49 protein-coding genes and 1 pseudogene (1 of these 50 running past the window's edge) are annotated in these 56513 nt (G+C 69.2%); 20 read left to right on the top strand and 30 right to left on the bottom strand.

The genetic code is table 11. The features are described from left to right. Window positions 1-174: 174 nt before the first annotated feature. Both GQ56_RS0120210 and GQ56_RS0120215 read right to left on the bottom strand, forming a co-directional pair. Window positions 175-2013 carry an EAL domain-containing protein gene (locus tag GQ56_RS0120210; protein WP_031400344.1) on the bottom strand — a complete coding sequence of 613 codons (1839 nt, stop codon included), beginning with the start codon at window positions 2011-2013 and terminating at the stop codon, window positions 175-177. A 193-nt stretch (window positions 2014-2206) separates the two neighbouring features. Next, window positions 2207-3235 (bottom strand): bile acid:sodium symporter family protein, encoded by a 1029-nt coding sequence (locus GQ56_RS0120215; RefSeq protein WP_031400345.1) that lies wholly within the window; start codon window positions 3233-3235, stop codon window positions 2207-2209. Window positions 3236-3582: 347 nt separating this feature from the next. On the opposite strand from GQ56_RS0120215, the gene GQ56_RS0120220 reads away from it, so the two are divergent. The 3 genes from GQ56_RS0120220 (at window position 3583) to GQ56_RS0120230 (ending at window position 6627) form a co-directional block, all read left to right on the top strand. Next, window positions 3583-4065: a hypothetical protein gene (locus tag GQ56_RS0120220; RefSeq protein ID WP_031400346.1), complete on the top strand. Its 483-nt coding sequence runs from the start codon at window positions 3583-3585 to the stop codon at window positions 4063-4065. A 345-nt stretch (window positions 4066-4410) separates the two neighbouring features. Next, window positions 4411-5487 (top strand): porin, encoded by a 1077-nt coding sequence (locus tag GQ56_RS0120225; protein WP_031400347.1) that lies wholly within the window; start codon window positions 4411-4413, stop codon window positions 5485-5487. A 177-nt stretch (window positions 5488-5664) separates the two neighbouring features. Continuing rightward, window positions 5665-6627, top strand: coding sequence for a LysR family transcriptional regulator (locus GQ56_RS0120230; RefSeq protein WP_031400348.1), 963 nt, complete (start codon window positions 5665-5667; stop codon window positions 6625-6627). A gap of 118 nt (window positions 6628-6745) precedes the next feature. Here GQ56_RS0120230 and GQ56_RS0120235 read toward each other — a convergent pair whose 3' ends face one another. Then, on the bottom strand, window positions 6746-7705 hold the full coding sequence (locus GQ56_RS0120235; RefSeq protein WP_031400349.1) for an NAD(P)H-dependent flavin oxidoreductase: 960 nt from the start codon (window positions 7703-7705) through the stop codon (window positions 6746-6748). 279 nt (window positions 7706-7984) lie between these two features. Here GQ56_RS0120235 and GQ56_RS0120240 point away from each other — a divergent pair, with 279 nt between their 5' ends. Next, the gene (locus tag GQ56_RS0120240) at window positions 7985-8881 is read left to right on the top strand and encodes an alpha/beta fold hydrolase (protein ID WP_031400350.1); all 897 of its coding nucleotides are present in this window, start codon (window positions 7985-7987) and stop codon (window positions 8879-8881) included. Between the two features lie 33 nt (window positions 8882-8914). Here GQ56_RS0120240 and GQ56_RS0120245 read toward each other — a convergent pair whose 3' ends face one another. After that, window positions 8915-9406, bottom strand: a complete 492-nt coding sequence (locus tag GQ56_RS0120245) for an Lrp/AsnC family transcriptional regulator (RefSeq protein ID WP_031400351.1) — start codon at window positions 9404-9406, stop codon at window positions 8915-8917. Between the two features lie 112 nt (window positions 9407-9518). On the opposite strand from GQ56_RS0120245, the gene GQ56_RS0120250 reads away from it, so the two are divergent. After that, a complete protein-coding gene (locus tag GQ56_RS0120250) occupies window positions 9519-10421 on the top strand; it encodes a DMT family transporter (protein WP_031400352.1) in 903 nt (300 codons plus the stop codon). Window positions 10422-10685: 264 nt separating this feature from the next. Here the strand turns inward: GQ56_RS0120250 and GQ56_RS0120255 are convergent, their stop codons facing one another. From GQ56_RS0120255 to GQ56_RS0120270, 4 genes are read right to left on the bottom strand one after another with little or no spacing between them, the layout of a single operon-like run. After that, window positions 10686-10892 (bottom strand): DUF1289 domain-containing protein, encoded by a 207-nt coding sequence (locus tag GQ56_RS0120255; RefSeq protein WP_031400353.1) that lies wholly within the window; start codon window positions 10890-10892, stop codon window positions 10686-10688. After that, a complete protein-coding gene (locus GQ56_RS0120260) occupies window positions 10889-11395 on the bottom strand; it encodes a YbaK/EbsC family protein (protein ID WP_031400354.1) in 507 nt (168 codons plus the stop codon). The genes GQ56_RS0120255 and GQ56_RS0120260 overlap by 4 nt, the downstream gene beginning before the upstream one ends. 26 nt (window positions 11396-11421) lie before the next feature. After that, window positions 11422-12354 carry a hydroxymethylglutaryl-CoA lyase gene (locus GQ56_RS0120265; RefSeq protein WP_031400355.1) on the bottom strand — a complete coding sequence of 311 codons (933 nt, stop codon included), beginning with the start codon at window positions 12352-12354 and terminating at the stop codon, window positions 11422-11424. Window positions 12355-12385: 31 nt separating this feature from the next. Continuing rightward, window positions 12386-13327, bottom strand: coding sequence for a 2-hydroxyacid dehydrogenase (locus GQ56_RS0120270; protein ID WP_031400356.1), 942 nt, complete (start codon window positions 13325-13327; stop codon window positions 12386-12388). Between the two features lie 308 nt (window positions 13328-13635). Here GQ56_RS0120270 and GQ56_RS0120275 point away from each other — a divergent pair, with 308 nt between their 5' ends. Continuing rightward, on the top strand, window positions 13636-14259 hold the full coding sequence (locus GQ56_RS0120275) for an RBBP9/YdeN family alpha/beta hydrolase (RefSeq protein WP_031400357.1): 624 nt from the start codon (window positions 13636-13638) through the stop codon (window positions 14257-14259). 60 nt (window positions 14260-14319) lie between these two features. Here GQ56_RS0120275 and GQ56_RS0120280 read toward each other — a convergent pair whose 3' ends face one another. Next, a complete protein-coding gene (locus tag GQ56_RS0120280; protein ID WP_031400358.1) occupies window positions 14320-16440 on the bottom strand; it encodes a phosphocholine-specific phospholipase C in 2121 nt (706 codons plus the stop codon). Between the two features lie 46 nt (window positions 16441-16486). Continuing rightward, window positions 16487-16768 (bottom strand): hypothetical protein, encoded by a 282-nt coding sequence (locus GQ56_RS0120285; protein ID WP_031400359.1) that lies wholly within the window; start codon window positions 16766-16768, stop codon window positions 16487-16489. 281 nt (window positions 16769-17049) lie between these two features. Here GQ56_RS0120285 and GQ56_RS0120290 point away from each other — a divergent pair, with 281 nt between their 5' ends. Further along, entirely contained in the window at window positions 17050-19254 is a 2205-nt protein-coding gene (locus GQ56_RS0120290) for a TonB-dependent receptor (protein WP_031400360.1), read from the top strand. 7 nt (window positions 19255-19261) lie between these two features. On the opposite strand, the gene GQ56_RS0120295 is transcribed toward GQ56_RS0120290, so the two are convergent. Continuing rightward, window positions 19262-20533 carry an MFS transporter gene (locus tag GQ56_RS0120295; RefSeq protein WP_031400361.1) on the bottom strand — a complete coding sequence of 424 codons (1272 nt, stop codon included), beginning with the start codon at window positions 20531-20533 and terminating at the stop codon, window positions 19262-19264. Between the two features lie 106 nt (window positions 20534-20639). On the opposite strand from GQ56_RS0120295, the gene GQ56_RS0120300 reads away from it, so the two are divergent. The 3 genes from GQ56_RS0120300 (at window position 20640) to GQ56_RS0120310 (ending at window position 22404) form a co-directional block, all read left to right on the top strand. After that, the gene (locus GQ56_RS0120300) at window positions 20640-21695 is read left to right on the top strand and encodes a LysR substrate-binding domain-containing protein (protein ID WP_031400362.1); all 1056 of its coding nucleotides are present in this window, start codon (window positions 20640-20642) and stop codon (window positions 21693-21695) included. 113 nt (window positions 21696-21808) lie between these two features. Continuing rightward, window positions 21809-22024 (top strand): hypothetical protein, encoded by a 216-nt coding sequence (locus GQ56_RS0120305; protein WP_031400363.1) that lies wholly within the window; start codon window positions 21809-21811, stop codon window positions 22022-22024. Continuing rightward, window positions 22024-22404 (top strand): type II toxin-antitoxin system VapC family toxin, encoded by a 381-nt coding sequence (locus GQ56_RS0120310; RefSeq protein WP_031400364.1) that lies wholly within the window; start codon window positions 22024-22026, stop codon window positions 22402-22404. Before GQ56_RS0120305 ends, GQ56_RS0120310 begins: the two co-directional genes overlap by 1 nt. A gap of 54 nt (window positions 22405-22458) precedes the next feature. Here GQ56_RS0120310 and dapA read toward each other — a convergent pair whose 3' ends face one another. Then, a complete protein-coding gene (gene dapA, locus GQ56_RS0120315) occupies window positions 22459-23352 on the bottom strand; it encodes a 4-hydroxy-tetrahydrodipicolinate synthase (protein WP_031400365.1) in 894 nt (297 codons plus the stop codon). A gap of 451 nt (window positions 23353-23803) precedes the next feature. Between dapA and GQ56_RS0120320 the strand changes: the two genes are divergently transcribed. Further along, entirely contained in the window at window positions 23804-24823 is a 1020-nt protein-coding gene (locus GQ56_RS0120320; RefSeq protein WP_031400366.1) for a sulfate ABC transporter substrate-binding protein, read from the top strand. 168 nt (window positions 24824-24991) lie between these two features. Continuing rightward, window positions 24992-25960 (top strand): ion channel, encoded by a 969-nt coding sequence (locus tag GQ56_RS0120325; RefSeq protein WP_031400367.1) that lies wholly within the window; start codon window positions 24992-24994, stop codon window positions 25958-25960. Window positions 25961-26021: 61 nt separating this feature from the next. Here the strand turns inward: GQ56_RS0120325 and GQ56_RS0120330 are convergent, their stop codons facing one another. Beyond that, complete coding sequence (locus GQ56_RS0120330; RefSeq protein ID WP_031400368.1) at window positions 26022-26636, bottom strand: glutathione S-transferase family protein; 615 nt, start codon at window positions 26634-26636, stop codon at window positions 26022-26024. 355 nt (window positions 26637-26991) lie between these two features. On the opposite strand from GQ56_RS0120330, the pseudogene GQ56_RS39440 reads away from it, so the two are divergent. Next, a pseudogene (locus GQ56_RS39440) lies at window positions 26992-27544 on the top strand (DapH/DapD/GlmU-related protein). An 898-nt stretch (window positions 27545-28442) separates the two neighbouring features. Here GQ56_RS39440 and GQ56_RS45595 read toward each other — a convergent pair. Then, window positions 28443-28610 (bottom strand): hypothetical protein, encoded by a 168-nt coding sequence (locus tag GQ56_RS45595; protein ID WP_160257544.1) that lies wholly within the window; start codon window positions 28608-28610, stop codon window positions 28443-28445. Between the two features lie 1141 nt (window positions 28611-29751). Between GQ56_RS45595 and GQ56_RS0120340 the strand changes: the two genes are divergently transcribed. Then, on the top strand, window positions 29752-33324 hold the full coding sequence (locus GQ56_RS0120340) for an indolepyruvate ferredoxin oxidoreductase family protein (protein ID WP_031400369.1): 3573 nt from the start codon (window positions 29752-29754) through the stop codon (window positions 33322-33324). A 95-nt stretch (window positions 33325-33419) separates the two neighbouring features. On the opposite strand, the gene GQ56_RS0120345 is transcribed toward GQ56_RS0120340, so the two are convergent. Further along, entirely contained in the window at window positions 33420-35087 is a 1668-nt protein-coding gene (locus GQ56_RS0120345; RefSeq protein WP_031400370.1) for a Na+/H+ antiporter, read from the bottom strand. A 299-nt stretch (window positions 35088-35386) separates the two neighbouring features. Between GQ56_RS0120345 and GQ56_RS0120350 the strand changes: the two genes are divergently transcribed. The 5 genes from GQ56_RS0120350 (at window position 35387) to GQ56_RS0120370 (ending at window position 39565) form a co-directional block, all read left to right on the top strand. Further along, on the top strand, window positions 35387-36676 hold the full coding sequence (locus GQ56_RS0120350; RefSeq protein WP_031400371.1) for a sensor domain-containing phosphodiesterase: 1290 nt from the start codon (window positions 35387-35389) through the stop codon (window positions 36674-36676). A gap of 157 nt (window positions 36677-36833) precedes the next feature. After that, on the top strand, window positions 36834-37220 hold the full coding sequence (locus GQ56_RS0120355; RefSeq protein ID WP_031400372.1) for a hypothetical protein: 387 nt from the start codon (window positions 36834-36836) through the stop codon (window positions 37218-37220). Continuing rightward, on the top strand, window positions 37217-37621 hold the full coding sequence (locus GQ56_RS0120360) for a hypothetical protein (protein WP_031400373.1): 405 nt from the start codon (window positions 37217-37219) through the stop codon (window positions 37619-37621). The genes GQ56_RS0120355 and GQ56_RS0120360 overlap by 4 nt, the downstream gene beginning before the upstream one ends. An 83-nt stretch (window positions 37622-37704) precedes the next feature. Continuing rightward, window positions 37705-38430 carry a copper homeostasis protein CutC gene (locus tag GQ56_RS0120365; RefSeq protein ID WP_031400374.1) on the top strand — a complete coding sequence of 242 codons (726 nt, stop codon included), beginning with the start codon at window positions 37705-37707 and terminating at the stop codon, window positions 38428-38430. Window positions 38431-38476: 46 nt separating this feature from the next. Then, entirely contained in the window at window positions 38477-39565 is a 1089-nt protein-coding gene (locus GQ56_RS0120370) for a suppressor of fused domain protein (RefSeq protein ID WP_031400375.1), read from the top strand. Window positions 39566-39851: 286 nt separating this feature from the next. On the opposite strand, the gene GQ56_RS0120375 is transcribed toward GQ56_RS0120370, so the two are convergent. The 6 genes from GQ56_RS0120375 to GQ56_RS0120400 all read right to left on the bottom strand — a co-directional run bounded on the left by GQ56_RS0120375 (window position 39852) and on the right by GQ56_RS0120400 (window position 45762). Further along, on the bottom strand, window positions 39852-41207 hold the full coding sequence (locus tag GQ56_RS0120375; protein WP_031400376.1) for a purine-cytosine permease family protein: 1356 nt from the start codon (window positions 41205-41207) through the stop codon (window positions 39852-39854). Between the two features lie 194 nt (window positions 41208-41401). Then, entirely contained in the window at window positions 41402-42397 is a 996-nt protein-coding gene (locus tag GQ56_RS0120380) for a 5-oxoprolinase subunit C family protein (protein WP_031400377.1), read from the bottom strand. After that, window positions 42387-43262, bottom strand: a complete 876-nt coding sequence (locus GQ56_RS0120385; protein WP_031400378.1) for a 5-oxoprolinase subunit B family protein — start codon at window positions 43260-43262, stop codon at window positions 42387-42389. Before GQ56_RS0120385 ends, GQ56_RS0120380 begins: the two co-directional genes overlap by 11 nt. Continuing rightward, window positions 43259-44716 (bottom strand): acetyl-CoA carboxylase biotin carboxylase subunit, encoded by a 1458-nt coding sequence (locus tag GQ56_RS0120390; RefSeq protein ID WP_031400379.1) that lies wholly within the window; start codon window positions 44714-44716, stop codon window positions 43259-43261. Before GQ56_RS0120390 ends, GQ56_RS0120385 begins: the two co-directional genes overlap by 4 nt. A gap of 4 nt (window positions 44717-44720) precedes the next feature. Further along, on the bottom strand, window positions 44721-44963 hold the full coding sequence (locus GQ56_RS0120395; RefSeq protein WP_031400380.1) for an acetyl-CoA carboxylase: 243 nt from the start codon (window positions 44961-44963) through the stop codon (window positions 44721-44723). Window positions 44964-44979: 16 nt separating this feature from the next. After that, window positions 44980-45762: a 5-oxoprolinase subunit PxpA gene (locus GQ56_RS0120400; protein WP_031400381.1), complete on the bottom strand. Its 783-nt coding sequence runs from the start codon at window positions 45760-45762 to the stop codon at window positions 44980-44982. A gap of 259 nt (window positions 45763-46021) precedes the next feature. Between GQ56_RS0120400 and GQ56_RS0120405 the strand changes: the two genes are divergently transcribed. Then, window positions 46022-46939 (top strand): LysR family transcriptional regulator, encoded by a 918-nt coding sequence (locus GQ56_RS0120405; protein WP_031400382.1) that lies wholly within the window; start codon window positions 46022-46024, stop codon window positions 46937-46939. A gap of 87 nt (window positions 46940-47026) precedes the next feature. Here GQ56_RS0120405 and bioB read toward each other — a convergent pair whose 3' ends face one another. The 9 genes from bioB to aceK form a co-directional block, all read right to left on the bottom strand. Beyond that, window positions 47027-48046 (bottom strand): biotin synthase BioB, encoded by a 1020-nt coding sequence (gene bioB / locus GQ56_RS0120410; RefSeq protein WP_031400383.1) that lies wholly within the window; start codon window positions 48044-48046, stop codon window positions 47027-47029. A 41-nt stretch (window positions 48047-48087) separates the two neighbouring features. Then, a complete protein-coding gene (gene bioD, locus GQ56_RS0120415; RefSeq protein WP_031400384.1) occupies window positions 48088-48807 on the bottom strand; it encodes a dethiobiotin synthase in 720 nt (239 codons plus the stop codon). Continuing rightward, entirely contained in the window at window positions 48804-49988 is a 1185-nt protein-coding gene (gene bioF / locus GQ56_RS0120420; RefSeq protein WP_031400385.1) for an 8-amino-7-oxononanoate synthase, read from the bottom strand. The genes bioD and bioF overlap by 4 nt, the downstream gene beginning before the upstream one ends. After that, window positions 49985-51331, bottom strand: a complete 1347-nt coding sequence (bioA, locus tag GQ56_RS0120425; RefSeq protein WP_031400386.1) for an adenosylmethionine--8-amino-7-oxononanoate transaminase — start codon at window positions 51329-51331, stop codon at window positions 49985-49987. The genes bioF and bioA overlap by 4 nt, the downstream gene beginning before the upstream one ends. Before the next feature lie 489 nt (window positions 51332-51820). Beyond that, window positions 51821-53086, bottom strand: coding sequence for a dienelactone hydrolase family protein (locus GQ56_RS0120430; RefSeq protein ID WP_031400387.1), 1266 nt, complete (start codon window positions 53084-53086; stop codon window positions 51821-51823). 105 nt (window positions 53087-53191) lie between these two features. Beyond that, on the bottom strand, window positions 53192-53629 hold the full coding sequence (locus tag GQ56_RS0120435; RefSeq protein WP_031400388.1) for a YchJ family protein: 438 nt from the start codon (window positions 53627-53629) through the stop codon (window positions 53192-53194). A 37-nt stretch (window positions 53630-53666) separates the two neighbouring features. Then, window positions 53667-54344, bottom strand: a complete 678-nt coding sequence (locus GQ56_RS0120440) for an SDR family oxidoreductase (RefSeq protein ID WP_031400389.1) — start codon at window positions 54342-54344, stop codon at window positions 53667-53669. A 112-nt stretch (window positions 54345-54456) separates the two neighbouring features. Next, complete coding sequence (gene can / locus GQ56_RS0120445) at window positions 54457-55224, bottom strand: carbonate dehydratase (protein ID WP_031400390.1); 768 nt, start codon at window positions 55222-55224, stop codon at window positions 54457-54459. 55 nt (window positions 55225-55279) lie between these two features. Then, window positions 55280-56513, bottom strand: partial view of a bifunctional isocitrate dehydrogenase kinase/phosphatase gene (gene aceK / locus GQ56_RS0120450; protein ID WP_031400391.1) — the 3' portion only. Its footprint extends 584 nt past the window's final position; 1234 of the gene's 1818 nt are visible here — the last part of the coding sequence; its start codon lies off the right edge, out of view; the stop codon is at window positions 55280-55282.

The following is a 56513-nucleotide window of genomic DNA, read 5'->3' on the forward strand; positions in this document are numbered from 1 at the left end:
GACCAAGCCGAGCAGCCGAGCAAGCCGACCAAGCCGACCAAGCCGACCAAGCCGACCAAGCCGACCAAGCCGACCAGCCGACCAGCCGACCAGCCGACCAAGCCGCGTGACGGAGCGCGGTGCGCCGCCATCGCGAGGCGCACGCGCTTTCCGCGCCTGCCGTCCGTCGGCCGTTCAGTGCACGGCCGCGGCCGGCGGTTCGCCGCGATGGCGCAGCGCGGCGCGGCCCGCGTCGAGATCGACGACCGCGAGCCCGCCCGGCTGCTGTTTCGCGCGCCGCTTCGCGAGCGCCGCGACCGAGGCGATCTCGTCGCTGCCGTAGCGCTTCGCGCCGTGCGCGCCGGCCGGCACGCCGACCGCGCCGATCGCCATCGTCACGAAACCGAAGAACGCCGGGTTGCCGTGGCGGTCCTCGCCGTGCAGCCCGCCCGCCTGCCGGTCGGCCTGCGTGTAGAAGAGCCGCGCGCCGTCGTTGAAGCGCGCGATCGCGTCGGCGGCGCGATCGCGCCAGTCGTCGCGCTGGAACAGCACGAGGAAATCGTCGCCGCCGACGTGTCCGAGGAAGTCGCGCTGCGGATCGCACACGCCGGCGAGCACCGTCGCGGCGAATTTCAGCACCTCGTCGCCCTGCCAGTAGCCGTACTGGTCGTTGAACGGCTTGAACTGGTTCAGGTCGACGTAGCACGCATGAAAGCCGGCGTCGCGCTGGAGCAGGCGGTCGATGTGCGCGCTGATCGGAATGTTGCCGGGCAGGAACGTCAGCGGATTCGCGTAGCGTGCGGCCTCGATGCGCATTTCGGTCACCGCGCGCACGAGGCTCTCGCCAGTGCCGAGCCCGAGGTAGCGGCCGTGCTCCGTGATCACGAAGCCGTCCGCGAGATAGCGCTGATCGTGGCGCGCGAGCAGCGCCGCAAGCTGCTCGAACGTCGTCGCGTTGTCGATCATCAGCGGCGCGTCGTTCGCGAACTGCAGGCACGGCTTCTTGCCGAACACCTCGCGGTGGTACGGAAGCGCGAAGCGGTCGATGAAGCCGCGGCGATTCACGAGTGCGACGGGCCGCCCGCGCTCGACGAGCGCGACCGCGTGCAGGTCGGGCATCCGGTTGAACAGGTCGAGCACGTCGTTGCTGGTCGCGTCGCGCGGCAGCGCCGGCGCGGGCACGAGCATCTTCGCGGCGATCGTGCCGGCCGGCCGCACGGTGCGGGTCGCGCCGGGGAACACCGCAATGTGCGGCGCGCGGATCGCGTCGCGCGCGGCCGGCGCGACGACCCGCGACGGCCGCGCGTCCGGCCGGCCGAGCAGGAAGCCCTGCACGCAGCAGATGCCCATGTCGCGCACGACGATCAGGTCGCATTCGTTCTCGATGCCTTCGGCGATCAGCTGCGCGCCGCTCGCCTGCGCGAAGTGCTGCATCGCCCTCACCGCCTCGAACTTGAGCGGATCGCGCGCGATGTCGTGGATGAAGAATCGGTCGATCTTCACGACGTCCGGATGCAGGCGCAGCCACAGGTTCATGCTCGCGTTCGCGGTGCCGTAGTCGTCGAGCGCGAACTGGATGCCGGCGTCGCGCAGCGACGCGACCGCCGGCCCGATGTGCGCGATGTCCGTCGAGGCGTTCTGTTCGGTCAGCTCGATCACGATGCGTTCGGCGGCGACCTGCGCGCGTTCGAGCCGCAGGCGCGCGCGCTCGCGTTCGCGCGCGAGCGCCAGGATCGTGCCCGCGCTGAAGTTGAGGAACAGCTTGCCGTCGCAGCCGAGCGCCGCGAACGCGTCGAGGCAGGTGAGCGCGGCGGCCTGTTCGAGCGCAAGGGTCTCGCCTTCGCGCGCGGCCTGCGCGAACAGCGCGGCGGGCTGCTCGAGGTCGGTGCCGCGCGGGCCGCGGATCAGGCCCTCGTAACCGACGACCGTCCCCGACGCGAGATTGACGATCGGCTGGAAAACGGCGGCGAGCGCGCGATCCGCGATCAGGCGTGTGGTGCTGGCGGCAGCGGGGTCGGGGTGGGGCGCGGACATGGGCGAGGGCAGCCGAATCGACGGGACGTCCGACTTAACGGCACCGCTCGCGGAGAATTGAATGAAGATTTTGTGACGCGATGCGCGATGCTGGTGCGGCGCGCCGGACGCGTATCGGTGCGCCCCCGGGAGAGCCGGGGGCGGCAGGGAGGCGCCCGGCCGCGAACCGCCCGCCGCCGCGCCGGGCGGTCGGTCAGCGCTTGCCGGCGCTCAGCGCGCCGGGCGCCGATGCCGCGCCCTCGTCGCGCTCGCCGCTCGTGTCGCGTGCGCCCCAGCGCTGCGCGAGCGCCGCGCACGCCATCAGCTGGATCTGGTGGAACAGCATCAGCGGCAGCACGATGGCGCCGACCGCGTTCGCCGAAAAGATCACCTTCGCCATCGGCACGCCTGCCGCGAGGCTCTTCTTCGAGCCGCAGAAGATGATCGTGATCTGGTCGGGCCGGTTGAAGCCGAGCCGCTTGCTGACGAACGCGGTCAGCAGCAGCGCGATCGCGAGCAGCACGAGGTTGACGACGAGCAGGCCGCCGAGCGCGCGCGCCGGGATCTGGTGCCACAGGCCCTGGTTGACGGCCTCGCTGAACGCGACGTAGACGACCAGCAGGATCGAGCCCTGGTCGACGAAGCGCAGCACGCCGCGGTTGCGTTCGATCCAGCCGCCGATCACGGGCCGCAGCAACTGGCCGGCGACGAACGGCACGAGCAGCTGCATCACGATGCTGCCGACGGTGCTCCACGGCGACGCGGCGGCCGACGATTGCGACGTGATCATCAGCCCGACGAGCGCCGGCGTGACGAAGATCCCGAGCAGGCTCGACGCGGATGCCGCGCACACGGCGGCGGGCACGTTGCCCTTCGCGATCGACGTGAACGCGATCGACGACTGGACCGTCGACGGCAGCGTGCACAGGAACAGCACGCCCGCATACAGCGCCGGCGTGACGAGCGGCTGCAGCACGGGTTTCAGCGCGAGGCCGAGCAACGGGAACAGCGCGAAGGTGCTGAGCAGCACGACCGCGTGCAGCCGCCAGTGGGTCGCGCCCGCGACGACCGCCTCGCGCGACAGCTTCGCGCCGTGCAGGAAAAACAGCAGGCCGACGGCGATGTTGGTCGCCCAGTTGAAGGCGTGGGCGGCCGGGCCGCGACACGGCAAGAGGCTCGCGAGCACGACGGTGCCGACGAGCGCGAGCGTGAAGTTGTCGGGGAGAAAACGGGGACGGGCCATCGGGAACTCGATTCGGAAACGACGAGGGGGCGCGCATCGCGCGCGCGCAAGGCGTCATTGTCCCGGTTGACGATTCACTACACAAATTCATTGTGGGAATCGATTGATGAATCGTTTGCATGTGGCCGTGTGCGCCATGCCGGCCCGGCCCCCGCAAAACGGCAGAAGAATGTTCTGTCCCGGCCGCGTCCGGAAGTGAAAAAACCTAGCAGTAACATGGCGTTACACCGATGCCCGCGGCATAACACTTTTTGGCTCGACACGCTTTCGGCCCGCTCATAAATTACTGCTGAAAGCCTTGGGCCGGCCGAAAGGAGCCGGCGGCGGGCGTGGACAGGCACTGGACGATGACGGAACGCGTGAAACGGAAGATCGGACGATGGGTGGCAGGTGTGCTCGGCACGCTGCTGATGCCGCTCGCGCTCGCACAGCCGCCGCACGACGGTCATGGGTTCGGCGGCCACGGCTTCGGCGGCGGCGCGCGCGCGTACGGCCAGCCGTCCGGCGGCTTGCCCGTCTGGCACCGCGTGCCTTCTTCCGGCGGTGCGCGCCCGCCCGGCATGAGCGGCGAGGGGTCCCGCTGGGGGCTGCGGCCGTCGCCGTCGTACGGCCGTTACGCCGCCGCGCCGAGCCCGTATCGCCCGATCAGTGCCGACGCGCGCCAGGTGCCGCACCCGCCGGGCGGCGGCAACGCGCCGTTGCGCGCCGGCTCGATCCGCGCCGACGTCGCGCGCTACAACGAGGAACGCGGCGGCCGTCCGATGCCGCCGCCCCGTTCGCAGGAAGAGCCTGCGCGCTCGCCGTTCTTCTCCCCGTTCTACCGAAACTGAGCGCCCGCGCGCGCGTCCCTCCGCCGGCTGATGCGAATTCGCCACAGTCGCGTACAGATTTCCGCTGATTTTCCCGCCGCATTGCGCTATCTTTCGCGCCCGGCTGGCGCGTGCCGCGCCGCCGGGCCGCCGCGTGACCGCGCTCGCGCCGGGCTGCCGCCAGGCACCCGGCCACGTATCCATTCCGCGAAGTTAATGCCGCCGCTATACCCGCAATAAGTGTGCGCAATTTTGACCGGACGAATGATCCGTAAAGATGGCTGCGCCCCATACGACGCAAGCACTCGGCTCCAAAAAACAACGCTCGCGCCACTTATCGACAACTCGACAAAATCTGGAGATCCAATGAATGCATTCGCTCGCCGTGCATCGCGCACGTCCGTCAAGCTGATCGCCGCGGCCGCCTGCGTGGCCGCCACCGCGCCCGTCCATGCCCAGTCGAGCGTGTCGCTCTACGGTCAGGTCGACGAATGGGTCGGTGCAACCAAGTTCCCGGGCGGCGATCGCGCGTGGAACGTGGGCGGCGGCGGGATGTCGACGTCGTACTGGGGCATGCACGGCGCCGAGGATCTCGGCAACGGCTACAAGGCGATCTTCACGCTGGAAAGCTTCTTCCGCGCGCAGAACGGCCAGTACGGCCGTTTCCAGGGCGACACGTTCTTCGCGCGCAACGCGTACGTCGGGATCGATTCGCCGTACGGCACGGTGACGGCCGGGCGCCTGACGACGCACCTGTTCCTGTCGACGATCCTGTTCAACCCGTTCTACGATTCGTACACCTTCTCGCCGATGGTGTATCACGTGTTCCTCGGCCTCGGCACGTACCCGACCTACCCGAGCGATCAGGGCGCGGTCGGCGATTCGGGCTGGAACAACGCGGTGTCGTACACGTCGCCGTCGTTCGGTGGCCTGAATTTCGGCGCGATGTACGCGCTCGGCAACCAGGCCGGCGACAATGGCTCGAAGAAGTGGAGTGCGCAGTTCAACTACGCGAACGGCCCGTTCGCGGCGACCGCGGTCTATCAGTACGTGAACTTCAACAACGGCCCGAGCGACCTGAGCGCGCTGGTGGCCGGCATGAAGAGCCAGGGCATCGCGCAAGTCGGCGCGACCTACGACCTGAAGTACGTGAAGCTGTTCGGCCAGTACATGTATACGAAGAATGACCAGGTCGCGGGCAGCTGGCACGTGAACACCGCGCAGGGCGGCGTGTCGGTGCCGCTCGGCGTGGGCAGCGCGATGGCGTCGTACGCGTATTCGCGCGATGCGGGCGGCCTCGACCAGACGCGCCAGACCTGGGCGGTGGGCTACGACTATCCGCTGTCGAAGCGCACCGACGTCTACGCCGCGTACATGAACGATCACATCAGCAGCCTGTCGACCGGCAACACGTTCGGCGCCGGCATCCGCGCGAAGTTCTGACGCGCGCGACCGCTGCGCGGGGCGCGCGCGAAAATCGCGTCCAGACTGCATGTTTTCCCGCCAAAAACGGCGCCGTTGACCACGGCGCCGTTTTGCCTTTCTTGACCTTTCTGTTTCCTCGCCTTTGTTACCCTATCTCGTAATTGGACCATTCCCCCGTCATTACGAGCTAGTTCGATGGATACCCTCGTCAGCATGAATGTGTTTCGCTACGTCGTCGAAGTGGGCAGCTTCGTCGGCGCGGCCGAACGCATGCAGATGTCGGCTGCGATGGCGAGCAAGCACGTGATGCATCTCGAGCAACAGCTCGGTGCGCGACTGCTGCATCGCACGACCCGACGCGTCGCGCCTACCGAGGCCGGACGCGAATACTACGAGCGTCTCGTGCAGGCGCTGTCTGAACTCGACGAAGCCGGGCAGGCTGTCGGCGCCGCGAGCGTGGTGCCGCAAGGCAGGCTGCGCGTGACGTCGCTATCCGCGTTCGGGCTACGGCACGTGATGCAGGCCGTCACCGATTACGCGGGCCGGTTCCCGGACGTGACCGTCGACATGACGCTGTCCGATCGCGTGGTCGACCTGATCGAGGAAGGCTACGACGTCGCGGTGCGTGCCGCGCCGAACGGACTGAAATCGTCGTCGCTGGTCGCGCGGCAGATCGCGACCGCGCACATCCTGCTGGTCGCGTCGCCCGAGTATCTCGAGAAGCACGGCACGCCCGATACGATTGCGGACCTCGCGCACCACAACTACCTGCGGCGCGATTCGAATTCGACGATGCTCGACTCGCTGGTGATCGATGCGGCCGCCGCGTCGCGCGTGAGCCTGAACGGCAACCTGATCGTGAATCATCTCGAAGGGCTGCGTGCGGCCGTGCTCTCGGGCGCGGGCATCGCGCTGCTCGGCACCGAGGTGGTCGGCGACGACATCGAGTCCGGCCGCCTCGTGCCGGTGCTGCTCGATTCGGTGCCGCCGCACGAGGCACCGATCTATGCGGTGTATGCAAGCCGTCGTCACGTGTCCGCGAAGGTGCGGTCGTTCGTCGATTTCCTGGCCGCGCGTTTCGAGGGGCAGTCGCTGTGCCCGTCGATCGAATCGCGCCTGCGCGTGCTGCCGATCACGCGGATGAAGCGCGTGGTCTGAGCCGTTGGCCGCGCTGCGGCAGGGCAATGAAAAAGCGCGAACCGCTGCGGTTCGCGCTTTTTTTTGCTTGGGGCCGGCGCGTGCGCGCCGATGGCGGCCGCGACGGCCGCCGTCTCCGTCAGCGCGGGATGCCGAGCCGCGCCTTCGCGTCGTCGTACTCGCGCTTCAGCCGCTCGACCAGCGCGCCGACGCTCGGCAGGTCGTCCATCAGGCCGACGCCCTGGCCCGCGCCCCAGATGTCCTTCCACGCCTTCGTCTTGTCGCCGCCGAAGTTCATCTTCGTCTTGTCCGATTCCGGCAGCGCGTCCGGATCGAGGCCGGCCTTCTCGATGCTCTCGCGGATGTAGTTGCCGTGCACGCCCGTGAACAGGTTCGTGTAGATGATGTCCGACGATTTCGCGTTCAGGATCGCGTGCTTGTAGTCGTCGATCGCGTGCGCTTCCTGCGTCGCGATGAAGCGCGTGCCCATGTAGGCGAAATCGGCGCCCATCGCCTGCGCGGCGAGGATCGAGCCGCCGTTCGCGATCGAGCCGGACAGCACGATCGGGCCGTCGAAGATCTGGCGGACTTCGCCGACCAGCGCGAACGGCGACGTCGTGCCCGCGTGGCCGCCCGCGCCGGCCGCGACGAGGATCAGCCCATCGACGCCGGCTTCGAGTGCCTTCTGCGCGTGGCGCAGGTTGATCACGTCGTGCAGCACGATGCCGCCGTAGCTGTGCACCGCGTCGACGATCTCGCGCGCCGGCGCGCGCAGGCTCGTGATGAAGATCGGCACCTTGTGCTCGACGCACACGCGCACGTCGTGCTCGAGCCGCGCATTCGACTGGTGGACGATCTGGTTGACCGCGATCGGGCCGATCGTCGCATCGGGGTGTTTCGCCCGGTGGTCGGCCAGCTCCGCCTGGATCTGCGTGAGCCACTCGTCGAGCAGCTCGGCCGGGCGCGCGTTGAGCGCGGGGAACGAACCGACGATGCCCGCCTTGCATTGTGCGAGCACGAGTTCGGGGTAGCTGACGATGAACATCGGCGACGCGATGACGGGCAGCGTCAGGTTCTGCAGGACAGCGGGCAATGCCATGTGATGTCTCCAGTCTCCAGGGGCGGCCGGCAGCCGCGCGCTCGCGCCGATGCCGACAGCCTGCTATGCGTACGAACGGTGATTCGAGTGTAGTCGCGAAACGCGGCCGTTCATATTAATACGAACGGTCGTGCGATTCTACGCGAGCTTAACAAAATGCGCGGTGGGGCGGCAATCGAGTGAGTGTTCTCTTTCTACGGTTTCCGGGTGTTGTCGCGCTGTGGAGATGCGCGGGCGCTCCTAAAATAAACGCCATAACAAACCAACGAGAAACAAACCATGTCGTTTGAGGCGTTTGCACCGTTTCGCGTGACGGTGCAGGACACCGACATCTTCGGTGTCAAGGGAGGCGCGGGTCCGCCGCTTCTGTTGCTGCACGGGCATCCGCAAACCCACATGATCTGGCATCGCGTCGCGGCGACGCTCGCGAATCACTTCACGGTGATCGCCACCGACCTGCGCGGCTACGGCGCGTCGGGCAAGCCGCCGAGCGACGCGCGGCACGCGCCGTATTCGAAACGCGCGATGGCGGCCGACCAGGTCGCCGTGATGCGGCATTTCGGTTTCGAGCACTTCCATGTCTGCGCGCACGATCGCGGCGCCCGGGTCGCGCACCGGCTCGCGCTGGATCACGCCGACGCCGTCGAGCGCATGATGCTGCTCGACATCGCGCCGACGCTCGCGATGTACGAGAAGACCGATCGCGCGTTCGCGACCGCGTACTTCCACTGGTTCTTCCTGATCCAGCCCGAGCCGCTGCCCGAGACGCTGATCGGCGGGCATACCGACGCGTACATCGAGCGCGTGATGGGCAACCGGTCGGCCGGGCTCGCGCCGTTCGCGCCCGAGGCGCTCGACGCGTACCGCGCCGCGCTCGCGCAGCCGGGCGCCGTGCATGCGATGTGCGAGGACTATCGCGCGTCGGCGACGATCGATCTCGAGCACGACCGGGCGGATCTCGAGCGCGGCAACAAGGTTGCGTGCCCGCTGCGCGTGCTGTGGGGCGAGGACGGCGTCGTCGGCCGCTGCTTCGATCCGCTCGACGAATGGCGTCGCGTCGCGCGCGACGTCAGCGGCCGCGCGCTCGCGTGCGGGCACTACATTCCGGAAGAAGCGCCCGTCGCGCTGATCGACGAGCTGCTCGCATTCTTCGAGGCGCGCGACCCGGCCGCCTGACGCGGCGCGCGGGCGGCGCGGCGCATCGGCCGCTCAGCGGTGCGCGTCGTCGTCCTCGACGAGCGGCGGCAGCCGGCGCGGCACGGGCGTCGATTTCACGATCGCGGTGCTCGTCTCCGCGCGCTCCGTCACCTTCGACAGGATGTCGTCGAGGTGCCCGATCGTGCGCAGGTAGAGCCGGCAGACAAAGCAGTCGTCGCCGGTCACCTTGTCGCATTCGACGAATTCGGGAATCCGCCGCAGCAAATCCTCGACCAGGTGCAACTGGCCCGGCAGCGGCTTCACGCGGACGATCGCCTGCAGCGTGTAGCCGAGCGCGCGCGGGTCGAGCTCGACCGTGAACGCGGCGATCACGCCTTGCGCCTCGAGCCGCCGCACGCGGTCGGCGGTCGCGGGCGCCGACAGCCCGATCTGCCGTGCGAGCTCGCTGGTCGCGATGCGCGCATCGTCGGCCAGCGCCGCGACGATGGCGCGGTCGGTCGCGTCCAGCGACGCGACGGCGGGCGGAGAAAGGCGTTTCGGCATGATCGCTTTGCTTTCGAAGGTAAATGGGTCGTCTGGCTTCAGTTTAGCCATGGTTGTCGCGAAGGCAAGTTTCTAGAATCGAAGTCATCCCCGCTCTTTTACGGAGTTTCCGATGGCTTCGAATGAAATTCGCCGCGGTGCCGCCGAGATGGTCGTCGCGATGGTGATGTCCGGCACGATCGGCTGGCTCGTGATGTCGTCGCGGCAGCCGCTCACGAATGTCGTGTTCTTCCGCTGCCTGTTCGGCGCCGCGACGCTCGCGATCGTCTGCGCGGCGTACGGCTTCCTGCGCCGCGCCCGGTTCTCGCCGCGGATGCTCGCGCTCGCGACGCTCGGCAGCGTCGCGATCGTCGCGAACTGGCTGCTGCTGTTCGCCGCCTATTCGCGCGCGTCGATCTCGATGGCGACCGCCGTCTACAACACGCAGCCGTTCATGCTCGTCGCGCTCGGCGCGATCGTGTTCCGCGAGCGGATCGCCGCGTCGACGCTCGCGTGGCTCGTGCTCGCATTCGTCGGGCTCGTGGCCGTGGTGCGCGTCGAGCCGGCCGTGCTCGCGGTGCCGGGCGAATATCTGGAAGGCGTCGCGCTGTCGCTCGGCGCGGCGTTTCTGTATGCGATCTCGTCGATCGTGACGAAGCACCTGAAGGGCACGCCGCCGCATCTGCTCGCGCTGCTGCAGGCCGGCCTCGGCGTCGTGCTGCTCGCGCCGTTCGCGCACTTCGGCACGTTGCCCGCGACGGCCGCGCAGTGGCTCGATCTCGTCGTGCTCGGCGTCGTCAACACGGGTCTGATGTACGTGCTGCTGTACGGGGCGATCCAGAAGCTGCCGACCGCGATGACCGGCGCGCTTTCGTTCGTCTATCCGGTCGTCGCGATCGTCGTCGACCATGTCGCGTTCGGGCAGACGCTGGCGTGGACGCAGGTGTTCGGCGCGCTGCTGATCCTGCTCGCGGCGGCCGGCGTGAATCTCGGCTGGCGTATCGTGCCCGCCCGTCGCGCGGCGGTCGGCAACTGAAACGGTCGTGCGATTCGGTGCCGCCGCGCAGCGCCGGATGGCGAACGTCGGGCGCGGATACGGCAGGCGGATGGCGCGCGAATGGCGCTTGAACGGTGCACGAAAGCGGCCCGCGTACGCGCAGGAAAAATGCTGTAAGAAGCTGTAGGGAAACACCCGATGCGATGCGGCCGCGTCGCTCGTATGATGCGGGCTGTGACGTTGATCACGTTCACAGGATTCCGATCTCGACGCCGTTCGCCCTTGAGGCCGAACGGCTTTTTTTTATGTTTCGCTCCCCGCGAGCAGGCGCCGGCGCGCATCGAGCCGCGCGAGCAGCGCGCGCCTCGCGTCGTCGTCCGACGCGCGCCAGTGCTTGATCTCGTCGCGCGTGCGCAGGCAGCCCGCGCACCAGTCGGTGCGCGGATCGATCCGGCATACGTCCGTGCACGGCGAGGCGACCGTGCCGGCCGGCACCGTCACGTCGCTCATGCGGACTCCCGCAATGCGACGTCCGCGACCGGCGCGCCGGTCAGCGACACGAGTTCGTGCGGCGACAGGTTGAACACCGCGTGCGGATGGCCGGCGGCCGCCCACAGGCTGTCGAGCTCGAGCAGGTCGGCGTCGATCAGCGTGACGGGTTCGACCAGATGGCCGATCGGGCAGACGCCGCCGATTGCATAGCCGGTGTTGTCGCGCACGAACTTCGCGTCCGCGCGGCCGACCGCGCCGACCTGCGCGGCGACCTTGCTCTCGTCGACGCGGTTGACGCCGCTCGCCACCACGAGCACGGGCGCGCCGTCCGACTGGCGGCGAAACAGGATCGACTTCGCGATCTGCGCGACCGAGCAGCCGAGCCCGGCCGCGGCTTCGGCGGAGGTCTTGCCGGTCTCGGCGAGCATCACGATGTCTTTCGCATGGCCGCGCTCGCGCAGCAGCAGCGCGACGCGTCGCGCGGAATCGGGGAGGGTGTCGAATGAAGCGGGTGAGGTCATGTGGGACATTCCATCGAAAAGCGGGATCACGCGCAGTTCGCGGCGTCGGCCGCGCCTTGCGCCTTGGCAAGCAGCGCGCGACCGGCGCGCGACACGTTCGCGCGGCCGATCGCGGTGGAGATGAAGTCGCCGGCGGCGACGACCTGCGCGAGATCGACGCCGGTGTCGATGCCGAGGCCCTGCATCAGGTACAGCACGTCCTCGGTCGCGACGTTGCCGGTCGCCCCCTTCGCATACGGGCAGCCGCCGAGGCCCGCGACCGATGCGTGGAAGATCTCGATGCCCTCGAACAGCGCCGCGTAGATGTTCGCGAGCGCCTGGCCGTAGGTGTCGTGGAAGTGGCCCGACAGGCGTTCGCGCGGGAACACGCGCGTGACGGCCGAGAGCACTTCGCGCGTGCGCTTCGGCGTGCCGACGCCGATCGTGTCGGCGATGTCGATCTCGTCGCAGCCGAGCGCGGCGAAGCGTTCGACGACGTCGACGACCGACGCGACGGGCACCTCGCCCTGGTACGGGCAGCCGAGCGTGCACGACACGCTGCCGCGCAGCCGCAGGCCTGCGTCCTTCGCCGCCTTCGCCACCGGCTCGAAGCGCGCGATGCTCTCGGCAATGCTGCAGTTGATGTTGCGCTGCGAGAACGCTTCGCTCGCCGCGCCGAAGATCACGACTTCGTCGGCGCGCGCGGCGAGCGCATTCTCGAAGCCCTTCAGGTTCGGTGTGAGCACCGAGTACACGGTCCCCGCGCGGCGCTCGATGCCGGCCATCACGTCGGCGCCGTCGGCCATCTGCGGCACCCATTTCGGCGACACGAACGACGCGGCCTCGATGTTGCGGAAGCCGGCGCGCGACAGCCGGTCGACGAGCGCGACCTTTACGTCGGTCGGCACGAAGGTCTTCTCGTTCTGCAGGCCGTCGCGCGGGCCGACTTCGACGATCTTGACGGCGGTGGGGAACGTCATGGTTGTCTCCTGATTGTTCGTAGGGCGGGGTTCAGTAGCCGCGCGCGTAGTCGACGATGCCGCCGACGCGCTCGCCGCGCTCGAGCGCGCGGATCTTGCCGGCAATCTGCTCGACGGCTTCCACGTGCAGCGTCTCGGCCGAGCTGTGCGGCGTGATCGTGATGCGCGGCGCTTGCCAGAACGGATGGTCCGCCGGCAGCGGTTCGTGCTGGAACACGTCGAGCGTGGCCGCGGCGATCCGGCCGCTCGCGAGCGCGTCGAGCAGGTCGGCCTCGACGAGGTGCGCGCCGCGCGCGACGTTGACGAGGTAGGCGCCGGGCGCGAGCCGCGCGAACGTGCGCGACGACAGGATGCCGTCGGTGTCGGGCGTGCTCGGCAGCAGGTTGACGAGCACTTTCGCGCCGTCGAGGCACGCGTCGAGCGCGCCGTCGCCGGCGAAGGTGGCGATGCCGTCGAGCTGCTTCGCGCCGCGGCTGTAGCCGCGCACGGGCAGGCCGAGCGCGGCGAGCGCGCGCGCGACCTGCGCGCCGAGCACGCCGAGGCCGAGCACCGCGACGGTGAAGCGCGCGTGCGCATGCGGTTCGAGCGGCTGCCAGCGGCGCTCGCGCTGCTGCGCGTCGTATTCGTCGAAGCGGCGCAGGTAGCGCAGCACCGCGTGCGTCACGTATTCGACCATTTGCCGCGTCATGCCCGTATCTTCCAGCCGCACCAGCGGCACGTGCGCGGGCAGCGTGCCCGGATGCGCGCGGTCGAGCGCGAGCAGTGCGTCGACGCCGGCGCCGAGGTTGAAGATCGCCCGCAGGCTGTCGCGCGGCGTGAAGAATTCGCGCGGCGCGCGCCAGACGAGTGCGTAGTCGGCGGCGGCCGTATCGCCCGGCCGCCATGTGCGCAATTCGGCTTCCGGCAGCGCGCGGGCGATCTCGTCGCGCCATGCGCCGGCTTCCTGGTGCGGCGAATGGAACAGGAGCTTCATGGTGCGATGGCGCGCGCACCGGCGGCGTGCGTCACGGGAGCGGCGGGAGGGGCCGGGCGCGGTGCGCCGGCGGGCGTAACGGACATCGGGCGTCTCCTGACGGCGGGGCCCGGCGCGTCGGCGCCCGGCCCGGTTCGGTGTGAAGCTGACGGGAAGCCCACATTCTACGGTTTCGCGGCGCATCGCGCGCCGGCACGCAGGCAGGCCGGCCGGACGGCCCGCGCGAAAGCAAAGCACAAAATATTGGTTCGGCCGCCGGGTGCGCCGCGCCACAATCGAATCCCGTCTTCAAGCAAGCGAGGGCAATCATGCGCGCATGCAGCAAATCGGCGTGGCCGCCTCGGCTCGTCACCGTTCCGGGCCTGCACGGCAGCGAAGGCGCTCACTGGCAGACCTGGCTCGAGCGGCAGTTCCCGCGCTCGCTGCGCGTCGAACAGGACGACTGGGACGCGCCCGATCTCGTGCGCTGGGCGCAATCCGTGCGCGCGTTGCTCGATCGCGAGCGCGGCCCGTTCGTGCTGGCCGCGCACAGCTTCGGCTGCCTTGCGGCCGCCCATGCGCTCGCGCAACTACACGAGGCGGGCGACGTCGCGGGCGTGCTGCTGGTCGCGCCCGCCAGTCCGAAGAAATTCACGTTCGCCGGGGCGTTCGACGCGCGCCGGCTTGCCGTGCCGTCGATCGTGATCGGCAGCGAGACCGATCCGTGGATGCCGCTGGACGATGCGCGCACGCTCGCGCAGCGCCTGGGCAGCGCGTTCGTGAATCTCGGCGATGCCGGGCACATCAATACCGCGGCCGGCTTCGGGCCGTGGCCGCGCGCGAAATACTTCGTCGACACGCTCGTCCACTGCGCGGCGCCGCTGCGCTTTCGCGACGCGGACGACGGCTTCGAGGCCGAACTCGTCGACCGCGCGCTCGCGCACGCGGTCTGACGGGCCGGGCGGGCGACGCGTGCGGCACGCCGGGTGCCGCGCCACGCCGCGCCGCCGCGACTACGACGCTGAGACGGGCTGCACCGCGGCCGGATCCGAATAGCTCGGCCGGCCGTTTTCGACGTGGCCCGCGAAACGGCGCGAGAACGTGCCGGCGGCGCCGTCGCTCACCGTTACGTCATACCAGTGATGGCTCGACGCGAGCGCCCATTGCTCGACGCGCTCCTCGCCGCCGTGCAGTGTCACGTGCCGCGCCGGCGCACCGTACGCGTTGTCGGTCAGGGTCAGCGTGACGTGCGCGCCGCCGTGGTTGCGCAGCTTCAGGTACAGGTTCCCGTTCGCGATGTCGTAGCCGGCCTTCGCTTCCGGCAGTGCCGGGTTGCGGTTCGGCGCGGCCGCGGCCGACACGTTGCCCGAGAACACACGCACGAAGCCGTTCGGCCCGTACACCGAGAAGGCATACACGCCGTTCGTCACCGTCAGGTCGAAGTCCGCGTGCAGCAGGCGGCGCGCGCCGACCGTATAGCGCCACGGGCCGTCGGTGCGGTTCGTCGCGTACACGTGGAAGTGCGCGCCCTGGTTGCCGCGGTTCGCGAACTCGATGCGCAGCCGGGTCCCGCCGTCGATGCTTGCGTTCACGTGCAGTTCGTACGGCAGCGCGCGCGCCGGCCGCACGCCGGGCTCCTGCGGGTCGATCGGCGACGGCGACGCGGGCACGGTCGGCGCGGGCTGCGACGTGCACTGCTGGTCGGCGATCGAGCGGTACTGGCTCGTGTCGGGCAGCGGCGGGAACGACGCATCCGACGAGCGGAAGTCGAACGCGGCGGGGAGGGCGCCGCAGACCGTGCGGCGCCACGGCGTGATGTTCGGCTCGGCGACGCCGAAACGCTCGCCGATGAAGCGGATCACCGACGTGTGGTCGAACACCTGCGAGCAGACGAAGCCGCCCTTCGTCCACGGCGATACGACCGTCATCGGTACGCGCGGCCCGAGGCCGTACGGCAGGCCGTCGGCCGTGTAGCTGCCGCCGCGGCCGGGGTTCACGACCGTATGCAGTTCGCCGTCGGTCGTCACGGTCGACGCACCCTGCGCGGCCGACGTCGGCGGCTGCGGCGGCACGATGTGGTCGAAGAAGCCGTCGTTCTCGTCGTACATGATGAACAGCACGGTCTTGCGCCACACGTCCGGGTTCGACGTGAGCGCATCGAGGATCTGCGACGTGTAGTTCGCGCCGTACGCGGGCGTGTACTTCGGGTGCTCGGAGAACGCGGCGGGCGGACACAGCCACGACACCTGCGGCAGCCGGTCGTTGATCACGTCGTCCTTCAGGTTGTCGAGCGTGCGCACCGTCTGCGCGCGCTGATACAGCGACGAGCCGGGCTGCGCGTTGATGAAGTTCGCGAAGTTCTGCAGCACGTTCGTGCCGTAGTTGCCGTTGTACGGATCGCTGCCCGTCGTGCCCTGCTGGTAGATCTGCCACGACACGCCGTGCGCTTCGAGACGCTCGGGGAAGGTCGTCCACGACAGCAACTGGTAGGTGGGCGGGCCGTCGCCGTCGACGTAGTCGTTGTTGTCGAGCAGCGGGCCGCCGAACTTGCCGGTCGGATCGACCGTGCCCGTCATCAGGTATGCGCGGTTCGGGTGCGTCGGCCCCGGCAGCGAGCAGAAGTAGTTGTCGCACACGGTGAACGCGTCGGCGAGCGCGTAGTGGAACGGGATGTCCTCGCGCACGTGGTAGCCCATCGTCATGTCGGTCTTGTTCGCGGGCCACTGGTCGTAGCGGCCGCCGTCGATCGCCGCCTGCGTCTTGTACCACGAGTGGTCGAGGTCGCCGACGCACTGCGCGCTCGTCGTCAGCGTGTTGAGCCGGAACGGCAGCACCGGCTTGCCCGGGTTGGCCTTCGACGGCTGGTACCACACCGGCTGGCCGTTCGGCAGCGGGATCGGGAAGCGGTCGTTGTAGCCGCGCACGCCGCGCAGGTGTCCGAAATAATGATCGAACGAGCGGTTTTCCTGCATGAACACGACGATGTGCTCGACATCGCGGATCGTGCCGGTGCCGCGCGCGGCGGGAATCGCGAGTGCGCGGCGGATCGATTCGGGAAACGCGTTGAGCGCGACGGCGGCGCCCGCGGATTGTGCGACGGTATGCAGGAAGCGGCGGCGGCTGGATGACGTCATGTTATTTCACCTCGGTTCTGCGGTCGGGGGGACGAAAGCGGCGGGATCAGCCTGGCGACGACGCGGCGGTACTCGATGCGGCCGGGTTCACCGCGGACTTCGCGTCGTCGTCGTCGGGCGGGTAGTGCACGACGGGCGGCGCGAGCGGCGCGGCATCGGATGCGGCGGCGTTCGCGGCCGCATCGCTGTTGAATGCGCTGGCGGAGCCGGCCGATGCGCCGGCCTGCTGCGAGGCGCCGGTCGCGTTGGCGTCGTGCGGCGCGTCGTCGCTGCAGGCGGCGACCAACGCGGCGGCACAAAGAACGGCGACGGCGGAAACGCGACGCATGACTTCTCTCCTGGCAGGCTGATCGGGAAACGTTTTCGAGTATGCCGACGCGATGCGACGTTTCGGTGAATCGTTTGCGACTGCCGCGTGATCGCGGGGCGGCAATATTTCCCGGCATGCGATGCGGGCCGGGCACTTTTACGCGGACGCGCGATGCGACGCGCGGCGGGGCGCGCCGTGTCCGGATTCGTTCGGATAACGTATTTCATACACGTCCAATTGTCATGTCATGCCGCTTTCGCTTGAATGAGAGTCGTTCTCATTGGTGAGGTGAAATGGACATGACCCGTTCGATCCTGTCGAGCGCGACGCCGCCGCGTCGCGCGACGACTTCCGTCGCATTCGCGATGATGACCTGTGCGTCCGTGCCTGCGGGCGCGGAAGAGGCCGAGCCGTCCCGGCAGGCGCCGCACCTGAATCCGATCGTCGTGCAGGGCGATCGCGACGCCGGTTCGCGCGTCGACAGCTCGGGCTCCGCGAAATACGCGATTCCGCTGCTCGACGTGCCGCAGACGATCACCGTCGTGCCGCGCACGGTGCTCGACGAGCAGCAGGCCACGAGCCTGCGCGAAGCGCTGGCCAACGTGGCCGGCATCACGTTCAACGCGGGCGAGGGCGGCGGCGGGTCCGGCGACCTGTTCAACATTCGCGGTTTCGGCGCGAACGCGAACCTGCAGCTCGACGGCTTGCGCGACAGCGCGCAGAACAACCGCAGCGACCTGTTCAATCTCGAGGCGGTCGAGGTGATCAAGGGGCCGAATTCGGTGTTCGGCGGCGCGGGTACGACGGGCGGGTCGGTGAACCTGATCAGCAAGACGCCGAAGGCCGGGGCGTTCGTCGAGGCCGGGACGGTGCTCGGCACGTCCGGCTACCGGCGCGTGACGCTCGACGCGAACCGGCCGCTGCCGGGCAGCGACGGCAAGGCCGTATTCCGGCTGAACGCGATGGCGCACGTGAACGACGTGCCCGGGCGCGACGACATCCGCAAGCGGCGCTGGGGCGTCGCGCCGTCGGTCGCGTTCGGCCTCGGCACGCCCACGCGCGTGACGCTCGGCTATTTCCACCAGTACGACAACAACCTGCCCGACTACGGGCTTCCCGCACGGGACGGCCAGGTGCTGGGCGGCGTGGCGCGCGACAGTTATTTCGGCTGGCGCAACCTGGATCGCGAGCGCATCGAATCCGACACGTTCACCGTGAAGGCCGAGCACGATGTTTCGCCGGGCCTGAAGCTGCAGAACCTGAGCCGCTATGCGCACCTGCATCGCGACACGGTGATTTCCGCATCGCACGTGAATCTCGACGGCTTGCCGCCCGGGCGCTACAAGCCGGCCGGGCCGCAGGGCTACGGGCGCGATTCGTCCACCTCGATGTGGGCGAACCAGACGAACGTGACGAGCGAGTTCGGTACGTTCGGCGTCGGTCACACGCTCGTCGCGGGCTTCGAGCTGTCGCGCGAGACGTACGGGCGCACGACCTATTCGTACGGGCTGGCGCGCTATTTCCCGGCGGACGGCTATGCGTTGTCCGCGCCGCCCGGTTACTGGGCCGGCCCCGCGCAGCGGCAGGACAGCGGGCGCAACGACACGGCGCTCGACGTGAAGGCGCTCTACGCGTTCGACACGATCTCGTTCGGCGAGCACTGGGATCTCGACGTCGGGCTGCGCCACGACTGGATCGACGGCTGGTCGCGGAGCACGCCGGCCGGCAAGCCGACCGAGCGCGCGGACAGCACCGACCGGCATTTCAGCACGCGCGCGGGGCTGGTGTTCAAGCCGACCGCGAACGGCCGCGTGTACGTCGCGTACGGCACGTCGTTCAATCCGTCGGCCGAGTTTCTGGTGACGACGGGGTCCGGCGTGAGCGCGGAGACGGGCGGTCTCGCGCCGGAGAAGAACGAGAGCGTCGAACTCGGCGCGAAGTGGGAGGGCCTCGCGGGCCTCGCGCTGAATGCCGCGCTGTTCCAGACGCAAAAGAACAACGCGCGCGAGCGGATGGCGGACGGCAGCTACCAGATGGCCGGCAAGCAGCGCGTGCGCGGGTTCGAGCTCGGCGCGGCGGGCAAGGTCACGCCGGGTTGGGACGTCTTCGCGAACTACACGTACCTGGCGAGCGTCACGCTGCGTTCGCCGTCGTCGCCGCGCCGCGACGGGCAGGCGCTCGGCAACACGCCGCGCCATGCGTTCAACCTGTGGACGACCTACCGGTTGCCGGCCGGCTGGACGATCGGCTATGGCTCGCATTTCGTCGGCCGGCGCAACGTGACCTCGGAGGGCAACGGCACGCTCGGCGCGTACTGGGTGCACAACCTGATGGCCAGCTACGAGGTGAGCCGGCGGCTGCGGTTCCAGCTCAACGTCGACAACCTGTTCGACCGCGCGTATGTCGAGCGCGTGCGGCAGCAGGCGGGCAGCGCATCGCGCTCGTCGGCGGTCGAGCTGGGCGACGGGCGCTCGGCGATGCTGTCCGCCGTCTACCGGTTCTGAGCAGACCCTAGCGCGACCGCGGGAACAGCGGCAGCGTCGCGCCCGCGCAGGCGGCCGCGGCGAGCCACACGACGCTCCATGACGCATGCGCCAGCAGCAGCGGAATCGCGAGCGGCGTCGCGAACAGCCCGAGGTAGACGATCGTGTTCGCCATCCCGAGCGCGGTGCCCGCGTGGTTCGCGCCCGCGAGCGTCGCGAGTTCCGTGTACGCGACGCCGTGCCACGCCGATACGCAGATGCCCGCGAATACGAGAATCGCGACGATCGCGGCGAGCGGCACGTGCGGGCTGCCGGCCGTCGCGGCGGCGAGCAGCGCGAACGAGCCCGTCGCGACGTAGACGGAACCGCGCAGGTACGCGCGCCGGTTGCCGTGCCGGTCGGTATGGCGGCCGCTCCAGACGCGCATCGCCATCGCGCCGAGCTGCAGCACGACCATCGCCGTGCTGATGCCGGCGAGCCCGAGCCGGCCGAAGTCGTGCAGGAACACCGTCGCGAACGTGAGTACCGCGAACTGCGGCGCGCACAGCAGGCCGATGCCGAACACGATGCGCCATACGGGGCCGCTCGCGAGCGGGTTGCGGGCGTTCCGGGCGGGCGGCGGCGTGGCGGGGCGATGCGTGGCGAGCGGCGCGTCGGCAGGCTCGGCGGGCGGTTCGCGCAGCCAGCGCCAGGTGAGCACGGCCGATCCCGCGCACATCAGCATCAGCGCACCGAACACCGCGGCGAAACCGGAATGCGACGCGAGCGACGGCAGCAGCGCCGCGCCGACGCCGCCGCCGAGCGGCACGGCCGTCTGGCGGATGCTCATCGCGAGCCCGCGCTCGCGTTCGCCGAACCAGCGCATCACCGCGCGTCCGCTCGATCCGTTCACGCTGCCGCCGAGCAGGCCGACACAGCACATTGCCGCGACGACGTGCATCAACGGCGGCACCGTGTGCGAGGTCGGGACGATCGTGCATACCATCAGCGCGAGCATCGCGGCCGTCGCGACGAGCCCGGTCAGCAGCACGCGCCGATCGCCGAAGCGATCGGCGGCGATTCCCCACGGCAACTCGGACAGCGCGACGCCGAAGCCAAGCGCGCCGAGCACGAGGCCGAGCGCGCCGTTATCGAGGCGATAGGCCGTGCGCATCCACACGGCTGTGGTCGGAATGCCCGCCGCGGCGGCGGAGAAGCTCATGTTCGCGGCGACGCCGGCCGCCAGCACGCGCCAGCGATGAGCCGGGCCGCGCACGTCGCGGGCAGACGGGGAGGGGGAAGCGATGCAGGAGGTATCCATGACGGCAGGCCCGGTTGGAAATTGACAGGCACAGTCTGGCGGCCTACATTCATCCTGAAAATCGGAAAGTTTCGTATAAATCGTTCGATAAAACAGGATGATCGATATGTCCGGACACGATCTCGCGCGCGGTGGCGAGCCGCTGGCGCTGGCCGAGGCTGCGCTGGCGCGGCCCAACTTTGACGTGGCGGCGCTGCGCAGTCTCGTCGCGGGCGTGGATCTCGGCAGTTTCGCGAAGGCGGCCGACCGTGTCGCGCGCTCGTCGTCGGCGGTGAGCGCGCAGATCCGCAAGCTTGAGGAGCAGGCGGGCACGCCGTTGTTCGTGAAGGCCGGGCGCGGGCTCGCGCTGACCGATGCCGGCGACGCGATGCTGCGCTATGCGCGGCGGATGGTCGAGCTGAACGACGAAGCGGCGGCGGCCGTGCGCGGCGTGAATCTCGACGGCTGGGTGCGCGTCGGGCTGCAGGAGGATTTCGGCGAGGCGATCCTGCCCGACGTGCTCGGGCGCTTCGCGCGCGCGCATCCGAAGGTGAGGATCGAGGCGCGCGTGGCGCGCAATGCCGACCTGCTCGACCGGCTCGATGCGAATCAGCTCGATCTGGCGCTGGTGTGGGGCGATCCGGCGTCGGCGGCGCGGGTGGCGCGGGCGGGCGTCGACAGCGAGACGATCGCGCAGGTGCCGATGCAATGGATCGGTGCGACGGGCGCTGGCGGGTTCGGCATGCCGGACGGCGGCGAGGCGGGAGCGGAACACGGTGCGGGGGGGACGGGCGGTACAGGCGGCCGTGCCGTGTACTCGCCGGACGAGCCGCTGCCGCTCGTCGTATTCGACCGGCCGTGCCGGTTCTTCGGCGCGGCGACCGATGCGCTCGACCGTGCGGGCATGCCGTGGCGCATTGCATTCACGACGCCGAGTCTCGCCGGGCTCTGGGCCGCGGCGGCCGCCGGCCTCGGGCTGACGGTGCGCTCGCATTACGGGCTGCCGGCGTCGGTGCGGGCGCTCGACGCCGCGTCGTGCGGGCTGCCGGCACTGCCGGGCCTGCCGCTGATCCTGCTGCGGCGCGCGTCGTCGGCGACGCCGACGGTCGACCGGCTCGCGCGGATCGTCACGCAGGCGGTGCGGGATGCGACGGCGCGGGAGGGGGCGGTGCTGGCGGCCTGATGCACCGTTCGATGGCCGTCGCAGGCTGCGGCACGACCGCCCCTCTCCCGATCGGCCGAATGGATCGATCCGGAGAATCTGACTACAGTGGGGTACCTGAAACGGAGGTCATCATGCAAAACGCGAACACCACCGGCGCCAACCCGATCGATCCGTCGCAGCGGGCCGACGTCGCGGTTTCCGCCGATGGAGATGGGGTATCCGCCGATCGGCACACGGTCGCGAGGCTGCCGGTTCGGTTCGGAGTCCTGCAAGGTCAGGCCTGGATCGCCGACGACTTCGACGCACCGCTGCCCGATGAACTGCTGGATGCGTTCGAAGGACGCTGATGCGGCTGTTGCTCGATACGCACGTCTTTCTGTGGATCGTGACCAACGACCCGAAGCTCAGCGCACGAGCGCGCAAGCTGATCTCGGCTGCCGACGAACGCTTCGTCAGCAGCGCGAGTATCTGGGAGGTCGCCATCAAGTCCGGCCTGGGCAAGCTCGACATCGACGTGAACAGGCTGATCCGCGCCATCGGCGCAAGCGGGATTCGCGAACTGCCGGTTCGGGCCGTACATGGTGCGGCAGTCCGTGATTTGCCGCACCATCATCGCGATCCGTTCGACCGCCTGCTGGTCGCGCAGGCCCGGCATGAGCCGCTTCAGCTCGTGACGGCCGATGCGCATCTTGCGCGATATGGCCTGTCTCTGGTGTTGACAGTCTGAAATAGTCTGCCGGGTCCGAATTCATCGCTCGCCCCTGCCTCGCGGCGGAACGGCTCATGCCGCCGCGATAGCCGGCTCGCTTTCGTCGAGTGCGGCAAGGCAGGCGGCCAGCTGCGCCCGCACCCCGTCGCTCGCCGGCACGAACGGCAGCCGTAACCCGTCTTCGCACCAGCCTTGCGCGGCGAGCACGGCCTTCACCGGCGCCGGGTTCGGCTCCGCGAACAGCGCCGCGACGAGCGGCTGCAACGCGACCGACAGGCGCCGCGCCTCGGCGAGCCGGCCGTCGCGCAGCAGCGCATGGATGCGCACATGCCATTCGGGCAGCACGTGCGCGCTGCTTGCGATCGCCCCGTGTGCGCCGACGCACATCGCCGCGAAATTCTGGCTGTCGTCGCCGGACAGGATCGCGAGCGGCGTGTCGTGCACGAGCCGGCTCATCCGGTCGAGCGTGCCGCCGCATTCCTTGACGCCGGCGACGCGCGGGTCGCGCGCGAGCGCCTGCAGCGTTTCCAGTTCGACGTTCACGCCGGTACGGTACGGGATGTTGTAGACGAGCACGGGCAGGTCGGCGGCGTCGACGATCGCCTCGACATGGCGGCGGATGCCGTCCTGCGTCGGCCGCACGTACACGGGCGGCGTGACGAGCAGCCCGTCGGGCCGCAGCGCCGCGAGTTCGCGTGCGCGGGCGGCCGCGAAATGCGTCGCGCTCGCGGTCAGCCCGACGACGATCGGCAGTGCGGGCGCCGCGTCGCGCAGCGTCGCGTACACCGCGTCCTGTTCGCGCGCGTCGAGCAGCACGCCTTCACCGGTCGTCGCGCCCGCGACGAAGCCGGCGATGCCCGCGCCCGCATAGTGGCGCGCCAGCCGCGCGAGTGCCGCATGGTCGACTTCGCCGTGGTGGAACGGCGTGATGATCGGCAGCCAGATACCTTCGAAACGTGTGTTCATGCAAAGCCTCATGGTGGAAACGGAGTGGGAAGGAACCGTTCCGCCGGCGGAGAGCCGGAGCGAGGCGTGCGTGCAAGGAGAAAGAAACGACCTGCGGGCATCCCGTCCGGCATTCGCCTGACGGGACGCGACGTCCCCGTCAGTCGAGGAGTCGTTTTTTCAGTTTCAGCCCGGCCGCGCGCGTACCTGCCGCGACGGCGGCAAGGATCGGGAGCGAACGCAGGGCAGCGGACATGGATGGACCGTGAGTGGGCTGAGCGGCGATCTTAACACCGGATCGGCGGCGTACGCGAGCGCCCGTTGCCGTTTAGCAGAATTCGAGATTTGCTTTCCACGACTGATTGGAAGGCGCGCCGCGCCCGGCCGCTAGAATGCCCGCTTACGTTTCGATGACAGCGCGTACGCGTGCCGTCACGCACATTCACCACCACTGGAAGCGGGGCATATCACGATGGCAAGCATCAAGGGGATCGGCCGCTGGCTGCACACGGGCGCGGCGGCCGCGCTGGTCGTGGCGGCGACGGCCGCGCATGCGGACACGTCGATCCTGAACGTGTCGTACGACGTGACGCGCGAGCTGTACAAGGACATCAACACGAGCTTCGCCGCCGCGTACAAGCAGAAAACGGGCGAGACGGTCACGATCAAGCAGTCGCACGGCGCGTCGAGCGCGCAGGCGCTGTCGGTGCTGCAGGGGCTGCAGGCCGACGTCGTGACGATGAACCAGCCGAACGACATCGACCTGCTCGCCGAGCGCGGCCAGTTGCTGCCGAAGGACTGGCGCGCACGCTTCCCCGACAGCAGTTCGCCGTACTCGACGACGATGGTGTTTCTCGTGCGCAAGGGCAACCCGAAGGCGATCAAGGACTGGAGCGATCTGGCGAAGCCGGGCGTCCAGGTGATCATCGCGAACCCGAAGACGTCGGGCAACGGCCGCTACGCGTATCTCGCCGCGTGGGGTTTCCAGAAGCAGAAGGGCGCGACCGACCAGCAGGCGCTCGACTTCGAGAAGGCGATCTTCCGCAACGTACCGGTGCTCGACTCCGGCGGCCGCGGGGCAACCACGACGTTTACGCAGCGCGGCATCGGCGACGTGCTCGTCACGTTCGAGAACGAAGTCGCGCTGATGGATACCGGCGCATCGGGCGCGCAGTTCGACGCCGTGTATCCGTCGGCGAGCATCCTCGCGGAGCCGCCCGTCGCCGTCGTCGACAAGGTCGTCGACAAGAAGGGCACGCGCAAGGTCGCGCAGGCGTATCTCGACTACCTGTACACGCCGGAAGCGCAGGAGATCATCGCGCAGCACCATCTGCGCCCGCGCGACGCGAACGTGCTGAAGAAGCACGCGGCCGAGTTCAAGGCGCTGAAGACGTTCAGCGTCGAGCAGGTCTTCGGCAGCTGGGCGCATGCGCAAAAGACCCACTTCGCCGACGGCGGCACGTTCGACCAGGTGATCGTCGACCGCAAGTGAGCGCCGCGCCCGCCACGCGCGGGTCGTCACGCTAACGACGCAAACCGGCCGCTTCCGCGGCCGGTTTGCGTTGCGGCGCCGGCGGATTTCCGTTCCGAGCCGGCCCGCATTCCCGGCCGCCGGCCGCGCATGCTACGCTCATCGCCTCCCTGCAACCGGCGCCGCGCGATGAACGTCGATTCGTCCTCCCCAGCCTCCCGCGGCCGTGGCCGCAAGATCTGGTCGGGCACCCGCCCGGTGATCGCATACGGCATGCCGTCGCTCGGCTGGCGCGACTTCTATCACCGTGCGCTGACGGTGAGCTGGCCCGTGTTCTTCCTGTCGCTTGCCGTGCTGTTCCTGCTGCTCAACGGCGGTTTCGCGACGCTCTACCTGCTCGGCCGGGCGCCGATCGCGAACCAGTCGCCGGCCGGGTTCGGCGGCGCGTTCTTCTTCAGCGTCGAGACGCTTGCAACCGTCGGCTACGGCGACATGCATCCGCAGACCCTCTATGCGCATCTCGTCGCGACGTTCGAGATCTTCGTCGGGATGTCGAGCATCGCGCTGGCCACGGGGCTCGTGTTCGCGCGGTTTTCGCGGCCGCGGGCGAAGATCCTGTTCGCGCGCTATGCGATCGTGCGGCCGCTCGACGGCCGGATGACGCTGATGGTGCGCGCCGCGAATGCACGCCAGAACGTGATCGCCGAGGCGCAGGCGAAATTGCGGCTGATGCGTGTCGAGGGCTCGCACGAGGGCTATATGCTGCGCAAGATTCACGACCTGCCGCTCGTGCGCAGCGAGCATCCGATTTTCCTGCTCGGCTGGAACCTGATGCACGTGATCGACGAATCGAGCGTGCTGTTCGGCGAGACGCCCGAATCGCTTGCCGCGAGCGACGCGTCGTTGCTGATCACGATCGAGGGCTCGGACGAGACGACCGCGCAGGTCATGCAGGCGCGTCATTCGTGGGTGCATGGCGAGATCCGCTGGCGTCACCGCTATGTCGACCTGATGCACGACGAGGACGGCATCACGCACATCGACTACACGCATTTTCACGAAGTCGTGCCGGTCGACGTCGAGCCCGGCGAGCACGGTTCGCCGGGCGTGTCCGCCGGCGTGCGGGCCGCCGCACGGGGCCCGGCCACCCAGGCGTGATCGGGCGTGATCGGGCGTGATCGGGCGTGATCGGGCGGCGGCGCGCGCCGCTCCGGCCGGGTCACGCGTGCAGCAGGCGCGCCGCTTCGCGGTGTTCGATCGCGACCGCGCGGCGGAATGCATCGCGGTCCTCCGCGCGCGCGACATAGTCGCCGAGCACGCCTTCGTGCGGCAGCAGATGCGCGTCGAACGCGATTTTCAGCGTGCTGGCGAGCAGCAGGTCGGCCGCGGTGAAGCGGTCGCCGACGAGCCACGGGCTGTGGGCGAGCGCCTGCGCGAGCGCGCGCTGCACGCGCGTGATGTTGCCCCAGCCGAATGCGACCGGATTGCCCGATGCGCCGGTGAATTTTTCGGCCATCGCCGGTTCGAGGCAGGTCGGCGTGAAGAACATCCACTGGAGGAAGCGGCCGCGCAGCGGATCGTCGGGCGCGACGCCGAGCCCGGCGCCCGGGCAGCGGTCGGCGAGATAGAGCAGCACGGCGCCCGATTCGGCGAACGGCGCGCTGCCGTCGTCGAGGGCTGGCAGCTTGGCCATCGGGTTGACCTGTACGAACGCGTCGCTGCCCTGCTCGTGCGAGCGCAGGTCGATCGGCACGAGTTCGTACACCACGCCGGTTTCCTCTAGCATCCACAGCGCCCGGAATGCCCGGGTCTTCGGCCAGTAGTAGAGCTTCATCGCGCCTCCGCGTTTGAGTGCCGTGTCGGTTCGGTGGATGTCCAAGCGTACCCGAGCACGGGCGGTTCGGACAGGGGTGCCCGGCCAGGGGCGCCCGGCTGCGCGCGTCTTCCGGGATGCCCCTTCGGTACGGCATGAAGCGGGCGGAAAACCGGGCGAAGCCTGATGCTGCAAGAGGGTAAATATATGACTAGTTATTATTTAACTAGTAATAAAAAATGGCGGACAGGATGCAGGCAGGCATCCAGGCAATGACTTTTGCGACCCGCGGCATTCGCGCATACGGCCACTCGCGCATTCAGCGAGGACCGCGGACCTGTCGCGACACGACGGAATCTCCGGAGGCAAGTCGCGTATCGCAACCGACGATCGCACCACGATCATTCCGCGCGGAACGCCCGGATCGGCGGCCATGCCGGCGGAGATCAAGCGGGCGATGGCGATCACCGCGCGCGTCAACCGTCTGGCATTCGGCGATGCAGCCGAAGTCCGTGCGTTGTTCTGCGAACGGGCCGGCATGCAGGTGGACGGCGGCGGCCTGCCAATCCCGCCGTTCCAGGCAACGGGCGGCACCGGCACGAGGATCGGGAACAACGTGTTCATCAACCAGAACTGCACGCTTTACGATCTGGGCGTGCCCGAGATCGGCGATGACGCGATGATCGGCCCGAACGTGTGCCTGATCAGGTCCGGGCATCCCGTCGAACCATCGGTGCGGCTTCGTCGTTGCGAAGTCGATCGAGATCGAACGGAACGTGTGGACCGGTTCAGGCGCGACGGTCATCGGCGGCGTGACGGTCGGCGAAAATTCGATCGTCGCGGCCGGCGCTGTCGTTACCCGCGGCGTTCCCGCGAATACGCTGGTCGGCGGCAATCCGGCAGCGGCTGTCCGGGCGATCGTCGGGTAACGTCATCCGGGAGCACAAGGCGATGCGATGGGCCAGCGTCTGGCCGATGTGGACAACTCGCCTGGCAGCCACTCGAAACGCTGTGCATCCGAACGGTGAGTGCGCCGCCGAGGCCCATGGGACAAGCCTCTCCGGTTTTCCCCGGCCATGCGGCGCGGATGGGCGCGCGACAGGCGGAAGAGGATCGTTGCGTTCGCCCGGTTGTGGATATCCTCGCTTCGAAACGACTCGCCGCCCTGTGGATTTCACTGGTGAGGATGGCCGGATACCGCGCAATGCGTGAAGAAGGGTGTGGACAACTCGCCGCGAGACGAAGCGAAATGCTGTGAAATCCGATGGTGAGCGGAGGCGCGCGATCCCGCGCCGAGCCTGCTCCGGCCGGGGTTTCGGGCTTTTGCCGAAGCACGAGGCGCCGCGCATTCTAGCTGAATGTGCGCGGGAGATACCTGACCGCGTGCATGAGGCGATGCCGATATCCGGTTCCAGATCCGGACCGGAGGGTCGTGCATTCTAACGGCGAGCGCGCGTGCGTGGTCCTTCAATCGAGCATTTCGGCACGCCGCTGCATTCCTTGAAGTGGCTCGATGCACGGTGTCGTTCAAGCGCGAGTGCGGGTATGCGATCGGTGGGCAACCCGCCGAGCATTGAGTTTTTCGCTGCGCCGCTATATTCCTTGAAGCAACTTGACGTGCGGTGTCGTTCAAGGGCGAGTGCGGGCATGCGATCGGCAGGCAGTTCGCCAAGCATTGAGCGTTTTGGCGCGCCGCTACATTCCCTGAAGCGGCTCGACGCACGGTGTCATTCAATCGCGAGTGCGGGTATGCGATCGGTGGGCAACCCGCCGAGCATTGAGCATTTCGGCACGTCGCTACTCCTTCATGCGGCTCGACGCACGGTGTCATTCAATCGCGAGTGCGAGGTTGCGATTGGTGGGCCGTCCGCCGAGCATCGAGTATTTCGGCACGTCGCTACATTCCTTGAAGTGGTTCGATGCGCGGTGTCGTTCAAGCGCGAGTGCGGGTATGCGATTGGTGGGCAACCCGCCGAGCATTGAGCGTTTCGGCACGCCGCTTCTCCTTGAAGCGGCTCGGCGCACGATGTCATTCAATCGCCAGTGCAGGCATGCAATCGGCTGGCCGCCCACCGAGGCGCGCCGATTCTGGCGCGAATACTGCCTGGCGCGTCATGCCGGTCAGGCGCGCAACGCGGGCCCGGTGTGGATATCAGGCTGCCGAAACGACTCGCGGCCCTGTGTATTTCGATGGTGAGCGGCGGCGCCCGATCGGGTGGCGAGCCGCTCCCGGTGCGGGTTACGGGCCTTCGGCGCTCGTCGCGCCGCCGCCGCGCTGGCGATCGGCGCATTCGCGGCCATGTGGATATCCCGCGCCCCAAGCGACTCGAAGCCCTGTGACTGGCGACGGTGAGGGAGTGCGCGACACAGGAAGGCGGTATCCGGCGGGGGCGTGGATAACGGCTGCCGGACCCACTCGAAGCCCTGTGCATTTCAACGGTGAGCGTGTGCCCGCGATCGCCCGGCAGGCATGTTCCGGCGTGGGTATCCGTCCGGTGGAACCCCGCTCGCCCCTGTGTTTTCGAACGGAGAGGGTGGCCGGCGGATCGAAAAAAAGCGGCGCCGCCGATGTGGATATCCACCGCCGGAACCCACTCGCCGGGCTGTGAAATTCAAAGGTGAGCGTCGACGTTCGAGCGAGCCGCATGGCGATCCGGATGTGGATATCCCGGCCCGCACGCCACTCGAAACGCTGTGCAACCGAACAGTGAGCATACCTTCCCGGTCAGCAGAGGGGGGAGCGGCGTTGTGGACATCCGGCGCATCAGACCAATCTGAACACTGTGCGTCGCAACGGTGAGAGACGAGGCCCGGCACCCCCGAAACCCTTGATGCACGGGGCTCGAGCACCCTCGAGGGGGCTTCTGCAACGCCAGCCGGCAGGCGCCCCTTTTCCCGCCGCACGGCCCGCCCGCCGCTACGCCCCATCCATCCCGCTCCCGCCTCCTCGCGCGAAAACTCACTCAAATTCACGTAAAAACCTGGGCAGTTTTTCTCGCCGCGGGGCTGTCCGAGCAAGATGAGAAAAAACATTCTCGGCTGCGCGCGAAAAAATAGAGCCATCCGCTGCCGGCCCCCACACGTCGCCGACGTCCCGCCGCGCAGCCAGTACATCACAATCAGGAGACACCCCCCAATGACCGCCCGCCTGCCCGTCGACGGCACGCCTGCCCTGTCCGACTACCGCCTGACCGACAACCTGACCGCGACGCGCGGCCGGATCTTCCTGACCGGCACGCAGGCGCTGATCCGCCTGCTGCTGATGCAGCGCGCGGTCGACACCGAACAGGGGCTCAACACGGCCGGCTTCGTGAGCGGCTACCGCGGCTCGCCGCTCGGCATGGTCGATCAGCAATTGTGGAAGGCGAAGAAACTGCTCGACGCGGGCGGCGTGCGCTTCCTGCCCGCGATCAACGAGGAACTCGGCGGGACGGCGGTGCTCGGCACGCAGCGCGTCGAAGCCGATCCCGAGCGCACGGTCGAGGGCGTGTATGCGATGTGGTACGGCAAGGGGCCGGGTGTCGACCGCGCCGGCGACGCGCTGAAGCACGGCAACGCGTACGGTTCGTCGCCGCATGGCGGCGTGCTCGTCGTCGCGGGCGACGACCACGGCTGCGTGTCGTCGTCGATGCCGCACCAGAGCGATTTCGCGATGATCGCGTGGCACATGCCGGTCGTGAACCCGGCGAACATCGCCGACATGCTCGAATTCGGCCTGTACGGCTGGGCGCTGTCGCGCTACTCGGGCGCGTGGGTCGGTTTCAAGGCGATCTCGGAAACGGTGGAATCGGGCTCGACCGTCGACCTCGACGCGTTGCAGACGCACTGGCCCGCGCCGGAAGGCTTCACGCCGCCGGCGGGCGGCCTGCACAACCGCTGGCCCGACCTGCCGAGCCTCACGATCGAGGCGCGCCTCGCCGCGAAGCTCGACGCGGTGCGCCATTTCGCGCGCACCCACAGCATCGACAAGTGGATCGCGCCGAGCGCGCAGGCGAACGTCGGCATCGTCACCTGCGGCAAGGCGCACCTCGACCTGATGGAGGCGCTGCGCCGTCTCGACCTGACGGTGGCCGACCTCGACGCGGCCGGCGTGCGGATCTACAAGGTCGGCCTGTCGTATCCGCTCGAAATGACGCGCGTCGAGACCTTCGTCGACGGGCTGGCCGAAGTGCTCGTGATCGAGGAGAAGGGCCCGGTCATCGAGCAGCAGATCAAGGACTACCTGTACAACCGCACGGAAGGCGCGCGCCCGCGCGTGCTCGGCAAGCACGACGCCGCGGGCGCCTGCCTGCTGTCCGAGCTCGGCGAGCTGCGTCCGTCGCGCATCCTGCCGGTGTTCGCCGAATGGCTCGCGCGGCACAAGCCGGCGCTCGACCGCCGCGAACGCGTCGTCGATCTCGTCGCGCCGCAGATCCTGTCGAACGAGGCCGACGCGGTGAAGCGCACGCCTTACTTCTGCTCGGGCTGCCCGCACAACACGTCGACGAAGGTGCCGGAAGGCTCGATCGCGCAGGCCGGCATCGGCTGCCACTTCATGGCGTCGTGGATGGAGCGCGACACGACCGGGCTGATCCAGATGGGCGGCGAGGGCGTCGACTGGGCCGCGCACGCGATGTTCACCAACACGAAGCACGTGTTCCAGAACCTCGGCGACGGCACCTACTTCCACTCCGGCATCCTCGCGATCCGCCAGGCGGTCGCCGCGAAGGCCAACATCACGTACAAGATCCTCTACAACGACGCGGTCGCGATGACGGGCGGCCAGCCGGTCGACGGCAGCATCTCGGTGCCGCAGATCGCGCGGCAGGTCGAGGCGGAAGGCGTGTCGCGCTTCGTCGTCGTGTCGGACGAGCCGCAGAAGTACGACGGCCATCACGGGCTGTTCCCGACCGGCACCACGTTCCATCACCGCAGCGAGCTCGACGCGGTGCAGCGCGAGCTGCGCGAGACGCCGGGCGTCACCGTGCTGATCTACGACCAGACCTGCGCGGCCGAGAAGCGCCGCCGGCGCAAGAAGGGCGAATTCCCCGACCCGGACAAGCGCCTGTTCATCAACGACGCGGTGTGCGAAGGCTGCGGCGATTGCGGCGTGCAATCGAACTGCCTGTCGGTCGAGCCGCTCGAAACGCCGCTCGGCCGCAAGCGCCGCATCGACCAGTCGTCGTGCAACAAGGACTATTCGTGCGTGAACGGCTTCTGCCCGAGCTTCGTGACGCTCGAAGGCGCGGCGCTGAAGAAGGCCGCGGGCGCGGCGTTCGACGAGGCGGCGCTGGCTTCGCGCGTGGATGCGCTGCCGGTGCCGGCGACGCATCTGGATGCGGCGCCGTTCGACATGCTCGTGACGGGCGTCGGCGGCACGGGCGTCGTGACGGTCGGCGCGCTGATCAGCATGGCCGCGCACCTCGAGGGCAAGAGCGCGTCGGTGCTCGATTTCATGGGCTTCGCGCAGAAGGGCGGCTCGGTGCTGTCGTTCGTGCGGATCGCGTCGAACGACCGCTGGCTGAACCAGGTGCGCATCGACACGCAGCAGGCCGACGTGCTCCTCGCGTGCGACATGGTGGTCGGCGCGAGCGCGGAGGCGCTGCAGACGGTGCGCCACGAGCGCACGCGGATCGTCGTCAACACGCACCGGATCCCGAACGCGTCGTTCGTGCAGAACCCCGACGCGAACCTGCACGCGGACGCGCTGCTGGAGAAGATGCATCACGCGGCCGGCGACGGCTACCTGTCGAGCTGCGACGCGCAGGCGCTCGCCGCGAAGTTCCTCGGCGATTCGATCGGCGCGAACATCCTGATGCTCGGCTATGCGTGGCAGCTGGGCCTCGTGCCGGTGTCGCTCGCCGCGATGATGCGCGCGATCGAGCTGAACAACGTCGCGGTGCCGATGAACAAGCTCGCGTTCGCGATCGGCCGGATGGCGGCCGGCGACGCGGCGGGCCTCGACGCGTTGTGGAACGCACGTCACGCGGTGGCCGCGCACGTCGCGCCGGAGACGCTCGCCGAGCTGATCGCCGATCGCGAGGCGCGCCTGGATGCATACGGCGGCGTGCGTTACGTCGAGCGCTACCGTGCGCTGGTGGGCGCGGCGCGCGCGAAGGGCGACGACGCGTTGACGCGTGCGGTCGCGACGACGTTCTACCGGCTGCTCGCGGTCAAGGACGAATACGAGGTCGCGCGCCTGTACACGGACGACGCATTCCGCAGCGCGCTCGAGGCGCAGTTCGAGGGCGTGCCGGGGCAGGCCTATCGCGTGAAGTTCAACCTTGCGCCGCCGACGGTCGCGAAGGCCGGCAGCGACGGCGGCGCGCCGAAGAAGCGGGTGTTCGGCCAGTGGATGTGGCCGGTGCTCGGCATGCTGGCGCGGGTGCGCAGCCTGCGCGGCACGTGGCTCGATCCGTTCGGCCGCACCGTCGAGCGCAGGATGGAGCGCGCGCTCGCCGACGACTACGAGACGACGCTCGCGCGTGCCCTCGCCGCGACGACCGCCGGCAATGCGGCGCAGGTCGCGCAACTGGCCGACCTGCACGCCCGCGTGCGCGGCTTCGGCCACGTGAAGGTGCGCAACCTGGCCGGCGTGAAGCGCGCGGAGCGCGAGCTCGCGCTGCAGCTCGGCATCGATGCGGCGACGAGCGCGGCCGTGCAGCATGCGCTCGACGAGATGAAGGGCGCGGGTACGCTGAAGGGGATTCCGGTCGTGGTCGCGAAGTAACGCGACCGCATGCGGAAGCAGCAACGGCAACGGCGACGCGCAAGCGTCGCCGTTTTTTCATGGGCGGCGGCTGCGCACCGGCGGCCGCCGGTACGTCACAGAATGCCTTTCTTGCGGGTCGACAGCGCGGTCTCCGACAGGTCGATCTCGCGGAGCAGCTTCGTGAGCGTCTCGTCGGAGATCTTGCTGTTGCTGCGCAGCCGGTAGAGCGCGGCACGTTCCGCGCGCACGGCCGCGATCCGCATCTGCAGCTCCATCGCTTCGGATTGCTTGGCTTCCGCGCGCGGCGTCGGGCTGTCCTCGGCGAGCGTGGCGAGGCGGCGGCGGTACTGGTCCATTACGCGCGCGGAGATGTCCGCGCAGCGCGCGGCGCCCGATTCGTCGAGATCGGCCGAGATTGCGTCGTGCGACGAATCGATCGCGCGGATCGCGGCCTGCGCGGCGGCCGCGCGCGCGGCGCGTTCCTCGTCGCCGAGCGGGTTGCGCGACGACCGTACGCCGCGCAGCAGCAGCGGCAGGCCGATCACCGCGACGACGAGCGAGCCGAGGATCACGGCCGACGCGACGAAGATCGCCGTGTCGCGGCCCGGCAGCGGCGCGCCGTCGGACAGCGCGACCGGGATCGACAGCACGCCGGCGAGCGTGACCGCGCCGCGCACGCCGCCCACCGTCATCACGGCGATCGTGCGCACGCCGGCCATCGTGCCCGCGAGGCCCTGGCGCGCGGCGCGGCGGCTCGCGAACCAGCGCAGCAGCCACACCCACAGGAAGCGGATCGCGTACAGCGCGAGCATCATCGCGCAGACGTTGAAGATCATCCGCCCGACCAGCGCGTCGCTCGTGTGGTGCGCATCGACCAGCGTGCGGCCGATGATGTGCGGCAACTGCAGCCCGAGCATGATGAACACCATGCCGTTGAACACGAACTCGATCATCGCCCACGTGCTTTCGGCGCGCACGCGCGATGCGACGGTGCTTTTGCGCGAGAAGCTCGTGTAGTTCATCATCATCCCGGCCGACACGGCCGCCAGCACGCCCGACAGGTCGAGGTGCTCGGCGAACAGGTAGGCCGCGAACGGCACGAGCAGCGTCATCACGATGCCGGGGGCCGGATCGCCTTCCTGCTCGGCGTTCAGGAAGCGCGTCGACAGCGCACTGAACAGCCAGGACACGATCGCGCCGGTCGCGAGCCCGCCGGCGGCGACGATCACGAACGTGACCGAGGCGGCGCGCAGCGAAAACATGCCGGTCAGCGCGGCCGCGATCGCGAACTTCAGCGCGACGAGGCCCGACGCGTCGTTCATCAGCGCCTCGCCTTCGAGGATGTGCATCAGTTGCGGCGGGATCCGGCCGCGGCCGGCGATGCCCGACAGCGCGACCGCGTCGGTCGGCGACAGCACGGCCGCGAGCGCGAACGCGATCGGCAGCGGCAACTCGGGTATCAGCCAGTGCGCGAAATAGCCCACTGCGAGTACCGTCATGAATACGAGCCCGAAAGCGAGCATCAGGATCGCGCGGCGCTGCAGGTACAGCTCGCGTTTCGGAATCCGCCAGCCGTCCGCGAACAGCAGCGGCGGAATGAACAGCAGCATGAAGATTTCGGGATCGAACGTGACATGCAGGCCGAGTTGCGGCCACGCGAGCATCGCGCCGAACGCGATCTGCATCAGCGGCAACGGCAGTTGGAACGGCAGGAGACGCGTGACGGCGCCGGACAGCGCGACGGTCAGCAGCAGGATGAGGACTGTGAAGACGATTTCCATCGATACGGCAGCTACATGGAATGAAACGGTCGTACGGAGTGTAGCGTGTCGGCGCGACGGACGCGTTCAAGCGGCCGGTGCGTGCGCACTGAAATGGTGCGTCGGACGTGCGCCGCGGTGGTGCGGCGGCACGGCGGACCCGCGCGGCGCATGGCCGTTCGTCGCCTTGCACGGAGCTTGCTTGATGCTGGTCAGCCGTCCGGCACGAGCCGGGCAACCGAGGGTCCAACCATGACATCGCGCGCGCCGCCCGTTTCGCCGGCCGCCGCGTCCGAGCGCATCACCAGGAGGAAGAGGGTATGACGATCGTGCAACAGGAGCGTCCGGCCGCCGCGTCGCCGTACCGGTTCGAGCGGGAGGTGAGCTCCGGCTTCGAACGTCTGGCGACGCAGCATCACGACCTGACGCTCACGACCGTATTCCAGCCGATATTCAGCCTGTCGCACCAGCGTGCGGTGGGCTACGAGGCGCTGTTGCGCGCGCATGACGGGCTCGACCGCGCTGTGTCGCCGCTCGACGTGTTCGGCGAGGCCGCGCGCCATGGCGAACTGCTGCAGCTCGACCGGCTCGCGCAGGCGCTGCATCTCGAGAACTTCGCGCTGCTCGGCGCCGAGCGCGAGTGGCTGTTCCTCAATGTCCATCCGGGGGTGCTGACCGACCCGTTCCAGGCGGCCGCGCTGCTCGCGAACCTGAAGCGGCTCGGCATGCCGCCGCGCCGCATCGTGCTCGAAGTGCTCGAACAGCGGGCGGACGACGTCGAGCGGCTCGCCGAGGCCGTGCGCGAATTCCGCACGCATGGCTTCCTGATCGCGCTCGACGATTTCGGCGCGGGCCACTCGAACCTCGAGCGGATCTGGCAACTGAACCCGGACATCGTGAAGCTCGACCGCATCATGCTGTCGCATGCCGCGCACCGCACGGGGCTCACCGCGATCCTGCACGGGCTCGTGACGCTGCTGCACGAGGCCGGCAAGCTCGTGCTCGTCGAGGGGATCGAGACCGAGCACGAGGCGCAGATCGCGCTGTCGTGCGAGGCCGATTTCGTCCAGGGCTACTACTTCGGCCGCCCGGCGCCGGGGCTGCCCGACAGCGCCGCCGCGACCGGCTGCATCGGCGAGCTGACCGAGCGCTTTCGCCAGCAGACCGAAGCGCGCGAGCGGCGCGACGCGCAGCGGCTCGCGCCGTACGTGCGTGCGTTCGAACGCGCGGCCGAGCGTCTCGCGGCCGGCGAGCCGCTCGACGAGGTGTGCTGGAATTTCCTCGCGCTCGATGCGGCCGCGCGCTGCTTCCTGCTCGACGCGCAGGGCCGGCAGTCGGGCCGCAACGTCGTGCTGCGCGCCGACCGCGCGCTTGCCGAGGCGCGTTTCTCGCCGCTGGCGGACGCGCAGGGCGCGAACTGGCTGCGCCGGCCGTATTTCCGTTCGGCTATCGCCGAGCCGGGGCGCGTGCAGGTCACGCGGCCGTACCTGTCGATCAACGAGGCGCAGCCGTGCGTGACCTTGTCGGTGGCGGTGCGCGTGGGCGACGCGCAGCGCGTGCTGTGCGGCGACATCGACTGGGGCGACGACGCGGCGGACGCCGCCGGCTAGCGCCGCGCGCACCGCGGGCGGCGGTGGCGTTCCGCGCGGCGGCGCGGGTCGGTCGTTGCGTTCGTCGCAGGCTTCCCAGACAATGCGCGTTCGCGGCCTTCGTGCCCGCGAGCGCCGCCCCGGGGGCCACCATGGCGGCGAATACAAGGAAAACACCATGAAAAGACCGATTTCGCTGACCATTCTCGCGTGGATCGTGATCGTGACCAACGCGATCACGTGCGTCTATACGCCGTTCTCGATCGGCATGCCGACCACCCAGGCGCTGCTGGCGCACTACCTGCTGCCCGTCTGGGCAACGTTTGCCATCAGCATGCTGCTCGAGGCCGCGAACGTCGTGATCGGCATCGCGATCCTCAAGGGCCGCGAATGGTCGCGCAAGGCCTACATCGCGGCGACCGTGTTCGGCTTCGCGTTCTCGCTCGTCAACATGCCCATGTCGATGTTCGCGGTGCTGATTCCGGGCGTCCTGCTGTTCGCGCTGTTCGTCTACCTGCTGTTCCGCCGCCCCGCGACCGCCTACTTCCGCCAGTCGTTCGCTTGAGCGCGGTCCGCAACGCGGTGGCGATCCTGCTGTATACGGTCGCGGGCCTGTGCGTAATCGCCGCGCAGATGACGGCGTTCATGCGGTTGGGCCATGCAGGCGTGATGTGGGTGTTCGGCGCCGTGCTCCTTGTGGTCTCGGCCGTGCTGCTCGCCCTTGGCGCGTTCGCCGGTGCGTTCCGGCCGCGCGCACGCGGCGCGGGCATCGCGCTGCTGATCGCGACCGCGACCACCGCGCTCGGAATGATCGGCTGGGCGACGCTCCTGATGGCGCCGGGGATCCTCGACGTGATGCGGCAGCAGGGCGTGGACGTGAGCGTGCGGATGTTCCGGTTCGCGCCCGGCGCCGTCGTGACCGGCCTGTCCGCGCTCGCCGGCGTGTGGCTCGTACGGCGCGGCTGACGCGCACCGTGCCCGGCACGGTGGCGCCCGTCGCGCGGCTCGGCTAGGATGCCCGCATTGTCCTGACGATTCGCGGGCTCACCATGAACCGAAACGCCGCCTCTGCCGTCCTCCTCGAAGTGATCGCCACGACCGTCGGCGATGCGAAGGCCGCCGCCCGCGCGGGCGCCGACCGTCTCGAACTCGTGACCGCGATCACCGAGGGCGGGCTGACGCCGAGCGTCGGCCTGATCGAAGCCGTCGTGGCCGCCGTGCCGATTCCCGTCAACGTGATCGTGCGTCCGCACAGCCGGTCCTTCGTCTACGACGCCGACGATCTGCGCGTGATCGAACGCGACGTGCGCGCGGCCGTCGCGGCGGGCGCGAACGGCGTGGTGTTCGGCGCGCTCGACGCGCACGGCGACGTCGATCTCGACGCGCTGTCCCGCATCGCGGCCGCGGCGGACGGCCGCGCGCTGACGTTCCACCGCGCGTTCGACGTCTCGCGCGACCTCAACGCCGCATTCGACACGCTGCTGCGCGTGCCGGCCGTCACGTCGGTGCTGACGTCGGGCGGCCATCCGTCGGTGCTCGACGCGGTCGCGACGATCGCGCGGCTGGTGCGGCACGCGGCGGGCTCGACCTGCACGGTGCTGGCCGGCTCCGGGCTCACGATCGACGCGGTCGGCGATTTCGTCCGCGCCACCGGCGTGCGCGCGGTGCATTTCGGCTCGGGCGTGCGGCCGCGCGGCGAGGTGCTGGCGCCGGTCGACGAGCAGCGCGTCGGGCGCGTGCGCGCGGCGCTCGACGGCGCGGCGTCGCACGTGTGACGCGCGCGGCGGCATGACATCGGATACCAACGAGAGAGAGGGTCGCATGACCGACACGACACACGGCGAACAGGGTGGCGCGGATGACGCCGCCGCACCCGGCTGGGACGCGATCGACGGCGCGCTCGCGCGCCTCTATCCGGGCGAGGAACCGAAGCACTACGGCACGGCGATCAAGTGGCGGCTCGGCGGCCCCGATCCGCTCGACGGGATCAGCGTATGGAAGCGCGCCGATCCCGTGCCGCACTGGCATTTCGTCACGTACGGGCTGAGCGAGCTGTATGCGAAGGAGTCGGACGATCCGGCCGTCAGCGGCTTCGGATTCGAGCTGACGATGCGCGTCGCGTGCGCCGCCGCCGACCCCGAACCGCCGCGCTGGGTGTTCAGCTTCCTGCAGAATCTCGCGCGCTACGTGTTCGAGAGCGGCAACGCGTTCGACGACGGCCACTGGATGGCGGCCAACGGCCCGATTGCGCTCGACACGGACACGCAGCTCTGGTCGATGGGTTTCGCGTTCGATCCGGCGCTGCCCGCGATCGACACGCCGCACGGCCGTCTCGCGTTCCTGCAGGTCGTCGGGCTGACGCTCGACGAGGAGCGCGCCGCAAAGCGCTGGCGCACGCGCGCGCTGCTCGACACGCTGCTGCCGCTCATGCCGATGTGGGTGACCGATCTCGGCCGCGCGTCGCTGCTCGAGCGCGCGGACGTGCGTGCGCAGGTCGACGCCGGCACTCAGCGCGACGGCTCGTCGAGCGGCTACCTGTTCACCGACGTGCTCGGATGGGAAACGCGCAAGCGGCTGCTGCGCGCGCCCGTCGTCGAGATCACCGTCGGCGCGCGGCAGGTCGACGAACTCGTCACGCTGCTGCCGTTGCGCTTGCCGTTCGACCGGCCGCTTCGCCTTGTCGGTCACGACGGCGCGGTCCGGTTCGTGCGCGGCGACGCGAACGGCGTCACGGAAGAGGATGGCGCGCTGACGCTGCGGCTCGCCGATGCGACGGTGCACGCGCTGGCGGGCACGCTGAAGCCGCGGGCCGGCGAGTATGCGGTCGACGGGCTCGACGGGGTGCGCTGGCGTGTCGAGAAGACCGTGATCCGCGACGCGCAGGGCACCGCGGTGCAGACGATCGGGTGAAAGCGGGCCGGGGCATGCCCCGGCCCTTTGGTTGTCCGGCGGCGCTACCGCTTACGCGTTCGCCGACATGGCGTCCGCGTCGCGCGCTCGCGCGGATGCCGAGGCGCTCGAACAGCGCGCGGCCTTTCTGCGACTGCGGGTTGCTGGTCTTCGGCTCGGGCGTGCGCGCCGCGCGGCGAGGTGCTGGCGGCGGTCGACGAGCAGCGCGTCGGGCGCGTGCGCGCCGTGCTCGACGGCGCGGCGTCGCACGTGTGACTTGCGGTGCGCGCCGCTGCCGCGCGCACCGTCACGTATTGCGGACGAACCACGACCGCTTCGCGGTGCCCAGCAACGTGTGGTAGACCGCCCACGACACGACGAAGGTCGCCGGTGCGGACAGCGATGCGACGAACCCGGTCGCCTGGTTCAGCAGCAGCCCCGCGAACGCGCCGGCGAACCATGCGGTCAACCCGCCGGGGTTGAATGCCGGCACGTGCGCGTCGCGGCATTCGACGTCGTCGCCCACCAGTTGCCCGTAACGCGCCGACAGGATGTGCGCGAGCGCGACGCCGACCCACGCGACGACGAAGATGCCCTGGTACGCGAGCGCCTGCAGGATCCGCGAGAAGATGTCGGCCATCATCAGCGCATAGACGACCGCGCCGACCACCAGCGCCCACACGAATTTCGGCGCGCGCAGGCCGGCCGCTTTCAGGAAGAACGCCTGCATGTTGACGGTCGCGAGATAGTAGTTCGCGGTGTTGATGCGCGATTGCGTGACCCACACGAACAGCAGCCCCCAGACGCCCATCAGCTTCAGCAGCGCGAGCACGACCGACACTTCGGATAACGTACCGAGCCCCGGAATCGTGCTGACGAGGTAGATGCCGGCCGCGCCGTTGACGAGGAAGGTGACGAGATAGAACGGCATCCCGAAGTTGAAGCGGCCGTGATAGCCGGCGTCTTCCTTGCGCCCGAAACGCGCGTAGTCGAACGTGAACATCATCAGCACCCACACGCCCATGTAGCTGACGAAGCAGTGCCACCACCCGCCGGCGGGCGGTACGCCCGCCGGGCCGAAATCGAGCCAGGCCGGGTGATAGCCGTACTCGGCCGTTGCGAGCGCGACGGCGGCGAGCAGCCCGAGCAGGTAGAACGGCAGCAGCACGCCGTTGAACTTGTCGAGCCAGTGCTGCACGCTGCCGAACACGAGCGGCACGCTGTAGCAGACGACGATCAGCGCGGCCCACCGGTAGTCGAGCGCCGGAAACTGGTGATGCGCGGCGACCGCGATCACCGAACCTTCGAACACCGCGTAGTAGATCGCCGTCGCGAAGAAGATCAGCGTCGCGAGCGCCGCGCCCGCGCTGCCGAACAGCACGCGCGAGAACAGCGCGACCGACAGGCCGGTGCGGATCGCGTAGCGGCTGATGATCGCGTTGACGACGCCGTACGACACCACCGACAGCGCCATGCCGATCAGTGCGTTGCGTGCGCCGTAGGTGAGCGCGAGCGTCGCGCCGACCACGATGTAGAACACCGCGCTGCACACGGCCCACCACGCCATCGTCAATGAAAAGGGCGGCATGCGCGCGTGTTCGGGAAGGGCGAGCGTCGACAGGTCGAGATTCTCGTCGGCGCGTGCCTGAGCCGGGTTGGCCATGATCGTGCTCCTTGGTGAGCAAAACTGCGAACGACGTCTCGGCCGCGGCATGTGCGATCCGCGGGGCTGCCCCGACGTCGGGCGGGCAGCCGGTTCGGCAAGAACGAGGCACAAGCGTCCCCGCCGCGCGGCGGACGGCCGCGCGGGCAGGTAACGGACAGCGAAGAGCGGAAGGCGTGAAACGCGGGCGGCGCTCAGTCCCGCAGCATGGCGCGCAGCAGCGCCAGGCGCCGCTGGTACTCGCGGCGCGCCGCGAGCGCGTCGGCCATCGTCACGCGCACGAAGCGCGCGCGGTGGTTCGGCTGCATCTGGCCGATCAGGTCCATGTCGGCGCTGATGACCGTGCCGATCGTCGCGTAGCCGCCGCCCGACACCGCGTCGCGAAGCAGGACGATCGGCTCGAGCCCGGCCGGCACCTGGATCGAGCCGATCGGATAGCACGCGTCGACGATGTTCGACGGATCGGCGCCTGCGCCGAACGGCTGCTCGCGCGGCTGGAACTGCAGCGGGCGGCCGTTCTTGTAGCGGTAGCCGATGCGGTCCGCCTCGGGCGCGACCGTCCATTCGTCGTCGAAGAAGCTCTGCGCCGAGGCGTCGGTGAGCCGGTGGTGATACAGGCCCGTCAGCACGCGCAGTTCGACCTGGCTGTCGAGCGGCCGGCTCACCGATGCCGGCAGTTCGCGCCCTTCGCGGCCCGTGCCGGAGGCGGCGCCGATCGGCAGCCGGTCGCCTTTCTGCAGACGCCGGCCCGCATGTCCGCCGATCGCGCCGAGCGCGTACGTCGAGCGGCTGCCGAGCACGACCGGCACGTCGATGCCGCCCGCGACGGCCAGATACGCGCGTGCGCCGCCCTTCACGTAGCTGAACGACAGCACGCTGCCGGCGCGGATCCGCAGCGCGACGTTGCAGCGCTGCCCGACGCCGTCGATCTTCGGCGTCATCTCGGCGCCCGTGACGGCGATCAGCGCGTCGACATGGAACATCAGCTCGGGGCCGAGCAGCGTGCATTCGAGCACCGCCGCCTCTTCCGGATTGCCGACCAGCAGGTTCGCCGCACGCGATGCGTACTGGTCGAGCGAGCCCGACGGCGGAATGCCGACGTGGTAGCAGCCTTGCCGGCCGGTGTCCTGGACCGACGTCGCGAGGCCGGGTTTCACGACCTCGATCACGTTGTGCGCGTCAGCTTGCATGCAGTACCTCGACGAGAGAGCGGTTGTACGCGTCGGGATCGCGCAGGAACGCGTCGAGCGAGAATTTCACGGGTCGCACGCGCAGGGAGAAGGTGCCGGCCTCGACGGCCGCCACGGCGGCGTCGTACGCATCGCGGTCGATCGGCGTGAACTTCACGATGTCGCCGGGTCGGAAGAACACCATGAAGTCGCGCAGGTAGTCGAGCCGCTGCGCGGGATCGAAGATCGGCGCGGGCGTCACGCCGAACATCTGGTAGCCGCCCGCGCCGCGCACCGAGTAGATGCAGCCGAAGCAGCCGCCGTGGCCGACGGTGAGCTTCGGCGTGTCGGTGCGCGGCCGCAGGTATTTCGGCACCTCGAGCTGGCGCGCGCGCTCGACCATCTGGTACATGAACGGCAGGCCCGCGACGAAGCCGACCATCGACACGAACCAGGGCGAGCCCGAGTGCGCGGCGATGAAGTCGTCGACGCTCGTCTTGCCGTTGATGCGCGCCGCGTATTCGAGATCGGTCGACGACGGGTCCTGGTGGCGCTCGCGAAACCGCATCAGCGTTTCATGCGTCCACGGGTCGTTGTAGAGCACCGGGATCTCGACGATGCGGGTGTCGAGCTCGAGCGGTGCTTCGCCGACGTCGGCCTCGATCGTCTTCAGCAGCGCGACGAGCGCGTCGGGGGCGATCACGTCCGGGTCGTAGCGCACCTGGTACGACGCATTCGCCGGACAGATCTCGGTGACGCCCGGCACCGCGCGCCGCTGCAGTTCGCGCGTGATCGCGGTGCCCTTGAAGAATGCGTCGAGCGACATTGCCTCGCTGATTTCGACGAACACGAACTCGTCGCCGCCGAATGTATAACGGGTCGTCACAGGGCCTCCCCGACGCGCGCGGCGTCCTCGGCAGCGGGCTCGCACGCGGCGGCCGCCGCGGCTTCGCGCCACTGCGGCATCCACGCTTCGAGAAAATTCGTGTGGTAGCGCCCGGCGCGCACGTCGTCGTCCGCGAGCAGCGCGACGTGCAGCGGCGCGGTGGTCTTCACGCCGCCGACGTGCAGTTCGCCGAGCGCGCGCGCGAGCCGCTGCAGCGCGGCCGCGCGGCTCTCGTCGTGCACGATCAGCTTCGCGAGCAGCGAATCGTAGAACGGCGGCACGACGTAACCCGGGTACAGCAGCGAATCGATCCGCACGCCGGGGCCGGTCGGCCAGACGAGCGTGTCGATCCGGCCGGGGTTCGGGCGGAAATCCTGCAGCGGGTCCTCCGCGTTGATCCGGCATTCGAGCGCCGCGCCGCGCATCGCGATGTCCCGCTGCGTGAAGCGCAGCGGCTCGCCGTCGGCGATGCGCAGCGTCTCGCGCACGAGATCGATGCCGGTGATCGCCTCCGTCACCGGATGCTCGACCTGGATACGCGTGTTCATCTCGATGAAGTAGAACTCGCCGCGCGCGTCGTCGAACAGGTATTCGAGCGTGCCCGCGCTGCAATAGCCGACTTCGCGCGCGAGGCGCGTGGCCGACGCACACAGCGCGTCGCGTTGCTCGCCCGTGAGCGACGGCGACGGCGCTTCCTCGAGGATCTTCTGGCGGCGCCGCTGCAGCGAGCATTCGCGCTCGAACAGGTGGACGGCGTCGCGGCCGTCGCCGAGCACCTGCACCTCGATGTGCCGGGCGTGCGCGATGAAGCGTTCGAGATAGACGCCGCCGTCGCCGAACGCGGCCTGCGCCTCGCGCTGTGCGAGCGGCAGTTCGGCGTCGAGCTGCGCGGCGTCGTGTGCGACGCGGATGCCGCGCCCGCCGCCGCCCGCGGCCGCCTTGATCATGATCGGATAGCCGATGCGCGCGGCAACCGCCCGAGCGTCGTCGAGCGACTGCACGACGCCGTCGCTGCCGGGCACCGTCGGCACGTTCGCGCGTCGAGCGGTGTCGCGGGCGCGCGCCTTGTCGCCCATCGTCGCGATCATCCGCGAGTCGGGGCCGACGAAGATCAGCCCGGCCGCCTCGACCTGCGCGGCGAACGCGGCGTTCTCGGACAGGAAGCCGTAGCCGGGATGGATCGCGTCCGCGCCGCACTGCCGTGCGGCGTCGAGGATCGCGGCGGGGTTCAGGTAGCTCCTGGCCGCATGCGACGAGCCGATGTGGATCGCTTCGTCGGCCATGCGCGCGGCGAGGCTGTCGCGATCCGCGTCGCTGACCACGGCGACCGCGCGCATGCCCAGCTCGCGCGCCGCGCGGATCACGCGCACCGCGATCTCGCCGCGATTCGCCACCAGCAGGGTCTTGATGCGCGACGGACGATAGAACGCGCCGGAGGAGGTTGCCGTATTCATCGCGTCACCCCTCGATCCGCATCAGCACCTGGCCCGCGTCGACCGGCTCGCCGTCCTCGACGAGCAGTTCGACGACGCGGCCTGCCACCTCGGCTTCGATTTCCGTGAACTGCTTCATCACTTCGACGAGGCCGACCACCGCGCCGGCGGCCACCGTCGCGTCGAGCGCGGCGTAGTAGTCCGCATCGGGCGACGGGCGCCGGTAGAAGGTGCCCGGCAGCGGGCTGACGATATCGTGCAATGCCATCGTGTGTCTCCTTGAATCAGTGTTGCGCGGTACGCGGCTGCGGGCCGGCGGTGCGGATGCCTTCGCGCGTCAGCGCATCGCGCGTCTCGCGCACGAGCTCGAGCGCCCCCGGCGTGTCGCTGTGGATGCAGACCGAATCGAAATCGATGTCGATGTCGTCGCCTTCGACCGTGCGGACCTTGCCGTCGATGCACGCGCGCAGCACCTTGTCTGCAACCTGGCGCGGGTCGAGGCGCCCGACGCGGCGGGTGAACACGATCGAGCCGCTGCGGTCGTAGTCGCGATCCGCGTAGAACTCGCGGATCACCGGCTGCCCGTATTCGGCGGCGACGCGGTATGTGACCGACGCCTCCATGCAGTACAGCCACAGGCCGGGATCGACGCGCTGCAGCGTCTCGATCAGCAGGCGCGAGAACGCCTCGCTGGCCGCCGCATGCATGTAGAGCGCGCCGTGCGGTTTCACGTGCTGCAGGCTCACGCCGTGCAGCCGCGCGAACTCGCGCAGCGCGCCGAGCTGGTACAGGATGTCGTTGACGAGTGCCTGCGGCGCTTCGGCGATCGTACGGCGGCCGAAGCCGACCAGATCGCGAAAGCCCGGATGCGCACCGATGCCGATGCCGGCGTCGCGCGCGAGCTGCACGGTGCGGGCCATGATGTTCGGGTCGCCGGCATGAAAGCCGGTGGCGATGTTCGCCGAGCTGATCAGCGGCATGATCTGCTCGTCGACGCCGTCGCCGATCGTCCACGGGCCGAAGCCTTCGCCCATGTCGGAGTTCAGGTCGACGCTGTGCTTCCTCATACGGTGTGCTCCTCCTGGTTCTCCGGTTCGCGTGTGCCGTGGCGCACGCCGAAACCGTGTTGAACGCAGGTTAGCCGTGTGGGGGGCGTCAAAATAGTTCTATTTTTATATGCGACCGTATCGATTTTATCGATACTGCCGAAAGCGGCTGTCCAAGGCCGCCAGGGCAGGCGTGGCAGGGTTTCCACGCGGTCCGGTTCAGGGGCGTTGCGTGATTGATATGATGTTCATCGCGTGCTCATCAGTTTTCCATTCGACCATGGCCCTGACCCTCAGACAGCTCAAGTACTTCGTCGCGACCGCCGAGCTCGGCCAGATCTCGCAGGCCGCGATCCAGCTCACGATCTCGCAGTCGGCCGTGACGAGTGCGATCCGGGAACTCGAGGACAGCCTCGGCACGCAGCTCTTTCTGCGCACGCCGGCGGGCGTGACGCTCACCGATACCGGGCGGCGTTTCCTCAATCACGCGTATACGATCCTGTCGTCGGTCGACGAGGCGATGCGGATTCCGAACCTCGAAAGCACGCTGACCGGCACGCTCGCGATCGCCGCGAGCTACACGGTGCTCGGCTACTTCCTGCCGCATCACGTGCTGCGGCTGAACACGCTCTATCCGCGACTGACGATTCACCTGCACGAACTGAACCGCGAGTCGATCGAGGAGGGGCTGATCGCGGGCCGCTACGACATGGCGGTGCTGCTCACGTCGAACGTATCGAATCCGGAGCTGGTGCTGGAGCCCGTGATCCATTCGGTGCGCCGGCTGTGGGTCGGCGCGCATCATCCGCTGCTCAAGCGCGAGAGCGTCACGTTCGCCGAGGTCGCGCGCGAGCCGTTCGTGATGCTGACGGTCGACGAAGCGGGGCAGACGGCGCTGCGTTACTGGAACGAGACGCCGTACCGGCCCAACGTGATCCTGCGCACGTCGTCGGTCGAGGCCGTGCGCAGCATGGTTGCGAACGGCAGCGGTGTCGCGATCCTGTCCGACATGGTGTATCGCCCGTGGTCGCTCGAAGGGCGGCGCATCGAGACGATCGTGCTGCGCGACGCGGTGCCGCCGATGAGCGTCGGCCTCGCGTGGCGCAAGAACATCGAGCCGAGCCCCGCGATGCACGCGGTGCGCGATTACTTCCGGCATACGTTCATGGAGCCGCGGGCGCTGGGCGGCGCGGGCTGAGCGCGCGCGCCGGCCATGGGGGCGTAAAAAAGCCGGGACAGGTCCCGGCTGGTTCGTCGGCGGGCGCGGCGCGTCCGCCGGCGCCGCTTACGCGTTCGCCGACATCGCGTCCGCGTCGCTCGCGCGGATGCCGAGGCGCTCGAACAGCGCGCGGTCCTTCTGCGATTGCGGGTTGCTGGTCGTCAGCAGCTGGTCGCCGTAGAACATCGAGTTCGCGCCGGCGAGGAAGCACAGCGCCTGCAGCCCGTCGTCGAGCTGTTCGCGGCCGGCCGACAGACGCACGACGGCCTTCGGCATCGTGATCCGCGCGACCGCGATCGTGCGCACGAATTCGAGCGGGTCGAGCGGCGCGGTGCCTTCGAGCGGCGTGCCCTCGATCGCGACGAGGTTGTTGATCGGCACCGAATCCGGGTACGGGTTCAGGTTCGCGAGCTGCGAGATCAGGCCCGCGCGCTCGCGGCGCGATTCGCCCATCCCGATGATGCCGCCGCAGCACACGTTGATGCCCGCGTCGCGCACGCGATCGAGCGTGTCGAGCCGGTCCTGGTAGGTGCGCGTCGAGATCACCTGGCCGTAGAACTCCGGCGACGTATCGAGGTTGTGGTTGTAGTAGTCGAGGCCCGCGCTGGCGAGCTGCTGCGCCTGTTCGTCCTCGAGCATGCCGAGCGTCATGCAGGTCTCGAGGCCGAGTTCCTTCACGCCGCGCACCATCTCGGTCAGCGCCGGCATGTGGCGCTCCTTCGGGTTGCGCCATGCGGCGCCCATGCAGAAGCGGCTCGCGCCGTTTGCCTTCGCCGTGCGTGCGGCGTCGAGCACCGCGTCGACGTCCATCAGCTTCTCGGCCTTCAGGCCCGTGTCGTGATGCGACGATTGCGAGCAGTAGCCGCAGTCTTCCTCGCAGCCGCCGGTCTTGATCGACAGCAGCGTCGACAGCTGCACCGCGTTCGCGTCGAAATGCTCGCGGTGGACCTGCTGCGCGCGGAACAGAAGGTCGTTGAACGGCAGCGCGAACAGCGCGACGACGTCGGCGACGCGCCAGCGCTGCGAGGCCGGAGCGGCTACGGGAATCGCGTCGGGTTGCACGGTGGAGCTCTGGGCTTGGGTCATGTTGTGTTCCTGTCCTGGGCGGGATTGGGGGATCGGTAAGGTCAATGTTGCGCGGCGCGCAGCGTCTCGACCAGCGCGGCGATGTCGAGCATCGGCGCGGCGGATTCGGGGGCGGCCGGATTCATGTGCGCGATGCGGCCGAGCAGCGGCGCGCGATGCTCGCGCGCGAGCCAGTCGCGGATCGTCGCGACGTTCTCGTCCGGGAACGACATGGCCGGGTCGACGTGGTTCGCGACCCAGCCCGCGAGCGTGAGGCCGCGCGCGGCGATCGCGTCGGCCGTCAGCAGCGCGTGGCTGATGCAGCCGAGCCGCACGCCGACGACGAGCACGACGGGCACGCCGAGCGCGACCGCGAGATCGGCCATGTCCTGGGTGTCGTTCAGCGGTACGCGAAAGCCGCCGGCGCCTTCGACGACGACGACGTCCGCGCGCGTCAGCGCCTCGCGATGGCACGCGACGATCGTGTCGAGGTCGAGCGTCACGCCTTCCTGCGCGGCGACGATATGCGGCGCGGCCGGGGCCTTCAACAGGAACGGCGTGCGCAGCCCGGGCGGCAGCACGACGTTCGCGGCCGCGTCGAGCTGGTCGGCGTCCTCGTTGTGCCACACGCCGTCGCGTTCGTACGCGCCGGCCGCGACGGGCTTCAGCGCGGCCGCGCGCAGGCCGTGCCGCGTGAAACCGTGCAGCATCGCGGCCGACACGAAGGTCTTGCCGATTTCGGTGTCGGTGCCGGTGACGAAAACCGAGAGCGGGGCGTTCATGCGGCGTCCTCGCTGGCCTGGACCAGCGCGGCTTCGAGCCGCGCGAGATCGTCGAAGGAATGCGCGGCCGACAGCGACACGCGCAGCCGCGACGTGCCCGCGGGCACCGTCGGCGGCCGGATCGCGGGCACCCACAGGCCGTGCGCGTCGAGCGCGCGCATTGCCGCGAGCGTCGCGTCGTTGCCGCCGATCACGAGCGGCTGTACGGCGGTGTGCGAGTCGACCGGCTGCCAGCGCGTCTTGCGCAGCAGCGCGCGCGTCTGCGCGATCAGCGCGGCGAGATGCGCGCGGCGCGTGTCGCCTTCGTCGCCCGCGATCACCTTCAGGCTGGCCGATACCGCATGCGCGACGGCGGGCGGCGCGGCCGTCGTGAAGATGTAGCTGCGCGCGCGCTGGATCATCCATTCGATCACGGTCTCGTGCGCGATCACGAACGCACCCGCGACGCCGGCCGCCTTGCCGAGCGTGCCGACGTACACGAGATGCGGCGAGCGCAGCGCGGCGGCGGCCAGCGCGCCGCGACCCTGCGGGCCGAGCACGCCGAAGCCGTGCGCGTCGTCGACGACGAGCCACGCGCCGTGGCGCTCCGCCAGCGCGACGAGTTCGGCGAGCGGCGCGAGGTCGCCGTCCATGCTGAACACGGTGTCGCTGACGATCAGTTTCGTTTCGGCATCCGATGCGTCGAGCAGCGCGGCGAGCGCGGCCGTGTCCGCATGCGGGTAGATCTGCACGTTCGCGCGCGACAGCCGCGTGCCGTCGATCAGCGACGCGTGGTTCAGCGCGTCGGAGAAGATCGTCGCGCCCTTGCCGGCAAGCGCCGTCATCGCGGCGAGGTTCGCCATGTAGCCGGTGCTGAAGTACAGCGCGCGCGGCGCGTCGGAGAAGCCGCCCGCGAAGCCCGCGAGCTCGTCCTCGAGCGTCGCGTGCGCGCGCGAATGGCCGCCGAGCAGGTGCGAGCCGCCGCTGCCGGAGCCGTAGCGCCGCGCGCCTTCGGCGAACGCGGCGACGAGCGCCGGGTGTGCGGCAAGGCCAAGATAGTCGTTGCTCGCGAAGCCGACGATCTCGCGGCCGTCGACGGTCATGCGCGCGTCGCACGCAGTGTCGGCGATGCGGCGCACGCGGCGCAGCCCTTGGGCGTCGAGGTCGGCGAGGCCGCGTTGCAGGGTGTCGAGCAGGCTCATTGCGCACGCTCCGCCAGTGTGGCTTCGAGCGTGTCGCGCGTGCGCTGCGCGAGCCATGCGATGTCGTCGTCGCTCATCACGTACGGCGGCATCAGGTACACGGTCGTGCCGATCGGGCGCAGCAGCAGCTCGCGCTCGAGCGCGAGTTCGAAGAAGCGCCGCGAGAAGTCGCGCGCCGCGTCGCCGTCGAGCGCGACGTCGAACGCGAACAGCGTGCCGCGTTCGCGCAGGTGGCGCACTTGCGGATGCGCGTCGAGCGGCGCGAGCGCGGCGCGCAGCGCGGCCGACTTGCGGGCGTTTTGCACGAGCACGTCGTCGCGCGCGAACAGGTCGAGCGTCGCGACCGCCGCGCGGCACGCGAGCGGGTTGCCCGTGTACGAATGCGAGTGCAGGAAGCCGCGCGTCGTGTCGTCGTCGTAGAACGCCGCGAACACGTCGTCGCGCGTGAGCACGAGCGACAGCGGCAGGTAGCCGCCGCTGATGCCTTTCGACAGGCACAGGAAATCGGGCCAGACGCCGGCCTGCTCGCACGCGAAGAAGGTGCCGGTGCGGCCGCAGCCCACCGCGATCTCGTCGGCGATCAGGTGCACGCCGAATTCGTCGCACAGCGCGCGCAGCCCGCGTACGTACGACGGATCGTGCATGGCCATGCCGGCCGCGCACTGCACCAGCGGCTCGACGATCAGCGCGGCGATCCGGTCGCCGCGCTCGACGAACAGGCGCCGCACGTTCGCGAGCGCGCGGCCCGCGACGTCGGCGGCCGTCTCTCCCGGCTGCGCGCCGCGCGCATCGGGCGACGCGACCACGTGCGCGTGGCGGATCAGCGGGTCGTACGCGTCCTTGAACAGCGCGACGTCGGTCACGGCGAGCGCGCCGATCGTCTCGCCGTGGTAGCTGTTCGCCACGCACACGAATTCCTGCTTGTTCGCGCGGCCGCGGTTGCGCCACGCGTGGAAGCTCATCTTCAGCGCGATCTCGACGGCCGACGCGCCGTCCGACGCGAAGAACGCATGGCCGAGCGTGCGCGCGGTGAGCGCGTGCAGCCGCTCGGCGAGCTCGATCGCGGGCGCGTGCGTACAGCCGGCGAGCATCGCGTGCTCGAGCGTGTCGAGCTGATCCTTCAACGCCGCGTTGATGTCGGGGTTCGCATGGCCGAACAGGTTGACCCACCACGAGCTGATCGCGTCGAAGTAGCGGCGGCCGTCGCGGTCGTACAGCCACAGGCCCGAGCCGCGTGCGATCGGAATGAGCGGCAGGCGCTCGTGATGCTTCATCTGGGTGCAGGGATGCCAGACCGCGCGCAGGCTGCGCGCGACCCAGTCGTCGGTGGCTGGCGTACTCAAGGTGGCTCCGGGGGATAAAACGGCTTCGCGGCATCGACGGGATGCCAGGCGGCCGGGACACGAAACGCGCTGAGATTAGCGTGTTCCGCGGCCCGTTGCACTAGTGGTTACAAACGCCGCAAAGCCTTGCCGGGCGGGAGTTCGGCGCAGATCGGGGCGGCTCGGGACGGTACTCGCCAGATGCCCCGAAATGACCGCAGATGACGACGGTCGAGCGACACCCCCCAACCGAAAAAAATCGGAGGCGAGGCGGGTGCGCGGGGGGAAAAAATCGGGGATCGAGCGACGGAAGATCGCCGGCGCGGGACGAGGCGGCCGATGCGATTCGTGAACGGTCGGCAGGAACGACAGCAAAAAAGGCGCAGCGGAACCCGCGCGAAGTCGCGCGACGGCCGGTTACGCCGGCGTGCGATGCGTACCGCGTGCGCGGCGCGACGAAAAAGAGGGGAAGGGCAAACCGGAAACGGGGCGGCGCAGGCCGCCGCCCTGTCAGCGCGAGGCCAGCGCGCGCGTATGGATGTCGCGCGTGTCGTCGCCGCCGTTGTCGGCCGTCTGGGTCGTGTTCCACACGACGTGGTCGTTGACCGCATACAGCCGGCACGCGCCGGCGTCCTGCTTCGCGCAGTTGTCGAGCGCGAGCGCCATCGGGTCGTCGCCGCCTTCGGCCCACGACCAGGCGCCTTCCGACGACACCGCGAACGCGCGGCTCGGATGCTGGTTCAGGAAACGGCGATAGCCTTCGCGGCCGGCGTCGTCGAGATACGGCACCGCGTTGACCGCGTCGATGGACGCATAGCCGCTCGCCTTCGGCTCGTGCGGGTTCGCGACCGCATAGCGCACCGAGGTCGGCAGGTTCAGCTGGGCGAGGAAGGCGTTGACGGCCGGCCACCACACGGGCACGCCGTCGCGATCGACGATCAGCCGGTGTGCGTCGTCCTTGTAGCGGCCGAAATCGATGAACCGGGCCTGCGTGCCGTGCGACACGTACGCGTCGTGCATTTGCGCGACGAGCCCGGGCGTCCACACCGAATCGTTGTCGCCGTACAGCCAGAGCGAGCGCACGGCCGTGTGCGCGCCGTACCGGTCGAACGCGTCGACGAGATTGCGCTGCCAGCCGTCGCACAGGTCCTGGCGCAGCCCGCCGGAGAAGTTGATGATGCCGCGCACGCCCGGCGCGGCTTCGGTGCCGTACGCGACCGATACGAGGCCGCCGTGCGACGTGCCCGCGACGACGATGCGCGACGCATCGACGTACGACTGGCGCGACATGTAGCGAATGGTGGCGTCGACGTCGGCCGCCTGCGCGAGACCGTTCTTCTCGACGTTGCAGCCTTCCTGCTGGTACGTGCCGCCCGAGCCGGCGAAGCCCTGGCGGTTCGGCGCGATCACCGCGTAGCCGCGGCGCACGAATTCACGCGCGAACGCGAGCGGCCGGCTGCGCGGCTGCAGATGGAGATCGCCGGTGTTCTTGCCGTGATTGAAGACGACGAGCGGGAAGGGGCCGGGGCCGTCCGGCTTGAAGAGCGTGGCCTCGAGCGTGACGCTGCCCGACGCGTCGGCCGGAATGCGCAGGACCTGTTCGTTGAGGTCGGACGCGACCTGCGGCAGGTTCGAATCGCCGTAGTCGAATCGCTCGGCATGGGCGAGCGACCCGGTGGCGCCCGACCCCGTATCGGCATTCGTCAGCGTACCGGCCTGAGCGGCCGACAGCGCACAGGCCGCCATCCATCCCACCAATACCTTGCTGAACGCCATTCGTAAGCCCGCCATGCAACATGACCAATTCGAGGCCATCGTAGCCCGACAAAATCGGGTTGTGCAATGCGGGAATTACCCGGCGTCTGACACAGCAACCTTTTGTCAGCGTTCGCTTACTTCGCCGTCGACATAGCGCCAGAAACCGTGTTCGTCGCGCTCGAAACGGCTCGTCTCGTGAAGCCGGTAAGCGCGTCCGCCGACCTTGTAGCGGGCCACGAATTCGACCTCCGCGTGCCGTTCGTCGAGCGGCGCATGGCGTTTGACCGCGAGGCCGAGCCAGCGCGGCGCGTCGGGGGCGTCGGGGTCGGTGTCGAGATCGGGCGGGCAGGTGCGCGCGGCCCACGTCGCGCGCAGGTAGCCGGTCGCGCCGAGCACGTATGCGCTGTACCGCGAACGCATCAACTCGAGCGCGGTGGGCGCGGCTTCGCCGCCGTCGATGAAGCGGCCGCAGCAGGCCGCATAGCGGGGCGCCGGCGCGTTGCCGGCGGGAGCGGGGGACGCGCCGCCGCACGGGCACGCGTCAGGTCGGTTCGAAATCATGCGAAACGGGAATTAACGACGCCAGGTTGTCGGCTGCCTACCAGCTCAGCTCGACACCGTCGTACTGGAAGAAGCGGCCGTTTGCCTGCGACACGTCCGCGCCGGATTCGGCGATCACGCGGCGCATGCCGGTCACGCTGGTTTCCGGATCGATCGCGGCCTGCGCGCCGCCCATGTCGGTGCGCACCCAGCCGGGATGGAGCGAGATGCACGCGGCGTGGCGCGTCTGCAGCGACGCGATGCGCAGCGCGTCGTTCAGCGCGGCCTTGCTGGCGCGGTACAGCCAGCCGGTCGTGCCGGTCGCTTCGGCGATGCTGCCCATCCGGCTCGACACGACGGCCAGCACGCCGCGCGCGTCCTCGACGAGCGGCAGCAGGATCGGCAGCAACTGCATCGGCCCGCGCACGTTCGTATGCATCACCGCGTCGAAATCCTCGGCGGTGATCGTCTCCACGCCCTCGGTGCGCGGCCCGTAGACGCCCGACACCAGCACGGCCGCATCGAGCCGCTCGCCGTCGAGCTTCCAGCCGAGCGCCGCGATCTGCTCGGGCTGCGTGATGTCGAGCGCATGCGCCTGAGCGCCGAGCGCGCGCAGCGCGTCGAGCGATGCGTCGTCGCGCGCGGTGGCGATCACGTTCCAGCCGTCGCGCCGGTATTGCCTGACGAATTCGCGGCCGAGGCCGCGCGATGCGCCGACGATCAATACGGTTTTCATGCCCGTCGCTCCTTGTCCTGATGCCGCCGGGGCGGCCATGCCGGTGTCGGATTCATGCGGTGCGTCGCGCGGCCGCGCGCCCGGCGCGGCGGCCGCCCCGGACGCCGCGGCGTTACTGCGCGTCGTCGCAGGGTTTCAGCGTGTCGACGACGGATTGCGCGACGCCTTCGAGCCGCGCGGCGTCCGCCGCGACCATGTCGTTGTCCGGCGCATGCTGGCCGCCCGTGGTGAGCGCGGCGACGCAGCGCTTGTAGGTGGCGTCGAGCGCTTCGAAGTTCGACACGGCCATCCCGAGGTTGCGCATCCGGCCGTCGTGCACGCCGTACACGAGCCCGTGCACGGTGAGCGACTGGCCGCGCGCCCACGCGTCGTTGACGATCGTCGTGCGACACACGTTGACTACTTGCTCGATCGCGTTCAGCTCGATCAGGCGGCGGTAGCGCGCCTCGCCCACCGGCCATTCGTCGAGCAGTGCCGCGTGGCGTTCACGCACGTCCTGCACGTGATGCAGCCAGTTGTCCGCGAGGCCGACGCGCCGGTTGAGCAGCGCCGCGTTCACGCCCGAGCAGCCGTAGTGGCCGACGACCATGATGTGCTTCACGCGCAGGATGTCGACCGCGAACTGGATCACGGACAGGCAGTTCAGGTCGCTGTGCACGACCACGTTCGCGATGTTGCGGTGGACGAACACCTCGCCCGGCGGCAGGCCGATGATCTGGTTCGCGGGCACGCGCGAATCCGAGCAGCCGATCCACAGATACTCCGGCGCCTGCTGGTCGGCGAGACGCGCGAAGAATTGCGGGTCGTCCTCGAGCTTGCGTTTGACCCAGGCGTCGTTGTTGTCGAACAGGTGTGAAAGCGGATTGTCTTGGGTGTTCATCGGTGTGGATTCCGTTGGCGGAAATCGGTTCGCTGTCGATTCGGGGTAACCGGGCTCAGGCGGCGCGCTGCGCGTCGCCTGCGCCGTCGTTCTGGTCCGTCGCGCCGAAGCGCGCGGGGTAGCGCGCGCAAAAGCGCAGCGCGGTGTCGTACGGGTAAAAATCGGGCAGTTCGCCCTGCATCAGCTTGTCCTTGCTCGCCTGCCACAGCGCGGGATCGAAAAAGTCCGCGTGATGCCTCATGAAGACGTCGCGCACCCGCGGGTCGCCGAGCAGGAACGGCCCGTAGGTTTCCGGGAAGATGTCGTGCGGGCCGACGGTATACCACGGTTCGCCGGACAGCTCGTCCTCCTCGTTGCGCGGCGGCGGCACGCGGCGCACGTTGCAGTCGGTCAGGTACTCGATCTCGTCGTAGTCGTAGAACACGACGCGGCCGTGGCGCGTGACGCCGAAGTTCTTGTACAGCATGTCGCCGGGGAAGATGTTCGCCTTCATCAGCTCCTTCACCGCGTTGCCGTATTCCTTCACGCCGTGCTCGATGTCGGCCTCCGAGCCGTTCTGCAGGTACAGGTTGAGCGGCGTCATGCGGCGCTCGATGTACAGGTGGCGGATCACGAGGTTGCCGTCCTCGTACTCGAGCAGCGACGGGACTTCCTTTTCCAGTTCGCGCACGAGCGCGTGGTCGAGCCGCGCGAGCGGCAGCGCGACGCTCGAATACTCGAGCGTGTCGGCCATCCGCCCGAGACGGTCGTGGCGCTTCACGAGCTGGTACTTCTCCATGATCTGCGCGCGGGTCGTTTCCTTCGGCGGCGGGAAGTGGTCCTTGATGATCTTGAACACGTACGGGAACGACGGCAGCGTGAACACGAGCATCACGAGGCCCTTGATCCCGGGCGCGATGATGAAGCGGTCGCTCGAATGCGACAGGTGGTGCAGCAGGTCGCGGTAGAACAGGTTCTTGCCCTGCTTCTGCAGCCCGACCGACGTGTAGATTTCCGCCTTCGGCTTGCCGGGCATGATCGTGCACAGGAAGTCGACGTACGCGGACGGCACGCCCATGTCGACGAGGAAGTACGAGTGGGAGAAGCCGAAGATGATCTGCAGCTGGTCGCGGCGCAGCAGCACGGTGTCGAGCGCGAGCACGCCGGGGCGCACGTGGCGGATCGGCACCGCGAACGGCAGCACGTGGTCGGCATTGATGATGCGGCCGACGATGTACGCGCTCTTGTTGCGGAAGAACAGCGACGACAGCACGTGGATCTGGAAATTCGGCGCTTCCTCGAAGCGGCCG

This window comes from Burkholderia paludis, assembly GCF_000732615.1.
In the GTDB taxonomy this organism is placed as follows: Bacteria; Pseudomonadota; Gammaproteobacteria; order Burkholderiales; family Burkholderiaceae; genus Burkholderia; species Burkholderia paludis.

Coding starts and splice junctions, on each gene's coding strand:
- GQ56_RS0120210 (WP_031400344.1), bottom strand. CDS start 2,013: ATGTCCGCGCCCCACCCCGACCCCGCTGCCGCCAGCACCACACGCCTG.
- GQ56_RS0120215 (WP_031400345.1), bottom strand. CDS start 3,235: ATGGCCCGTCCCCGTTTTCTCCCCGACAACTTCACGCTCGCGCTCGTC.
- GQ56_RS0120220 (WP_031400346.1), top strand. CDS start 3,583: ATGACGGAACGCGTGAAACGGAAGATCGGACGATGGGTGGCAGGTGTG.
- GQ56_RS0120225 (WP_031400347.1), top strand. CDS start 4,411: ATGAATGCATTCGCTCGCCGTGCATCGCGCACGTCCGTCAAGCTGATC.
- GQ56_RS0120230 (WP_031400348.1), top strand. CDS start 5,665: ATGGATACCCTCGTCAGCATGAATGTGTTTCGCTACGTCGTCGAAGTG.
- GQ56_RS0120235 (WP_031400349.1), bottom strand. CDS start 7,705: ATGGCATTGCCCGCTGTCCTGCAGAACCTGACGCTGCCCGTCATCGCG.
- GQ56_RS0120240 (WP_031400350.1), top strand. CDS start 7,985: ATGTCGTTTGAGGCGTTTGCACCGTTTCGCGTGACGGTGCAGGACACC.
- GQ56_RS0120245 (WP_031400351.1), bottom strand. CDS start 9,406: ATGCCGAAACGCCTTTCTCCGCCCGCCGTCGCGTCGCTGGACGCGACC.
- GQ56_RS0120250 (WP_031400352.1), top strand. CDS start 9,519: ATGGCTTCGAATGAAATTCGCCGCGGTGCCGCCGAGATGGTCGTCGCG.
- GQ56_RS0120255 (WP_031400353.1), bottom strand. CDS start 10,892: ATGAGCGACGTGACGGTGCCGGCCGGCACGGTCGCCTCGCCGTGCACG.
- GQ56_RS0120260 (WP_031400354.1), bottom strand. CDS start 11,395: ATGACCTCACCCGCTTCATTCGACACCCTCCCCGATTCCGCGCGACGC.
- GQ56_RS0120265 (WP_031400355.1), bottom strand. CDS start 12,354: ATGACGTTCCCCACCGCCGTCAAGATCGTCGAAGTCGGCCCGCGCGAC.
- GQ56_RS0120270 (WP_031400356.1), bottom strand. CDS start 13,327: ATGAAGCTCCTGTTCCATTCGCCGCACCAGGAAGCCGGCGCATGGCGC.
- GQ56_RS0120275 (WP_031400357.1), top strand. CDS start 13,636: ATGCGCGCATGCAGCAAATCGGCGTGGCCGCCTCGGCTCGTCACCGTT.
- GQ56_RS0120280 (WP_031400358.1), bottom strand. CDS start 16,440: ATGACGTCATCCAGCCGCCGCCGCTTCCTGCATACCGTCGCACAATCC.
- GQ56_RS0120285 (WP_031400359.1), bottom strand. CDS start 16,768: ATGCGTCGCGTTTCCGCCGTCGCCGTTCTTTGTGCCGCCGCGTTGGTC.
- GQ56_RS0120290 (WP_031400360.1), top strand. CDS start 17,050: ATGACCCGTTCGATCCTGTCGAGCGCGACGCCGCCGCGTCGCGCGACG.
- GQ56_RS0120295 (WP_031400361.1), bottom strand. CDS start 20,533: ATGGATACCTCCTGCATCGCTTCCCCCTCCCCGTCTGCCCGCGACGTG.
- GQ56_RS0120300 (WP_031400362.1), top strand. CDS start 20,640: ATGTCCGGACACGATCTCGCGCGCGGTGGCGAGCCGCTGGCGCTGGCC.
- GQ56_RS0120305 (WP_031400363.1), top strand. CDS start 21,809: ATGCAAAACGCGAACACCACCGGCGCCAACCCGATCGATCCGTCGCAG.
- GQ56_RS0120310 (WP_031400364.1), top strand. CDS start 22,024: ATGCGGCTGTTGCTCGATACGCACGTCTTTCTGTGGATCGTGACCAAC.
- dapA (WP_031400365.1), bottom strand. CDS start 23,352: ATGAACACACGTTTCGAAGGTATCTGGCTGCCGATCATCACGCCGTTC.
- GQ56_RS0120320 (WP_031400366.1), top strand. CDS start 23,804: ATGGCAAGCATCAAGGGGATCGGCCGCTGGCTGCACACGGGCGCGGCG.
- GQ56_RS0120325 (WP_031400367.1), top strand. CDS start 24,992: ATGAACGTCGATTCGTCCTCCCCAGCCTCCCGCGGCCGTGGCCGCAAG.
- GQ56_RS0120330 (WP_031400368.1), bottom strand. CDS start 26,636: ATGAAGCTCTACTACTGGCCGAAGACCCGGGCATTCCGGGCGCTGTGG.
- GQ56_RS0120340 (WP_031400369.1), top strand. CDS start 29,752: ATGACCGCCCGCCTGCCCGTCGACGGCACGCCTGCCCTGTCCGACTAC.
- GQ56_RS0120345 (WP_031400370.1), bottom strand. CDS start 35,087: ATGGAAATCGTCTTCACAGTCCTCATCCTGCTGCTGACCGTCGCGCTG.
- GQ56_RS0120350 (WP_031400371.1), top strand. CDS start 35,387: ATGACGATCGTGCAACAGGAGCGTCCGGCCGCCGCGTCGCCGTACCGG.
- GQ56_RS0120355 (WP_031400372.1), top strand. CDS start 36,834: ATGAAAAGACCGATTTCGCTGACCATTCTCGCGTGGATCGTGATCGTG.
- GQ56_RS0120365 (WP_031400374.1), top strand. CDS start 37,705: ATGAACCGAAACGCCGCCTCTGCCGTCCTCCTCGAAGTGATCGCCACG.
- GQ56_RS0120370 (WP_031400375.1), top strand. CDS start 38,477: ATGACCGACACGACACACGGCGAACAGGGTGGCGCGGATGACGCCGCC.
- GQ56_RS0120375 (WP_031400376.1), bottom strand. CDS start 41,207: ATGGCCAACCCGGCTCAGGCACGCGCCGACGAGAATCTCGACCTGTCG.
- GQ56_RS0120380 (WP_031400377.1), bottom strand. CDS start 42,397: ATGCAAGCTGACGCGCACAACGTGATCGAGGTCGTGAAACCCGGCCTC.
- GQ56_RS0120390 (WP_031400379.1), bottom strand. CDS start 44,716: ATGAATACGGCAACCTCCTCCGGCGCGTTCTATCGTCCGTCGCGCATC.
- GQ56_RS0120395 (WP_031400380.1), bottom strand. CDS start 44,963: ATGGCATTGCACGATATCGTCAGCCCGCTGCCGGGCACCTTCTACCGG.
- GQ56_RS0120400 (WP_031400381.1), bottom strand. CDS start 45,762: ATGAGGAAGCACAGCGTCGACCTGAACTCCGACATGGGCGAAGGCTTC.
- GQ56_RS0120405 (WP_031400382.1), top strand. CDS start 46,022: ATGGCCCTGACCCTCAGACAGCTCAAGTACTTCGTCGCGACCGCCGAG.
- bioB (WP_031400383.1), bottom strand. CDS start 48,046: ATGACCCAAGCCCAGAGCTCCACCGTGCAACCCGACGCGATTCCCGTA.
- bioD (WP_031400384.1), bottom strand. CDS start 48,807: ATGAACGCCCCGCTCTCGGTTTTCGTCACCGGCACCGACACCGAAATC.
- bioF (WP_031400385.1), bottom strand. CDS start 49,988: ATGAGCCTGCTCGACACCCTGCAACGCGGCCTCGCCGACCTCGACGCC.
- GQ56_RS0120430 (WP_031400387.1), bottom strand. CDS start 53,086: ATGGCGTTCAGCAAGGTATTGGTGGGATGGATGGCGGCCTGTGCGCTG.
- GQ56_RS0120435 (WP_031400388.1), bottom strand. CDS start 53,629: ATGATTTCGAACCGACCTGACGCGTGCCCGTGCGGCGGCGCGTCCCCC.
- GQ56_RS0120440 (WP_031400389.1), bottom strand. CDS start 54,344: ATGAAAACCGTATTGATCGTCGGCGCATCGCGCGGCCTCGGCCGCGAA.
- can (WP_031400390.1), bottom strand. CDS start 55,224: ATGAACACCCAAGACAATCCGCTTTCACACCTGTTCGACAACAACGAC.